This is a genomic window from Caldimonas taiwanensis NBRC 104434, assembly GCF_001592165.1.
In the GTDB taxonomy this organism is placed as follows: Bacteria; Pseudomonadota; Gammaproteobacteria; order Burkholderiales; family Burkholderiaceae_C; genus Caldimonas; species Caldimonas manganoxidans.
Window position 1 is genome coordinate 1 of record NZ_BCWK01000022.1, and the last position, 40,991, is coordinate 40,991.

Here is a 40,991-nt window from a genome sequence, read left to right on the forward strand (position 1 = left end):
CGTAAGCCTTTGATTTTCAAAAACTTTTTGCCAAAGTGCGCGCTGCTTAAAATTTGGGCAGTTTCTAACCTGGGCCAATTCTTCTAACGGGTGGCTTTGGTTTTGCGTGCCGATTTGTGCCTGACGTAGTCCGCCGTCTGCGCTTCAGTCGCGTGGGCTCCCATGGTTTTGGCCGCGCTCATGCCCTCGCGTGCCTCCTTGTCCGTCAGGGCTTTGGCGCGCAGGTCATGGAATGTGCAGTCGGTGATGCCTGCCCGCCTGCGGGCGCGCTGCCAGGCCGCTGATGCGCCCCAGTAGGTGTATGCCTTGCCGTCCTGCGTGGTGAACACCTGCGGGGCGAATCCTCGGCGGGCCTTGCGCAGCTCACGCAACCGCCGTTCCACGTCTCGCAACTTTGGCGTCCACTCGATGAGCACCCGCGCGGCCGTGCTGCCTCGCACTTTGGATGGCTGAAAGACGATCCCATCGCGCTGGATAGCTGACCACTCCAGTGCGAGAAGGTCGCCGATGCGCTGGCCGGTCAGGTAGGCCATGTCGATGAGCGCGCAGATCATCGCGCCCGATCGGGTCGGCCGGCCATCATCGCCGCGCATGGCTGCCACTTTGATGCGGCGCAGCTCGCTGTCGGTGATATAGCGGCTTCGCGCAGGCGTGGCCTTGGTGCGGATGGCTTGCAGCGGGTTGGTGCCGGCGGGGCGCAGCCCCAGCTCTTCCGCGAACCGCATGTACTCTCGCAACTGGGCTCGATAGGCGTTGAAAGTGCGCGGCTTGGACTTGAACTGCGCCAAAAACTCGGCGCAGTCCGGCGTCTCGACCTGCGCCGGGGTGAAGTCCTCGAAAGCGGCGGCGATTGCCTTGCCGCGAGAGCGCTCGTCTTTTTGCGTCTTCTGGTCGTGCGCGGGCATGACCTCCCGTTCCCAACGAGCGATGAGCGCAGGCATGGTCAAGATGCCTGCGGCCTGCGACCTCGCCTCGGCAAGCGCTGCGTACAGGGCAGGCAGCCCATCCTTGATCAGCGACAGCTTGTGCCAGATGCGCTTGTTGCCCTGGGCTGTGACGAGGTAGTACCAGCGGCCTTTGGGGAACACGCCTCTGGGCAGGGGGTCGCGCTTCATGCGGGGGCTTTGGCCAGCAGTTTGACCTTGGGTTTCGTTGCCAGGACTGCACCGGGCTGCATGGAGCATACCGCCTCGTAGTGCGCCCTCTCCAGGATGACATTGCCCAGCCGGTCGCGGCGCGCCCTGCAAAAGCCTTGCCGGTGCAGCTCGGCGAGCTGATCGGACGCTCTGCGGTAGCCCGTCAGTATCACCAGCTCTTCAGGGGAGAGGATCAGGTCTACCATCACCGATCGTTGCTTGTGGCTGGCTGCTCGACTGCTTCCCAGTCGCGCCGCAGCGGCCAGCCAGTCACCGGATGCAGCACGACGACTGGGCGCACCTTGCCGGCCTCGCACAGCCGGCGCAGCGGGTGTTTGCGCAGCCAGTCGGCATTGACTCGTAGGGCCCTCGCGAGGTCGCGTGTCGTCCAGGCGCCGGTGCGGGTGTGCATCTTCGCCAGTACGCGCACGTCGTTGCGCGCCGCCTCGTCCGCCTTGAGCTTGGCGCTGATCTCGCGATTGCGCCGCGCCCACTCCAACTGCCATGCGCGCTCACGCTCCGAAGGCTTGCGCACGGGGCGCGGCGCGCTCGGCGGCATCGATGGCGCGCGCGCCGATTCGATCATCTTGCGCAGGTCGATCATCCGTGTGCCTCCGCGAACAGGTCCAGCTGTCGACGCGGTCGAGCGATCGACCCTCTGCTGCCGAGGACCTCGAGGCGGTCGCCGCTCCACACGTTGGTGCCGTCCAGGCGGTAGCCGTTGAGCCACACCAGCCCGGGCCGGCCTGCATTCGTGCGGTCGCTGTGGCAGGTGAGGTGGTAGTGCGGCTCGCTGGGCGAGTCGTCGCCGTTGATCCAGCGCAGGTACTGCGGGCAGGTGCAGGGCCCATCGATCCGCAGCACGAGATACGGCCCACCGGCGTAGGAGGTGCGCACCACGTCGCCGACTTGCAGCATGGTTACTCGTCCTCACCCATCTCATCGCCCATCCTCCCGCTGAAAAGCAATTCGATGGGGTCGTAGGAGCCGGGGGCTTCGGCATCCAGCCTGCGCCGGATGTCTTTCATCTCCTCGGCCAGCACTTCCAGCCGTTCCCACATGGTCGAGCCTTCCTCGGCGCAGGCGTTGTAGCGCTGCTTCAGTGCGGTGATTTCGTCTTTGGTCATGCCATCACTCCTTGAACTTCACGCGCACCACGCTCGTCCATGGCTCAGGCTCCTTGCGTGCTGCTCAGGTACTCGGCCATGCCGGCTTCCAGGGCTTTGCGGGTAGCCTCGCGGCCGCGGGCGGTGCGGGTGCGGGGGCGGGAGGTCTCCTCGGTGGCCGAAGGCGGCTCGTCCTCAATGGGCCCGCCTTCGTCGTGACCGGTATCGTGCGCTCGTGCGAACAGGTCTGTGGCGTCGGGGTAGTCGGCTGCGAATGCCTCGGTGCTGCCGTCGATGGCCTCGGCATTGGGGTCAGGGCCGCTTAGCCGGATCCAGATGGCTTGGCCGATGTGCATGGCCAGCTTGCCTAGCCTGTCGGCGTCCACGTCACTGGTGCTCACACGGAATCGCAGCACGATAGAGCCGCCCTGCTTGGCTTCGACGACAAACTTGTCAATCTTGCAGCCACCGAAGACGAGAGGGGTGGATTCGTCGATCCCCTCATCGACTTCAAGCGTCCAGCCTTCGTGAGAGGTGGTCAAGGTGTGTTTGTCAAAGGAGTTGCACCGCAGTACCGGCGTGCTGGGTTCTACGCCGGGCAGTGAGTCCTGACGGTCCACGGGCTTGTAAAGCGCTTCGCGGATGTGCGGGTCGATGCGGTCGAGCACGGTGTTGGCCGCATCGATCGAGATGCCGAGCGAGACGGCAGGGTGCTCGTCATCGCCGTGTCGCTCGACGCGGTTGGTGACGCTGGTCAGGCGGGCTTCGGTGGTTTCGGGCAACTGGAACATGGGCGCTCCTGGTGGTGGGAAGATAAGAGGACTCGCAGCGGCAATCGTTGAGGGAGGGAGGAGAAGGAGAGGCCGCTGGTCAACGCCCCGTGAAACTGGGTCAGGCCGCAGCCGGCCGGTCTTGCTCGGCCTCGGCCAGCTCGCGCTGGCGGATCTGCTCCTGCTCCTCGGGGGAGGGTTCCCAGTCGGCTTGTTGTGCGGCCTCGTCTTGTGCGTGTGCGGCTTCGCTGGGGCGCGCCGGCGAAGGTGCCGCCGGCGCGGTGATTTCGCCCGTCTCCGCGTCCACGGTCATCGGCGCCAGGGCGTTGGCTTGCGGCAGGCCCATCTCCGCGCGCTCGTCGGCTTCGATGGCAGCGGCCAGCTCCACGCTGATGGGCAGCCACTTGAACAGCCGCCGCACCACGGTCTTGAGCGCCATCTGCTCGAAGTGCGTGACCCACGGGCCGCTGCTGCCCGCGCGGGACTGCGCGCGCACGGCCTCGACCTCGCGGCGGCTCATCACCTCGAATTGCACGCCGCCGTCCTTGAGCTTGGCGACGGAGTAGACGAACCGCAGCTTTTCAGGCTGGGTACGCGCCGGGTTGTCGAAGTCGGGGACGTGGCGCAGGTTGCTGTCCAGTCCCAGGGTCACCTCGAAGGTGTCGCCCTCGTACACGGCGCGCGCCTCGATGCTGACGATCTGGCCGGAGCGGCGCGCCAGGTCGATCATGCCCCGGTAGCCGACAATGAACTGCACCTCGGTGCGGCCCGCCTTGCGGTTCTCGAAAGGGATCAGGTAGGCGTGCCCGAGCGGGCCGCCCGGCTCGAGACCAAGCTGAGCGCAGGTCATCAGCGCGCCAAGGAAGCTCGTCTGGTCGCAGCGCGCCAGCGCCGGGTTTTTGCGCACTTCGGTCAGCGCCACGCGCGCCAGGCGCTCTGCGGTCACATGCCGGGGCAGCGCAAGCTGCATCTGCTGCTTGATCTTTGGGTCGGTCAGCAGTGCGGCAATGTCGCCGCCTGCGGGCTTGCGGGCGGCTGGCGTTTGGCCGGTCACGGCGGCCTTCAGTGCGGTGGTCATGGTCAAATTCCCTTCCGAAAGATTTCGTGCCTGATCCGGTCCTTGTCGGAATCGCTGTAAAGCCCGCGCATACGGGCCACGATATCGACGACAGCATGCTCGACGACGGCAGAGACGCCTCTGACTACCGCCCGTTGCATTTCCTTGGCGATGGCTTGCGTCAGGGCCTCTGTGTCAACCTTGCTCAGACCCTCTCGTACCGCCGCGCCGATCGATTCGATGGTGACGGCGCCAGCGATCGTCTGCGCGATCGCGCTCTGCATCTCGTAGCCACCGATGGCTTTCTCGATCGCCTTGGTGGCAACTTCCTGCATCGCGGCTTGCACGACCGCCTGGTCAACTTTGATTTCCATGTCTACTCCTTGAGAAGGAACCGGCGGCTGCCGGGGGTTTCGGTGGTGAATTGCTCCACCAACTCAGCTGGCGGCACCGGCCAGTGGTGGTGCACCAGCGCTTTCCAGTCGGTGCGGCGCGCTGGCTTCGTGGCCTTCCAGGTCGCCAGCGGCTGGCCGTTGAACGTGAGCGCGGATCGCTCGCCCAGGGCCAGCTTGATGCGTTCGACGGCCTCCTCGTAGCGAGCTTCGGCGTAGGCCATGTCGTTCTTGGCCGCACGCGCCGCGCTGTAGGCGGCGAGCAGCTCGTCGTCGGCTTCCAGCGCCTCGCCGTTGTCAGAGCGGAATAGCGTCTCGACGTCGCGCGCCGTCGCGGGCTCTGGCGCTTGCCCGCCCAGCACGTGCCGGTGCCAGAAGTCGTCGGCGCGCTCGAGCATCGCCGCGATCGTCTCGTCGTCGCGGTGGATGCGCCGGATCACCAGCCGCTGCCCGCCGATGAGGGCGGCCACGTCGCACCAGGGCTGGCCGGTGATGCCCAGGTACCACATGCACTGGGCCTGGTAGTGCAGGGGCACCGCGTCGTCGTCGCCGTCGCGGCCCCACTCGCCGGCCTTGTAGGCACTGGCGGTCTTGACCTCCAGCAGTCCGTCGGCCCCGAGCAGCGTTCCGCCGTCGTCGGCCACGCGCACGCGGGAGCCTGGCGCGACGATGGCGCGGTCGATGTTGCCGATCGCCCATTCGTGCGACGGGTGGCGCAAGATGCGGTTGACGCGCTGGATGTTGTGCTCGGTTCGCTCGGCGTATTCCCTGGCGACGACATCCTCCAGCAGTGCGCCCCAGCGCACGGCCTCGGCATCGCCGATGGTGTCGTCGGTGGACCGGCCGGTCTTTTCCAGCCACACATCCACGGCGGTTTTCCAGGGCGACAGGCCCAGGATGGCGGCGATGTCGCTGCCGCCGATGCCAGATCGGCGCTCGGCGAGCCACTCGGCGCGATCAGCGGCGGCGTTCATGGCTGTTCTCCTTGACAAAAGGCGATGGCGCCAGCAGGAAGGCCGCCAGCGCCGCGAAGAAGCGCCGCGCGCGGCTGACGTACACGGGCCGGGACGTGGCGCGGCGCGCGGGCTCGATCTCGTCCAGGCTGCGCGGGTAGCGCTTCACGGTGGGCCAGCCGTCGCCGTGCAGCGGCCGGCCTGCGCCGATGCGCGCGAAGCCCTCAGAGGTGTGCAGGCCCTCGATGGCGGCATGCCGTTCGGTGCGGGGTGCTTTCATCGCTCAGGCCTCCCGCAGGTCGAGGTCGGCCAGCTCTTCGGCCCAGGTGCGGGCGTAGCGCGCCGCAATCGCGCGGCGCAGTGCGGCCACCTCGGGGCAGGGGCTGTGCTGCAGCAGGTGCAGCAACTGGCCGAGCACGTCGTCGTACTCCAGCGTCTCGTGCACGGCCTCGGCCAGGCTTTGCGTGACGATCACATCGCGGCCCCGCGTGAGGCCGCGCAGCACATAGGGAAGCCGCACTGCGCCCGCCCCGCCGGTCATGCCGGCCAGCAGGGCGATTTCGAGCTCCTGGGCCCAGCGCCGCACGGCGGCGGTCTCGGCCTCGATGCGGCGCTCGCGCGCATCCAGCGCAATGTGGGGGAAGGGTAGGACGGGCATCTCCATCTCCTGGGGTGGGGACGGATGTAGTATCACGAACGTGATTTGCTTTGTCAACACAATCGTGATTAATGTCCCCCTTCAGGGGGGTGGCATGCCGCCGTGACGGCTTGCTACCTTCCCGGCGCAGGCGGATGGCGGACGTGTCGCGCCGCCGCCGTGGCGACGGTCAACCTATGGAGGGGTCAGTGAAAGCAAAACTCGTGGCCGCAGCAGCGGCGGTGGTGATGGCAGCCTGCGGGGGCGGTGGTGATGGCGGCGATGAGGGCGGCGACAAGGGCGGCTCCGGTGTGGCCGCCCAGGGCTTCTGGGATGGCGAGGACTTCTCGGCGCTCGTCACCCCGTCCGGCGAGGTCTGGGTGGTGGAGGACTACGGGGTGGACGGCCTGGTGCTGTCGCGCGGTAGCATCTCGTCCGTCTCGGGCAACAGCGTCAGCGGCTCGATGCAGTCGTACTTCTCCGACGGCACGCTGAACTCGACGATCAGCGCCACCGTGGCGCCGGGGGCCACCTTGTCGGGCACCATCACGCCGCAAGGCCAGCCATCCAGCACTTTCTCGGCCACCTACAACCGGGCCTATGACCAGCCGGCGCTGCTGAGCAACCTCACCGGCACTTGGGCGATCGAGGGCGGCTCCGTGGTCTTCAACGCCCAGGGCGCTTTCACCGCGGTGCAGGATGGGTGCAACACCTCAGGCCAAGTCACGGCGGACTCCAGCGGCAAAAACTTCTTCCGCGCCACCGTGAACTACGGCGCCGGATGCGGCACAGCCCAGGGCCTGACGGCTACCGGCATCGTGGTGACGGACGGCCAGGTGATGGTGGTGGGCCTTGTCGGCGGGGGGACTGGGGTCGCCTTGATCGGCGAGCGGCGGTGATCGCTGCGCAGTTGGCTGATCCCAAATGAGCCTCGGTGACCTCGACAACTCTGGTTGGGGGCGCCGGCCCAGTTTCGGGCAATCTGTCGTGAGGCTTGTCGGCCATGCGGTGGGGGGTGCGTTCCTTTTCGCGGCCCTTGCCTGCTTGTCGTGGGGGTTGGGCTACGGTGTTGCAATGCTGCATCGTATCCACCCTTTCAGCGAATCGGTCCTCCTTGCGCTCCATGGGGTAGAGGTGGCGATCCTCTACCTCGACATCGGGCTGAGTGGTATTGTTCTTTTCGTCGGAGCCGTCCGGTTCGTCAGGGAGATTTCCGGGAGTCGCCCATGAGTCGCACTGTCAACACTTTTTCTGAGGGTTTCATTGGTGCGTTCAAGTTGGCTGCCGCGATCGTGCTGGCTGTGCTGGCTGCCATCTCGGCGTTTGTTTCTGGAGAGGGCGCCGCAAGTCACCGGCAGGACAGCAGGAACGGCCATGTCCACTGACCTCCCTTGCCCTCAATAGGGAGCCGCCTTCGGGCGGCTTCTTTCTTGCGGACGTGTGCGTCTTCTGCTGGCACTGGCGGTGGTGGCAGACCCTGTTCAGCCGCTCTTGCCGTGACCAATCCCCCACATGGGGGCCGGAACTGCGTGGTTTCCCCCGGATCGAACCAGCGTACGGTGGCACAATCAACCGCCTAAGCCCTGAATCGGCCGGTGCCGGCCATCAGCAAGGAGTGCAACAAGTGTTCGCCTACCGCGTGGGTTACCCGCTGTGGAAAACCGTGGCCAAGGCGGGGGTGCCTGTGAAGTTCCTGGTGCGGGTGCATCGGGACGAGGCGTCCAACACCTACTGGGCCTGCAGCGACGACATCGACGGCTTGGTCGTCTCCGGCCAGACGCTCGACGAGCTGCGAGAGGAAGTGCGCAGCGCTGCCCAGACGCTGCTGGAGATGGCCGTGGACGGCGATGCGGCCCGCGTGCGGCCCGAGATGCTGTTCGATGACCAGTATCTCGCGGCCTCATGAATGGGTACTACCGGCTCGTCATCGACATCCTGAAGGCCCACGGCTACACCTTCTGCCGCCCAGGCAAGGGTTCCCACGAGATCTGGACCAATGGCAAGCGCCACCAGGTCGTCTCGAAGAACATGCCCTCGCGGGACATGGCCAACGAGATCATGAAGCAGGCCGGGATCAGCCACCGGTTCCGTTGACGGGGCGCTGGTGCGTGCTGAGGCCGCCCCTTGCGTTCGTGTGCAGGTCGTCGTAGATCACGGCACTGCGGCCCACGGCGTTTCAATCCACGCGCCCGCGTGAGGCGCGACGGCGCGCCAAGGCCTCACACCCGCTCGCTCTGCCGGTACACGACCTCGCCGACGATGCGCGTGGCGTCGTCGCAGAGCTTGCGCGGGTAGCGGCGCTGATCCGGGTTGTCGCTGGCCAGCCACCACGCGCCCGCATCGCGCATCAGGCGTTTGACCACCGGCTCGCCCTCGTAGAGCACGAGGAAGGCCACGCCGTCTTTCGGGGTGGTGCTGTCCATGTTCACGACGATGAGGTCACCGTCGTACAGCGTGGGCTCCATGCTGGCGCCGTGCACCCGCATGGCGATCATGCGATCGGGCCGGTAGCCGTGCCGCTCGTACCAGTCGCGCCGAAAGACGATAGGCGCGCCGTCGCCGGCGCCGCTGTGTTCATAGTCGATGGCAAAGCCCGTGATCCCGGCGCCGGCCTTGATGGTGGCGCGCCGCACAGCAGGGTAGTCCGGGTTGTTGTCGAGGTCGATTTCGCGGGAGGAGGGCAGGGCTGCCTGAGCGGCCGCCTCACGGCCAATGGCGGAGGCGCTCTCCGGGCTGCCTAAAAGTCGGACTGGGCCACGGCCAGACTTCAGCCATTCCGCGTGCACGCCCACCGCTTTAGCGATTTCCAGCAGATCTCTAGGATTCCGTCGAGTCCCGGCCTCGATGTTACCGATGGTGCCTTGAGATACGCCGGCGCGCCTCGCCAGTTCTTCCTGGCTGAGGCAGGCGATGGTCTCACGCGCCCACTTCAGGCGTTCTGCAAGCGTGTTCACATCTGTGATTAAGCCAGCGTCTTGCATCACGTTGGTGTTTCCGCCACAATCACGATCGTGATGGATGTGTGTGAGGAAGCATCGTGAGTCCCCTTGAACGCGCTATCTCGATCTGCGGTGGTGTCACCGCCCTGGCTTCCGCCATCGGCGTTGCGAGTAGCGCGCCGAGCATGTGGAAGTCGCGGCGGAAAGTACCGGCCGAGCACTGTCCGGCGATCGAGCGGGAAACCAGGCGCCGCGGCCATGCCGTGACATGCGAGGAGCTGAGGCCGGATGTCGCTTGGGACGTACTCCGCCATCAGGCCGCCCCCTTGCACCATGAGGCGGCCTGAGATGAGGCCGCCGCCGCAGGAGTGCGCCACCGTGGATGCGCTTGATGTGTGCCCGGCGGGCCAATGCCGCCCGGTTCCTGTGGAGACGGCGCGCGCGGCGCACTTCGCCCTGGAGTACCTGCTGCGCAACAACCCGGAGGCGTTGCACAACGCGGACTTCCCGCTGGCGCTGGCTACGCTCGATGCCACCTTTGGACTAACTCGGCAAGCATCAGCGAATGCGGCCCGTATCGCAGTGTTTCGAGGTCTGGGTAGTCCCGCGTGTCCCGGATTGCCAGCGTCTCGTAGTACACGATCGCCCCATACGGGCAAGGGTGGTCCGCCGGCGCAATCTTGCGATAGATCGCCAAAACGCCCTGATGGCGGCCGTCGGAGGTCGTGATGATTTCGCACGCGACGATGACTTCGCCGAACTCGTTCATGGGCGCTCCTTTCCTGAGCAGGTGGTTGGTGGAACACCCATTGTGCAAGGGTCAGGAGCGCCCGCCTTCCTCCTCCACGCGGCGGCGCAGCCGCCGGGCCCAGGCGTCGAACTGGTCGGCCGCGCGCAGGGTGCACTCGCGCACCACCTGGGCCAGCTTGCGCCGCGCCCAGGCGTGGATGGCTTCTTCTTCGCTGTGCATCGCTCGTGATGATGGGGCGGGGGATGGTCATGGGTGAACTGTCGGCCGCCCCCATCGAAAGGTCACGCAAGGCCTTCTCCATGGTCTTGCAGGCCATGCAAGACCCTGGAACGCAGCGCAATCTGGCGCAGGTGCTGGGGGTGAGCGAGTCCACCGTCAGCCGCATCAAGAACGAGAAGCTAGAGGACGCGCTGGCGCTGATTTATCAGCTCGGCTTCAAGGTGGTGGACGCCTCGCGCGTGTGCGTGGACCGCAGCAAGTACGAAGCGATGGTGACGATTGCGCGCGCGGCCATGGCCGATGAGGACACGGCGCGCCGCCTGATCTGGGAGGAGGAGGGGGCATGAAGCATCGCCCGCCCGTGGACTATTGGAAGCGCCTGGTGCGCATCGTGCTGGGCCTGACGGTGGCGTGCCTGGCGGCACCGCTGGTGTTGTTGCTGCTGGCGTTGTGGCTGTCATGAGCGCGCCCTTTGCCTACCGGCCGCTGCCAGGCAGCATCGCTGACCGGGTGATCCGGCACTTGCAGCAGCAGCCGCCGGGCACGGAGCTGGCCACGGCGGTGCTGGCCGAGCTGGTGGGCCAGCCCGCCAGCGCGCTGTCCCCCATTTTGAAGCCCGCGCGTGACCACGGCGTGCTGCAGGCGCGCCGCCTGCCGCACCAGGGCAACAACCTGTTCTGGTCGCTGGCGCAGCCGCCGCAGCACGATGCACCGGCGGCTGCGACCGGGCCGGCCGCGCCGCCGCAGGCCGAGGACGCCTGCCAGAGCAGCCGCGGCTTTTGCTGCGCGCTGTTCAGCGACGGGCGCCTGGTGCTGGAAAAGCCCGGCCAATCGATGACGCTGAGCGCGGATCAGACGCGCGAGCTGGTGCGCTACCTGGAGCGCATGGGAGACGGGTCGTGAGCACTCATCCGTTACTTCTTCTCGGTCTCGACCGCTCAGGAGGGCCTCAGTGAACTACTACGAGCACCACATTGGCGACTTCCTCAAGAAGACCGTGCACCTGACCGTCGTGGAAGAGGGGATCTATCGCCGGCTGCTGGACCGCTACTACATCACCGAAGGCCCGCTGCCGGCCGATGTACGAGAGTGTTGCAAGCTGGCTCGAGCCTCGTCACGGAAGGAGCGTGAGGCCGTGGCCACGGTTCTCAAAGAGTTCTTCCATCTGGAGGCTGACGGCTACCACCAGCGGCGCGCCGACGAGGAGATCGCACGCTTCCATGACAAGCACGAGAAGGCCAAACGCAGCGCTGAAGCACGGTGGAACGCACAGCGTTCGCAATCCGATGGCAATGCGAGCGCATTGCCGGATGACATGCGACCGCATATGCGAACGCAATGCGAAGGCGATGCGAACGCAATGCGAAGGCGATGCTCCCAAACACCAGACACCAGACACCAGACACCAGAAGAGATAAACACACTCACTGCTGACTCCACCGAAGTTGGGGTGTGTGGTGGTGGGGGCGGGGGAGGACCGCCTGACGCAACCCCGGCAGGCCTCGTGTGCAGGGCCATGAAAGCCGTCGGCATTGCCGACGTGAACCCAGGCCATCCGGAGCTGCTCGCGCTCCTGGAGGCCGGTGCCGCGCAGGCCGAGTTCGTTGGCGCTGCTGAGGAGGCCGTGCGGCGCCACAAGGGCTTTGCCTACGCGCTGGGCATGGTCAAGCGCCAGCGGCTCGAAGCCGCGAAGGTCAAGCGCTCGGTGCACCACGGGCCGCTGCCCGCCAGCGACGACCCGCGAGCGCGCCAGCTCGAAACCGCCGCCCTCATGACCGGGCGAGCACACCCAAGCCGCACCCAGGAGACCATCGATGTCGCATCACGAGTCGTCCCTTCCTGAGCCCTGGATCGAGCGCATCTGGTCGACGATGCGCGCCTACTACGGCGCGGCCTTCGACCGCATGTGGGCATGCCCAGCCGGTGTCGATCCGAAGGATCACGTGGCCCAGCTCAAGGCTGTCTGGGGGCGCGAGCTGCGCCACCTGCAGCAAAACCCGATGGCGCTGCGCTATGCGCTGGAGCACCTGCCCGAGCGGGTGCCCAACCTCGGCGAGTTCAAGGCCCTGTGCCTGGCTGCGCCGGCGCGCCGCCCCCAGCCGCATGAGACGCTGCCCTCCAAGCCGGCGGACCCGGCGCGCTCGGCCGCGTTGCTCAAGCGGATGCAGGCGGCCTTGTCCAGCCGGGGCGGCGACAGCCGGGCATGGGCCCGCCGGCTGCAGGAGCGCGAGCGCCGCGGCGAGCGGCTGACGCCGGCGCAAAAAGCGGCGTGGCGCGCCGCGCTGCCCGACATGGAGTGCAAATGATGCCCGGAAATGGCCTTAGAACGGCCTACAAGGCGCAAACGGAGCGAGGTCGGTACCCTGGTAGCGACCGGGCCGAAAAAACGCCTGTAGCGCCCAAAATGCTGCCGACGCATCGGCGCGCAGTGGCAGCGAGCGAGCATGCGCTCGACGGTGGAGGTGCTTGATGTCGGACCTTGCGCCTTGCAATCCCCGGATGCGGATCGACGCTTGCGCGATGTGCCGCCGGTACGCGCCGCATCTGCCTCATCTGGCCGAGTGCCGGCCGAGCTTGATCGTCATCGACGCAACCATCGTCCGAAAAGACGGCCAGTGCCCGCTGTTCCAGCGCTCAAGCCCAGTGGCTGTCGGATCGGGCAAGGAGGCACAGTGATCGTCTTGGCCGTCGATATCGGACTGTCCGGGGCTCTGGCCGCGGTGGATCACCGCCACACGTGCGTGGTGCACGACCTGGTGACGGTGGCCGCCGAGGAGGCCAGCACGAAGCCTCGTCGTCGCCTGTGCGGCCGCTCGCTGGCGCAGCAGATCCGCCAGATCGTGCCGCCGGGAGAGGCGGCCACGCTGGTCATCGAGGACGTGCAGGCGCGCCCGATGGGCAATGGCGGCCGCCATGGCAACGCCATCCAGACGCAGGGCTCGCTGATGCGCAGCCGCGGCATCGTGGAGGGCGCGGCCGACGTGCTGCGCCTGCCCCTCAAGGTGGTGCAGCCGCAGACCTGGAAGCGCCGCTTCGGGCTGCTGGGCAAGGACAAGCGGGAGTCGCTGGAGGTGGCCCGCCGCCTGTTCCCGGCCGCTCAGTCGCTGCTGGCGCGTCAGAAGGACCACAACCGGGCCGAGTGCCTGTTGATCGCCCTGTGGGGGCAGATGGAGCTGGCCTGATGGCAAGAACCGTCATCCTCATCGACGGCCGCGAGGTGGACAGCGCCTCGCCCGAATGGCGCGAGGAGTGCCTGCAGCGCCACCGCCATGTGGACACGCTCTTGCGCCTTTGCACGCGCCAAGAGCGCGCCCAGTACCTGGAGGCCGTGCGCCAGGCAGAGGGCGAGGAGGCCGCGCGGCGGCTCAAGCTGAAGTTCCTCGCAGAGTGGGAAAAGTCCCGCGCATCGGCATCAAAGACACAGGAAGCCAAAGCATGAACGAACTGAACCGCCACGAGTGCCTGCCTCAGCCTCAGGCCCGCGAGATCACCGACCCCGACGAGCGGCTGCGTGTGTGGGCCGACACGCACGCGGGCGATCTGGAGCTGCAGCCGCTGCCTTCGTGGATGCAGCCCTCCCGCCGCATCCACCGCGACGCTGACCAGCCATGCCGCGACTGAGCCGCGATCAGTGGGAGTCCATCCGCGCCGAGCGCGAGGCGGGGGCGAGCTTTGGCGATCTGGCGCAAAAGTACGGCGTCGACAAGGCCGCCATCGTGCGCCGCGCCAAGGCCGAGGGCTGGAGCGACGGCACCGACGTGGCCGATGTCATCCGGCGCAAAGTCACCGAGAAAGTCACCGGAATATCACCGGCTGCCGATCCAAAAAGGAAGGCAGCAGCCATCGACGCCGCAGCCGACCGCAGCGCCGAGATCATCCGCCGCCACCAGGAGGAATTCAACGCCATCCGCGAGCGGCTCTATGCCGGCCTGAAGGCGCACCGGGCAGCCGAGGCGAAGGAAGACAAGCAACTGGCCTTCGAAGACTTGAAGGCCGCCAAGATCGCCAGCGAGACCATCATCAACATCCACCGCGCCGAGCGCCAGGCCTGGGGGCTCGATGAGGCCACCGCGCAGCCGACGATTGTCATCGAGCGCAGCTATGCGAAGAAGGAGCGAGCCGAATGAGAGTCATCATGACGAAGGGCGAGGAGTTTCCGCAGGATCAGCCGGAATGATGCGCCGCTTCCGCCAGCACCTTCGCCGCCCATTGGTTGAGACTGGTGCCGGCAGCCTGCGCTGCCACCAGCGCGGCGCTATGCACTTCCGGCGGGATGCGCAGCATCAGGCGGCCGGACGCCGGTCGGGTCGGCGCGCGCCCGGATTCGGCGCATTCTTTGAGGTAGAAGTCGATCGCGTTGTGGAAATTTTGGGTCAGCTCGGCCACCGTCTCGCCGTGAAAGCTGATGCGCTCGGTCTCCGGCAGGCCGAGCACGCGCCCGACGAAGAGATTGTCGCGTTCGTCGAAATCGACTCTGGCCGTAAAGCCTTTGTAGATCATGGTGTTCATGGTTCGATTCCTTGTGCCTTGAACCAGGCTCGCACCTCTTCGACTTGGTATTTCTTTGCTTCCTTTCCGGGGTGCGGCCGGTGCGCGTGTTTGACCGCAGCGCCGATGCGCAGCGCCACGCGCGAGCCTTCGCCTTCCTTGACCGTGCCGCCCAATGCGATGACGAGCGCTTCGATGTCGGAGAACTTGACCGTCCCGCTCGTCGGCCTGGCAAAGATGGCTTCGAGCGTCTTGCGGTGCTTGCGGTTCATGCGCTGCATGATAGCAGATAGTGCAAGCAGTGGCGGGCTTTCTTTGCAATCATGACCCGCATCCAGATCCCTCCCATCGACTTCCACGGCGGCCAGCAGGCCGTCATCACCCACCCGGCGCGCTTCAAGGTCATCAGCGCCGGTCGGCGCTTCGGCAAGACGCTGCTGGCGGTGGAGTGGCTGGCGCTCTTCGACGACGGCAGGAGCGCCATCGAGGGTGCGTCGGTCGCCTTCTTCGCGCCCACCTACAGGCTGTTGGCCGACGTGTGGGCGGACATGGAGCGCACCTTGAAGCCGGTGACGCGCAAGGCCAACCGCACCGAGCAGCGCATCGAACTCATCACCGGCGGCAAGATCGATTTTTGGACGCTGGAAGACCCAGATGCAGGCCGCGGGCGCAAGTACCACAAGATCGTGATCGACGAGGCCGCGCATGCGCGGTATCTGAAGGACGCCTGGGAGCAGGCCATCAGCCCAACGCTGACCGACTTCCGCGGGCAGGCGTGGTTCATCAGCACGCCGAAGGGCACGAACTACTTCCACGAGCTGTTCCGGCGCGGGCAGTCCGACGAGTGGCCGGAATGGGCAAGTTTCCACCTGCCGACCAGCGCCAACCCCTACATCAGCGCGGATGAGATCGAGGCCAAGCGCCGCGAGCTGCCCGCGCTGGTCTTCGCGCAGGAATACGAGGCGCAGTTTGTCACCTTCGGCGGCAACCTGATCCGCGCTGAGATGCTGGTGGATGCGCCTTGCCCGCCGCACCTGCCGGTGTGCCTGGGCGTGGACCTGGCCATCAGCAGCAAGGAAGGTGCGGACTTCACGGCGATTGCCGCCATGGCACGCGACCCTGAGACCGGCATCGTCTATGTCAAGGAAGTCGAGCGTGGGCGCTGGCAGTTCCACGAGGCCCAGCAGCGCATCAAGGCCGCCGCCGCGCGCCACAGGCCCAAGCTGATCGCGGTGGAGCAGACCCAATACCAGGCCGCGATGGTGCAGGAACTCTTGCGCACCACCACGCTGCCGGTGCGTGGCATCCGGCCCGAGCGCGACAAGGTGACGCGCTTTGCGCCGCTGCTGACGCGATTCGAGCAGCACCAGGTGCGGCTCGATCCGGCGGGCGTGCCATCCGCCGTGCGCGATGAGCTGCTGGCCTTCCCCGAAGGCGAGCACGATGACTGTGTGGACGCGGCGAGCTACGCCTTTGCGGCGTTTGGCATGGCCGTCGGCGGCTACGCCGCAGCAGGGACGAGGGTGTTCTGAGCCATGATCGCCGAGATCGCGCAGCTCATCGGTCCGACGGCCACGGCGCGGCTCATCGCCGCTTTCGGCGGGCGCGAGGTGCGCATGCCCATGCGCCACAGCGGCCGCACCTGGGATGCGCTGGTGGCCGCCGTGGGCGAGCGCGACGCCGCCACACTGTGCGAGTATTACCACGGCGCCGTGGTCTACATCGCCACCAGTGCGCGGGCGCACACCGAGTACAACCGGCGCCTGGCCGCGCAGATGCGAGCGCAGGGGAAGTCGTGGCGCGAGATCGCCCAGACCCTGACTCGGCCCCAAGGCTACACTGAGCGCGGCGTGCGCAAGCTGCTGGAAAAGCGCGGCTCGCCCGGCTGGGCCAGCCTGCCGCTGTTCGACGCGGCCGACGAGGCGGAATCCGTTCCTGCGGATTGACGGGCCGGCCGGCGGCACCATCGGCGCCATGGCCGAACGTCAACAACGCGCGATTGCACTGGGCTCCGCCGTCTCCATCGAACGGGCGCTGGCCCGCTTCGGGTGGCTGGGCGATGCTGACGATGTGCTGCAGCAACTGGGCATCGAGCGCACCCGGCTGCGCCGCATCGCTGACGACGACGAAGTGTCGGCGGCGCTGGAGACCCGCAAAGATGCCGCGCTCAACACCCCATGGCGCATCGAGCACGAGCAAGCGCGCGCGCGGCGTTTCTTCGAGGAGGCGGCCGCGCCTGCCGTGCCTGATCTGCTGGCCGCCGCGTGGGCTGCCACGCCCTACGGCTACAGCGTGTTCGAGGTCGTCTACCGGCCCCTGGAAGGCGGGCGCATCGGCATCGAGCGCATCATCGACTGCCCGTTCGAGTGGTTTTCCGTGAAACCGGACGGCACGCTCGTGTGGCGCGACACGCAGGAGGCGGCCGACCCGCGCAAGTTCTTTGCCGTGGTGCGCGACGGCTCGCTGCGCAAGCCCATGGGCGAGGCCTTGCTGGCCAAAGCGTACTGGCCCTGGTTCTTCCGCACGCACGGCTGGCGCTTCTGGGCCAAGTTCCTGGAGCAAGCGGCCGTGCCGCTGCTGTACGGCAAGACCATCAGCGACCGCCAGGCGATGCTGGAGATGCTGCGCACGCTCACCGGCGGGCCGGTGGCCGTGGTGGACCGGGAGGACGAGCTGGCCGCAGTGGACACGCCGGGCAACAGCCCGAACAAGTTCACCGAGTTCGAGACCGCCTGCACCCGGCGCATCCAGCGCCTGATCCTGGGGCAGACGCTCACCAGTGGCACCGACGGCGGCAGCGGCAACCGGGCGCTGGGGCAGGTGCACGACGAGGTGCGGCAGGAAAAGCGCCGCGCCGACATCAGGCTCATCACCGCCGCGGCCCAGCGGGTGCTGGATACGTTGGCCGCCCTCAATTCGCTCTCACCGCCGCGCTTCGTGATGGAGGATGACGCGGGCTTGCAGATGGAGCGCGCCACGCGCGACAAGACGCTCGTGGATGCCGGCATGCTGCGCTTCACGCGCCGCTACCTGGAGGAGAAGTACGGCCTGGAGCCCGACGACTTCGAGCAGGTGCAGGCGCAACAGGCCGACGTCGCAGACGCGCCCGCACCCGTGCCTGCATCGCCTCGCCTGGCCGCGTCCTTTGCCAGCCCGGACGCCCCGCACAAGCCTGACCGCAGGCGATTCACCGCCGGCCAGCAGGCCATCGAGGACGAGATCGAGCGCACGCTGGCCAGCATCCCCAGCCCCATCGAGGCCAGCGCGATCCGCTCGGCCATCCTGGGGGCGCAAAGCGTCGAGGATTTGCACGAGCGCCTGGCCGTGGCGCTGGCCGACGCCGACGACCGGGCTTTCCGCCGCGCGTTCGAGCAAGCGCTGTTTGCCGCCGAGATCATGGGCTACGCACATGCGCGCGCGGGCGGGGCAGGGGGCGGCGAGAGCGCCAGCCAGACGCAAGCCGCCGCTGTTCCGGCGGTCCACTTGAACGCGCCGATCACCATCCAGATGCCCGAGCCGCCCGCGCCCATCGTGCACGTGCAGGCTGCATCGGCGCCGGTGCCCGCGGTGCACGTCGAGCCGCCCGTGGTCCACGTGCAGGTGGCCGCGCCCGAGGTCACCGTGCAGGCCGAGGTGCCGCCCGCGCAGGTGGTCGTGGCGCATCCGTCCAAAGCCGTCCAGACCGTCGAGCGCGACCCCCAGACGCTCGAAGTCACCCGCACGATCACCACCTACGAGAAGGAATAAGCCATGGCCATCCAGTTCTCTGTCGCCGTTCGCAATGCCCGGCTCGATGCCATCGAGACGGCCATCGGCGCCTCGCCCATCATGCGCATCCGCACCGGCGCGGCGCCGGCGTCTTGCGCCACCGCCGACTCGGGCACGGTGCTGGCAACCCTCGACCTGCCCGCCGACTGGATGGCGGCTGCAGCCTCCGGCAGCAAGAGCATGTCCGGCACCTGGCAGGATACGTCTGCTGATGCCTCCGGCACGGCTGGACACTTCCGCATCTATGACGCCAGCGGCACCACCTGCCACCTGCAGGGCACCGTCACGGCCACCGGCGGCGGCGGGGATCTCCAGGTGGACAACGTGAACTTCGCCGTCGGCCAGAGCTTCACCGTCACGAGCTTCACGCTCACCGACGGCAACGCCTGAGTCTGCGCCATGGCCATCACCACGCTGGATCAGCTCATCGCGGCGATGCTGCCGCCGGCCACCATTGCCAAGGCGGCCACGCCGACGCTGGTGGCGGGGCGGCCTCACAGCCTGTTCTACCTGGCGGGCTCGCCCGGGGCGGCGGTGGCCCCCACGCCGGGCCTGGCCGGCGCGGCGCTCACCAGCTACGCCGGGCAGCTGCCGTTCCCGGCCGCCGTCTCCGGACGCAACGTGCACCTGGCGCGCTTGTCTGCGCAGGCCACCATCGCCGGGTCGCTGGTACTGTGCGACCGGCTGTGGCACAACTCGGGGCTGTCGCTGACCTCGACCGCCGCGCAGACCATCAACAGCGTGGCCTGGCCCGCGCGCGACGCCAACGGCGCGACGGACGGCGAGCGGGTGCTCATCGGCCTGGAGGTGACCAGCGCCACGGGCTCGGGCACGCCCGCCTTCTCGATGAGCTACACCAACAGTCAGGGCGCGGCCGGTCGAACCGGCACGGGGGTGCTCAACGGTGTGGCTTCGTCGCCCATCGGGGCGTTCTACCCGCTGGGCCTGGCCGCGGGAGACACCGGCGTGCGCTCGGTGCAGAGCTTCAGTCTGTCGGCCTCGTGGACCTCGGGGGCGGCCTCGCTGGTGGCCTACCGGGAGATCGCACGGCTGGAGCTGACCGCCGCCCACGTGCCATCGGCCATCGATGCGATCACCTCGGGCATGCCGCGCCTGTACGACGGCAGTGTGCCTTTCCTGCTGTTCATCCCGTCTGCGACGACGGCAAGCAACATCGTCGGCCAGGTCGTTTTCGCGCAGGGGTAAGCCATGACGACGGGCCGCACCCTGCGCGGCTGGCTGGCGGCTCGCCGGGTCAAAGACAGCCTGCTGCTGCGAAGCCGCATCGCTTGGGGCGACCGCGACGCTGCCGAGGCCGCCGTCTGGGGGCGCTGGTTCTTCGGCGAGCCGCCCCCGCCGCCCAGCGGCCCGTCCATCGTCCAGACAGCCGGCGCGGCCGTCTATGGCAGCATCATCAGCGCGACCTTCCCGGCGCCGGTGACGCCGGGAAACAGCATCGTCGTGCTGTTCGACAACGCCACCACCTACAACGCGCCGCCGGCCGGCTGCTCGGACGACCAGGGCAACACCTACACGCTGGATGCCACGCTCGGACCCGAACGGCACGGCTACGGTGACGACTACACGGTCTATGTCTATCGCGCTCAGGCCGTCACCAACGCAGTGCAGACCGTCGGGGTCGGCTTTGTCGGCGGTGTCTCGCATGCCGCCAACATCTACGCCTTCGAGATCAGCGGCCTTGCGGACGCGCCGCCGGCCGATACGTTCTCCGCCAGCCTGGTGGCCGGTGCAGGCGGGACCATCGGCTTGACGGCCGCTCAAGCCCGGTCCGTTTCGCTGGGCGCGGTGCGCACCGCCGGTGGCTACACCGTGACGCCCGATGGCGGAGCCAGTGTCATCGAGCCCTACGCGCCGCCGGTCTACGAGTTCGGCATCTGGCGCAACAACACTTCTTCCGGCGATGCCTCGCTGTCGTTCACTCTTTCTGCGTCAGCCACGAAGGCGCTGTTCGGGGTGCTGTACGAAGGGGCGGCTGCCGGCGGCGGCCCCATCCAGGGCGGCTTGTCATCGACGCTGACGGGCGCGTCAGCCTCGGCGAGCGCGGCGCTATCGATCCGGGCCCAGGGCGGCATGGGGCTGGCCATGCTCACGGCCTCGGCCGGCGCGAGCTTGTCCCTCCGGGCCACGGGCGCTGCGGCGCTGGGCCAGGCCACGCTGGCGGCCGCCGGCGAGCTGCAGGCCTCGGCCCTCAGCGGCTCGTTGTCGGCCACGCTGGGGCAGGCCTGGACCTCGGCCGCGGCAGCGCTAGATCTGCATGGCGCGCTGGGGGCTTCGGTGCTCGATCCCGCCGCGCTGTCCAGCACTGCGGCCCTGGCTGTGCGCGGGCAGGCGTCCGTCACGCTGTCGGCCGCCACGGCCTCGGGGTTGGGGACGCTGGCTGTGCGCGGGCAGCTCGCCGGTGTGCTGCAGGAGGCCTCGGCAGGCGCTTCGGGTTCGCTGCCCATCGGCGGCGATGGGGCGGGCACGCTTGGAGCCGCGGCGCTCGCTGCCCTTGGGCGCGTGCAGCTGGCCGCCACGCTGGCCGGGGCGCTCGAGCCCGTGCAGGCCGCGGCCGCCGGCGCGGCGGGCGTCACGGGCCAGGGCGTGGCCTCTTTGGAGGATGCGCTGGCGGCTGCCTTCGGCCGCCTGAGCCTGCGGGCCCAGGGCGGCGCGGCGCTGGCGCCCGCCGTGTCCGATGGCGAGGCTGCCTTGAGGCTGGCCGCGCAGATGAGCGCCGGGCAGCTTTCGGGCGCGTCCTGCGCAGCTGGTGCCCGGCTGGCCGTCCGCGCCCAGGGTGGCGATGGCGTGCTGGGTGAGGCGCTGTGCTCGGCCGAGGGTGTGGTGAGCGATCCGGGCCTGTCGCTGGCGGCCATCGAGGCCTTGGCCGCCGCAGTGTGGGCGCAGCCGCTGCCGCTGCCGGCCAGCCCGCCGCCCTACGTGCCCGGGCCGGGGACGCTGTCGGCCGCGGAGCTCGCCCGCGCGGTGCACGCCATCTGGGCCAGGACGCTGCCATGACGACGGGTGAGCGTCTGCGCGCGCTGGCCGGCCAGGACGGCACGGCCGCCGCCCTGCTGGCCCGGATCGGCGCAGGCGCCACCACGGGCGCGGCGCTGGTCAACTATTCAGGATTGCTGACAGGTTCGGCTGCCGAGCATCTGCTGGCCGAGCGCGCCGCCCAGTGGCCAGGAGGCACCTTCGGCTTTGGCTACGACACCGCGCGCCGCCGCCGCACGCGCCGCAAGCGCGACGAGGAACTGCTATGGCTGTGACCATCCCTTTCGACGCCCCGGCGTCCGCACAGATCGCCGAGGCCCGACGCCAGCGCGTGCTGCTGCCCGAGGGCTTCTACCGCCTGAGCGCCGAAAAGCGCGCACTGGCCTTCACGATCTCGGGCCTGGCTCGGCTCGATCAGGTGCAGGCCGCGGCCGACGCGCTGGCGCGCCACATCGCCGAGGGCGGCACGCTGGCCAGCTTCCAGCAGTGGGCCAAGACGCAGGACTGGCGCCTGCCCCGGCACCGGCTGGAGACGATCTACCGCAACGCCGTGCAGACGGCCTACAACGCCGGGCACTGGCGGCACATCGAGCAGACCAAGGTCACGCGACCGTTCCTGATGTTCGACGCGATCAACGACAGCCGCGTGCGGCCCTCGCATCTGGCGCTCGATGGCGTGATCCGGCCGGTGGACGATGCGTTCTGGGCCACGCATTCGCCACCCCTGGGGCACCGCTGCCGGTGCCGGCTGGTGAGCCTGAGCGCCGAGCAGGCCCGCGCGCGTGGCGGGGTGACGCAACAGCCGCCGGCAGAGGGGGCCGCCGATGCGGGATGGGGGGCGAAGCCGGCGGGGTGGGGGCTGACGCTGGGCCGGCTTGTGCGCGAGCGGCTGGCGGTGTGCGACGCGCAGCATGCGTTCGCGCGCGGCAAGCTCAAGGGCCAGGCGATCCAGTGCATCCCCGCGGCAACACAGGCCCTCATGCGGGCGCTTGCCGCCGAACATCAGGCCTCGCCATTGCCGCCGCCCAAGCCCGCGCCAGCCGGCGAGATCATCGAGCCGCAGCGCTTCAAGCAGGACGAGCTGTTCGATCTGTTCGTCGAGCGCTTCGAGCGCCGGCGCGCGACCTGGATGGACATCACCGGGATCGATCTGCAAGCCGACCGCGGCTTGTTTCTGAAGCAGAACGGCTCATGGAAGATCGGCAAGAACGAGCGCGCGCGCTACGTTCTGTTGATGGCCGATGCGCTCATGGACCCGGCGACCGTGCAGCTGATCGAACGCGATCATGCGCTGCCGGAGCTGGCCGTGCTGGGCGCCTATCGGGTGCGCGGGCGCGAGATCTTCGTCAAGCTGGCCTACCGTTGGACAGGCCAGGCCTGGGATGGGTGGTCGGCATTCGCGCCAGACGCGAAGCAGTGGGCCGGTTATGTCTCAGAGGGCGTGCCCATCTGGCGCAGAAGGTAAAAAACCCAGCGCGTCCGCACGCCTGGGTTCGTGGCCGGGTCTGGTTCGTTTGCGGAAACGTCGCCCCCGACAGACATCCACAGTATAGCGTGAATGCGACTACACAAGACCTGTACAACAAACGGGACGAACTTTTGCGGAGGACAGCTTGGGTTCGGTGGGTGGAGATGTGATGAGGGCCGGCGGTAACCCTCACCCCAAGACGTCACTCGAATGACGTTAATCCGCCCGCGTAAAGACGCCTTGTTACATGGCCGATTATAGCGCTGCAGATCGGATGGCGCCCCAGCCCGGCGCATAAGGTAAAAACCCAGCGCGCCCGCACGCCTGGGTTCGTGGCCCGGAGGGCGACTTGGGTTCGGTGGGTGGAGGCTCCCATCGCCAGGCGTGAACCCGTTCCCGCCGCCTCAGCCTGAGCGCATCGCCACCATGCGCGCATGCAGCCTCAGGCCCTCTCGATCACGTTTGCCGCCCGGGCCCAGCCCGATGCGCCGCGCCGGTTCTCCGGCGTGGCGTACTCCGGCGGGGTGATCCCGCACTATGGCTGGATGGGTGATGTGGCCATTGACCTGGCCACCCTGCAGAACGCTCAAGGCGAGGCGCTGCCCATCCTGGTCGACCACGACCAGCGCATCGACGCCATCGCGGGCCGCGGGCGCATCTTCAAGGCTACCGATGCCGAAGGCCTGCCCTTCCTGGCCGTCGAGGGCGAGATTTCTCAAGCGACCGAGGCGGGCCGCAAGGTCGCGGCCTTGTTCGCCGAAGGCCATCCGGTTCAGCTTTCGGTGGGCATGCACGCCAATGTGCGCGAGCTGACCGAGCCGGTCACCGTCAACGGCCGCTCGCTCAAGGTGGCTGCCCTCTTCGAAAACGCCGTCGTGCGTGAGGTTTCTTTCGTGGCGGTGGGCGCTGACCCCCACACCGAGGCACACGCCTTCGCTGCCGCCGCCCCCACCCCCCGCAAGGAGAACGCTCCCATGAGTGATGACAAGCCGACCGTGGAGGCGCTCCAGGCCCGCATTGCGGAGCTGGAAGCGCAGATCGAAGCCGCGCGCATCGAGCGGCGAAAGGCAGACCTCGCCGCCGTGTTCGAGGCTGTGGGCCGGGACGTGCCGCAGGACGTGCAGCCCTACCTGGGCATGAGCGATGCGGCTTTCGCCGCCTTCGCAGCCGACCTCAAGGCGGTGGCCAAGCCCGCGCGGGATGCGGCGCTGTTCTCGGCGCACAGCCTGAGCAAGGCCGGCCAGGGCGGGGCGCCGCAGGATGACGCGCGCGCGCGGCTGGATGCGCTCATGAGCGCCGTCAAGCAGATCACCGCGTAAGGAGAGGCCGTCATGCCAACCATGCAAGCCACCGAGGGCCAGTTCCTCAAGTACGAAGCGCCGCAGGGCTACAGCCGCGAGGACGTGACCGTGGCCAGCGGCCAGAACCTCGCCGCCGGTCAGGTGGTGGGGCGCATCACCGCCAGCGGCCATATCGCCGCGTTCACGCCCGGGGCCTCTGACGGCACGCAAAACGCCGTGGGCGTGCTGCTGGCCGCTGTGGATGCGACCGCTGCCGCGCGCCCGGGCGTGATCGTCGCCCGCCACGCGATCGTGGTGGAGCGCGACAACCTCGTGTGGGGCGGCAGCCCCACCAACGCGCAGAAAGACGCCGCCATCGCGCAACTGAAGGCGCTGGGCATCCTGGCGCGCAAGACGGTGTAAGGAGCCATCGCCATGCTGATCAACGACTTCACCAATGCCGAGCTGACGGCGGCCATCAATGCGTTCCCCGTGCAGTGGGGGCGCATCGGCCAGATGAACCTCTTTCCTACGCGCGGCGTGCCTTCGCGCTCGGTGATCATCGAAGAGGCTTCCGGCACGCTCGCGGTGCTGCCCTCGCACGAGTGGGGCGGCGAGGGCACCACGGCCAGCAAGATCAACCGCCGCACGGTGGCCTTTGCGATCAAGCAGACGGTGCACGAGGACACGATCCTGCCGGGCGACATTCAGGACGTGCGCGGCTTCGGCATCGAGGGCCTGAACACGGTGGCTTCCGAAGTGGCCCGCCGCCTGCAGCGCATGCGCGCCAAGCACGACATCACGCTGGAGTGGAAGCGCATGGGCGCGCTCAAGGGGCAGGTGACCAACGGTGACGGCTCAGTGATCGCCGACCTGTTCCAGGCATTCGGCGTGACCCAGGTCTCGGTGAACTTCGAGCTGGGCAATGCGTCCACCAGCGTGCTGAGCAAGTGCGCGCAGGTCATCAACCAGATCGAGGACAACCTCAAGGGCGACACGATGACGGGCGTGACCGCGCTGGTCTCACCCGAGTTCTACAGCGCCTTGGTGGAGCATCCGAAGGTGCAGGACGCCTACAAGTTCCACAGCGAGGCCGCGGCGCGGCTCGGGCAGGACATGCGCGCCGGGTTCCCGTTCGGCGGCATCACCTTCGTCGAGTACCGCGCCACGGTCTCTGGCAACCGGCTGATCGCCGCCAACCAGGGCCACGCCTTCCCGGTGGGCACGGTGGACACCTTCGCCACCTACTTTGCGCCGGCCGACTTCAACGAGACGGTCAACACCGTGGGCCTGCCCTTCTACATGAAGCAGTGGGAGCGCGAAGGCGGCCGCGGCATTGTGCTGCACTCGCAGTGCAACAGCCTGCCGCTGTGCCACCAGCCCGCGGTGCTGGTGCGTCTGACCAATACCTGATGGTGGCGATCATGCGCGTGCGCATCATCCAGACCGTACAGCTGGGCGGCCAGACGCTCAATGCGGGGGTCGAGTGTGATCTCCCGCAGGCACTGGCCGAGGACTGGGTGGCCGGCGGTATCGCTCAGGCCCAGCCGGAAGCCGCGCCGGCCGCTGAGGGCGAGGCCCAGCCCGAAGCCGCGCCGGCCAAGCCCAGCCGCAAGAAGGGGTGATGCGTCATGCCCATCCTCACGCGCGCCGAGCTGGAGACGCGCCTGGGCGCCGAGGCGGTGGAGCAGCTCACCGACCTCGAAAACCTCGGGGAAGTCAACGCCGCTCGGGTGCAGGCCGCGCTGGCCGACGCTGAGGCCGAAGTGATGGGCTATGTGCGCGCGGCCACCACCGCGCCGCTGCCCGACCCCGCCCCCGAGACGCTCAAGCGGCTGGTGGCGATCGTCGCGCACTACAACTTGTGGCGGCGCGGTCCCGGCGTGACCGAGAGCAGCATGGTCTATGTGGCCTACAAGGATGCGCTGGTGCAGCTGCGCGACATCGCCGCAGGACGCATCGCCTTGTTCCAAGACGCGGTGGATGCTGCTGTCCCTGGCGGTGCCGCGGCCTGGGCGCCGCCGCGGCTGCTCACCGATGCGGCGCTGGCAAGGATGCTGCCATGATCGATGTGACCATCGATGACCAGCAGGTCCGCGCAGCGCTGTCGCGCCTGAGCGAGCGCGTGGACGATCTGCGGCCCGTCTTGTCCGACATCGGGCAGGAGCTGGTCACGCGCATCGTCGGCACCTTCGAGCGCGAGGCCGACCCCTGGGGCAAGCCCTGGCAGCCGCATGCGCAATCCACCCGGCGAGCGCGCGCGCGCCGCGCGGCAGGGGGCAAAACCGGCACCAAGCGCTATCAGCGTGCGCTGTTCGGCGCGATGCGCTTGCTGCAAGACACCGGTGCGCTGCGCTCGAGCATCGAGGTGCAAAGCGTGAGCCCCGACCAGGTGACCGTGGGTTCGCGCATGGCCTATGCGGCCGTCCATCAGTTCGGCGGCGGCCGCTCACGGGTGCCCGCCCGCGCATTCTTCCCAGTGCGCGATGGACGCGCCGACCTGCCCGCTTCATGGGCGCAGGCGATCATGGACATCGCTCAGCGCCACCTGCAGGAGGCGCTGTGATGCTCGAGGTCGAAGCGCTCATCCGGCAACGGCTTGTGGCCACGGTGCCCGACCTGGTGGGCGTGCACAGCGCGGCGGCGCTGGGCATCGACGATGTGGGCGGCAAGAAGCTGCCGGCGGCTTTCGTGGTCAACGACGGCTACCGCGTGCTGGAGGTCACCTCCCACGGGGCGGCCGCCCGCATCGCCGCGCGCTGGCTGGTCATCGTGGTCGTGCGCGCCTTCGCGCAGGCCGCCAGCGGCGAGCGCTCCCGTGCAGACGCCGGGCCCTTGGTGATGGAGTGCCTGCGCGCGCTCATGGGCTGGCAGCCGCGGGTGGGCGTGCAAGCCTTGCAGCCGGTGACGCCGCCGGCGCCGGTGTACCAAGACGGCATCTTGCTGTACCCGCTGGCCTTCGAGGCGGCCATGGCCGTGCAACGAAGGGGCGACGCATGAAAGTCGAGCTGCTGGCCGACCACACCCACGCCGGGCGGCGCTACCCGAGCGGCCAGGTGCTCGATCTGCCGGATGAGCAGGCGCGGTGGCTGATCGGCCTGGGCGCGGCCAAGGCGCTCCAAACCCAAGACGGCCGGGCCGATGCACCACAGCGGCCTGCCAAACCCAAGAACACCACCCGCAAAGGAGAGTGAACGATGCCGTACTTTTCTGGACAAGGCCGCGTCTATGTGGGCGCGCGTGACGCCAATGGCAACCCGCAGGCCATGCGCTGGCTGGGCAATGTGCCCGAGCTCAAGGTCTCGCTCAACGTCGAGACGATCGAGCACAAGGAGAGCTACTCCGGCCAGCGTCTGACCGACTTGCAACTCATCAAGGGCAAGGACGGGGAGTTTTCCTGCGCGGTGGAGGACTTTAGCATCGAGAACCTGGAGCTCACGCTGTACGGGCAGACCAGCGCGGTGAGCTCCGGCACCGTCACCAGCGAGGCGCTGCCCTCCGGCGCGGTGGCTGGCGGCATCTACCTGCTGGCCCACCAGTTCGTGTCCTCGGTGACGGTGCGCGATTCGGCCACTACGCCGGCCACGCTCACCGAGGGCACCCACTACCGGGTGCACGCCGAGCAAGGCGCGATCGAGCTGTTGAACGTGACGGGGTTCACCCAGCCCTTCCGGGTGGACTATTCCCACGGCGCGGCCCGCAGTCTGGCGATGTTCAAGTCCGGCCAGCCCGAGGTGTGGCTGCGCTTCGACGGGCTGAACACCGCCGACAGCAACCGCCGCGTGATCGTGGACCTGTACCGCGTGGCGCTCAACCCGAGCAAGGACTTCTCGCTCATCGGCGATGAGCTTCAGAAGTTCGAGCTCTCGGGCCGCGTGCTGGCCGACGTGACCAAGAGCGACACGGGGCCGCTGGGCCTGTTCGGCCGGGTGATCCAAGCCACGGTGTGAGGACGCGCGCATGAGCAATTTCGACCCGCGCGGCATCTGCATCGAGCCGATCAAGGTGCGCGACCTGCCGCGCTTTTTGCGCGCGGTGGAGCCCATCGCTGCGGACCTGGCGGCCGGGGACATCGCCGGCGCGTTGATCCGCCATGCTGAGGCGCTGATCGAGGCCACGGCCATTGGCGCCGGCGTGGACCGTGCCTGGCTGGAGGATCAGACGCCCGACGTGCTGGCCGATCTCGTCGCCCGCGTGCTGGAGGTCAACGGCGATTTTTTCGTCCGCCGCGTGCTGCCGCAGGTGACGGCCGCCGCCGAGCGGCTCAGCCGCATCGCCTCTGGTGGCACGAGTGGGTCGCCCGGCTCGTCGGCGCAGGATTCGGCTACCGCGACGTGATGGCGATGCCCTGGACGCAGGCGCGGGATTTCGCCGAGGCAGCGGCCAGGCTCGACCGGGAGCGGCTCCTGCGCGCGGCCACAGCCTTCCGCGCGGCGCAGGCGGATGAGAAGGGATGGAAGGAATGGGTCAGGGATGTGAGTCAAAAAAGCTGATGACCGTGGCAATGGCCAGCACGATCCACAGCGCAACAAGCACGCCCAACAGCGTGCCCGCCCAGGCGTTGCCGGCCAGCATCCAGATGATGGCCAGCACGATGCCCCAAAAGGCGGTGACGAGCGCGTCTTTCATGGAGTGACATGATGGCTGCCGGCGATCTTTCCGTCAAGCTGCGCATCCTGCTTTCCGAGGAAGGTGCTGCGCAGAAAATCGCGCGTGTGGGTTCCTCCTTGGTGGGCCTGCGGCGCGAGGTGGACCGGCTCGCCGACTCGAGCCGCAACGTCCGGCAGCGTCTTGGCGATGGCATGGACTCTATATCGCGCCAGCTCGGGCGCATCCAGGCGCTTGCCTTGGCCATTGGCGGGCTGCTCCAGGGCGCCGGTATGGTGGGCGGCATCGCCCGCACGGCCGCCGAGTTCGAGTCGCTGGAGGCGGCCATGCGTACCGTCTTCGGCTCGGCAGCGGCCGCCTCCAGCGAGTTGGCTCAACTGCGAGCCGAATCCGAGCGCCTGGGCGTGCCGCTGGAGACGCTGGCGCGCGCCTGGCTGTCCTTCGCCGCCGCGGCGCGCGGCACGGCGCTGGAGGGCCAGCAGGCACGCGAAGTGTTCACGGCGCTCGCCGAAGCCTCCACCGTGCTTGGGCTTTCGCAGGATCAGCTACAGGGCGCGCTCTTCGCTGTGCAGCAGATGATCAGCAAAGGCACGGTCTCGAGCGAGGAGCTTCGCCAGCAACTGGGCGAACGGCTCTATGGCGCCATGCAAATCGCGGCGCGCTCGCTGGGCATCACGACGCAGGCGTTTTCTGACCTGCTCGAGCGCGGCATGATTCCTGCCGACCGTTTCCTGCCGGCTTTTGCGCGGCAACTGCGGCAGGAATTCGGCCAGGGCGTGGCGGATGCCAGCAACACGGCACGCGCGGCCTTCGCCCGGCTGGAGAACGCGCTACTCGAGCTCAAGCTGGAATTCGCCCGCTCTGGCTTCATGGAGGCGCTGGTCGATGCCGCCAGGCAGTTGACCGCCGCCTTCCAGGATCAGGGCTTTCGCCAGTCGGTGCGCGAGTTCGGCGCCTTGATCGGGCAGCTTACGCGTTTTGTGGTCGAGCATGGCGACAAGCTCGTTGTGCTGGGTGGCGTGCTGACGGGAGCACGGCTCGGCGCAGGAGCAGGCCGGCTGTTTGGCCCCAAGGGTGCGGCAATCGGCGCGGGCATCGGCGCGGTGGCAGGGGGCTTGGGCGCCGCCTCGCTCCTGCCGGAAGACACCGCCTCCGGCGAAGACAAAAAGCGAGTCATGGATGTGGAGGCCGCCGTTGCCCGGCTCAAGCGCCGCATCGAGGAGACGAAACGAGCCGCCGCGGCCGGGCTCATCAAGCCGGAGGCGGCCCGGGCCAGTATCGCCGCCGACGAGCAAACCCTCGCGCGACTGACCGCCAAGCCAAATTCCGAGACGGCGCCGCCCGGTGCGCCGTCGGAGTTTGGCCGCGAGCTGATGCGCAGACAATGGGATGACTACCTCAAGCAGTTCCGCGACAAATCCCGGCAGCTCGAGGACGCGCTGGCGGCGCTGCGCGAGAAGGCCAAGGCCGCGGGCATCAGCGAAATGAGTCAGGAGTTCAAGCGCGCCGAGGCGGCCATCCGCGCGAAGTTCACAGAGGATACGGCCGCGGCGAGGTTCACTGCTGCCAAGGACGCCGCCGAGGCCGAGCTCGCCCTCCTCAAAAGCGGCCTTGCGCGCGCCCAGGCCGCTTATGAAGCGGCGCTCGAGGATCGGCTGATTTCGATCCGGGACTTCTACGCCGCCAAGACGGCGATCGAAACGAGCGAGATCGACGCCGAGATCGCCAGGACGCGGCAGATGCTGGCCGAGCAGCAGCGGCTGGCGTCCTCTGGCAAGACGGAGGCAGAGCGCATTCGCGCCAAGGGCGAGGCGGCCAGGCTCGAAGCGGAGCTCATCACGCTCAACAACAAGCGCGCCGACATCGAGCAGGCCAATGCCCGCAAGGCCGCGCAGGCCGAGCGCGAACTGGCCGATGCGCTACAAGCCGCGCGCGAGGAACTCGCCCAGCTCACCGGCACCGACACGGCGCAAGACCGGCGTGCCGCGATCGAGCGCAGCTACCGCGACTTGCGCGCACGCCTGGCGGCCGAGAACGACGCCGCGGGCACCTCGCTGATCGACCGGCTGATCGATGTGAAAGCCGCGCAGGCCAATCTGGCGGCGCTCGAAGTCCAATGGCGGCTCGTCACCGAGCGGCTGCGCAATGCCCAGGAGGCCATCCAGACCCAGAGCCAAGCGGGGCTGCTCACCGAAGCCCAGGCCCGGCAGCAGATCGTGGCCTTGCAGCAGCAGTCGGCGGCCGAGATGCAGCGTCTCTTGCCCGCGATGCAGCAGGCCGCGCAGGCCATCGGCCCGGAGGCGGTCATCCGCGTGGCGGCCTTCCGCAACGAGCTGGAGCGCACGCGGCTCGTGACCGACGAACTCGCGCCGGTGTGGAACCGCATCGGCGAGGGCTTCGGCCAGGCGGTGCAGGGGATCGTCAGCGGCGCGCAATCCCTGCGCGAGGCGCTCGCCAACATCTTCCGCAGCATTGCCGAGGCCTTCCTGCAGCAGATGGTGATCCAGCCCTTCCAGCAGTGGGTGGCGATGCAGGCGCGCATGCTCGCGGTCAAGCTTGGCTTCGTACAGCAAGAAGCGGCCCTCGAACAAGCGGCGGCCGCCCAGTCGGTGGCCACCAAGCAGGCCGAGACGGCGGCCAAGGTCAGCGCCAACGCGGCCGAGGCCGGCGCAGGCGCGGCCGCCTCGCAGGCCGCCATTCCCGTGGTCGGCCCGGGGCTGGCCATCGCGGCGATGGCGGCGATGGTGGCCGCCGTCATGGCGCTCTTGGGCAACATCAAGAAGTTCGCCGCCGGCGGCTACGTCACCGGCCCCGGCACTGCAACCAGCGATTCCATCCCCGCGCGGCTGTCGGCCGGCGAGTACGTGGTGCGCGCAGCCGCCGTGCAGCGCGTGGGCGTGGCGTTTCTGGATGCGATCAACGGTCTGCGCACGCCGCCGGCCTGGGACGGGCAGCGCCTGGCCTTTGCCGCCGGCGGCCTGGTGCCTGCCATGCAGGTGGCACCTGCCGCGCCGCAGGTCCACAACGCCGTGCGCATCGTCAACGCCATCGACCCAGGCGTCACCCACGACCACCTGCAGACGCCTGCTGGCGAGCGGGTGATCCTCAACATCATCGGGCGCAACGCGCGCGCGGTGCGCTCAGCGCTTCAAGGATGACCACACCATGGCCTTGCTCTTCATCGACGGCTTCGACCACTACGACCCGCAGGCGCTGGATTCCTTCGGCGAGCCGTGGCTTGCCCGCGGCAAGGCGGCGTATCTCTCGCCGCAGGCCACGCGCATCCCCGGCCGGCGGCCCTCTTCCTACGCCTTGCGACTGCCGGCAGGGCCCGGTGGCGGCTACGTCAAGAACCTGCCGTCCGTCCGCTCGGCGTTGATCGTCGGCGCGGCCGTGCGCGTAGCGCCGTTCAGCAACACGGGCGAGCTACCCGTTCTGATGGGCGTGCGCGACACCGCAGCGAACATGACCCATGCCGTGGGCATCGATGCGGACGGGCGGCTCAGGGCCTTGCAGTCCAGAAATGGAGATTGGTTTTTGACGCTGGCGCGCTCGGTGGCCACGGCCGCCGCGCGTGGGTGGCACTACATCGAGATGCGACTGGTGCAAAGCGACTACTCCGGCGTGTTCGAAGTCCGCCTCAATGGTGTGAGCGTCATCACCCTATACGCGCTCAATACCCTGAATGGTGCCAACGGTCTGATCACCGTGTTTCTCGGGCCTCCTCCCGGCCAAGAGACCGCCGTGACAATCGACGTGGACGATCTCTACATCGCCGACACCACTGGGACGATCAACAACACCTTTCTGGGCGACGTGCGGGTGGACGTGTTGCAAGCCCAGGCCCAGGGCACGCAGGCGCAGTGGTCGGTCTTGCCCTCAGGTCTTCAAGCGTGGCAGGCCGTCAGCGATGGTGATGACGCCACCGCCATCACGGCGTCCACCGTGGGCATGCGGCACAGCTTTGATATGGCCGCGTTGCCGGTGATGGCTTCGCCAGCGGTGCATGGGGTGCAGGTGACGATGCTTGCTCGCAAGACGGATGCGGGCAACGGCCGCGTTCGCGGTCTGGTCATCAGCGGCGCGCAGTCGGCCGTCAGCGCCGACATCGTGCTGGAAGAGCAACTCGCCTGGCACACCGCCATGTTCGAGCTCAACCCGAACGGCAACGTGCAGTGGACGGAGGGCACGCTCAACGCGGCCGAGTTCGGCGTGGAGGCGGCGTGACGCGGCAGGTCTCGCACGAGCTGACGGAGGCCGCCTCCCGGCCCTCTCCAGGCCGTGCCGTGGCTCAAGTTGGCGCCGAGACGCTGGCGCGGCCGTCGTCCGCCGGCCTTGAGGCCGCAGGTGTGACCGCCGAGACAGCCGCATCGCCGGGACAGCCGCCGGTCCATGCCGTGGCTGTGCACGTCGAGGCCGCATCGCTGCCGCAGCCCGTGCGCAGTACGGTCGCGTTGCTGGTGGAAGTGCTGCGCCGCGAGACGGCGGCCGCCGACGTCAGAACCTCGGCCATCGAGGCGCTGGGGCAAGCGCCGTGGCCGCAGGCGCAGCGCGCAGTCTTCGCCTTCCGGCACGACTGGGCCTCCCCGCTGGTGGAGCGGCTGGAGTGGAGCTCCTCGGTCGTGCGCACCGCCAGCGGCGGCGAGCTGCGCAGCGCGCGGCGGTTCGCGCCGCGCCGCGTCATGCGCTACAACGTCGGGCACGGCAGCGCCCATGATGCGCTGGTGGCCGACTGGATCGCCGACCACCTGGGCGTGCTCACCTGGTGGCCGCTGCCGCAATATGCCGTGGCCTTGGACGCTGCCGCGCCGGCCGGCGCCATGGCGATCGAGGCCACCGGCATCCCCGATGCCGCTTTCGTGCCGGCGCAGTACCAGCCGCAGCTCGACGATGGCGGCCTGTTCTGGGACACCGGGGACGGCCAGCGTCGGGCCCTGGCCGTCGATGGCGAGCACTGGCAGGTGCTGGCACTGGCCGATGTGCAGGACAGCCGCTTTTGGCTGGCCGAGCCGCTGGCGCGGATGCTTCGCCCCGGAGCTCTCGTCATGCCGTTGGTACAGGGGGTGGCCGATGCTGGCGGCGAGATGGCGCTGTGGCGACCGGGTGTGGCCGGCGGGACGGTGACAGCCCGGGTGGCCTTCGATGCGCCCCCGCTTCCGGAGGACATGCCGGCCGATCCGATCCTGGAGGCGCTGCCTGTGTGGCCTGATGCGAACTGGCGCGACGACCCTGGCGCGACAGGCAGTGGCGAGCTCACGCTCATCGACCGCTCGCCAGCCGAGCCATGGGTCCGCCGTGACGACCCTTGGCCCACGACGACACTGCAGCGCCGCTACCTGGCCTGCGGCCGCGAGCAAATCACGCACTGGCGCGCCCGTCTGTACCGGATGCAAGGCCGCGTGGGCGAGTGCTGGGCGCCCGATGGCCTGGCGCCGGTGCTGCGCGTTACTGCGGCCGCCGGGGTGGACGACGGCTATTTGCGCGTCAGCGGCGCGGGCGCGCAGGCGTACTGGCACCGGGCCGCCGGGGCCGTGATTCTGCACCCGGACGGCAGCCGTCAGCATGTGTTGACCGGTGTGTACCACCACGACCAAGGCGGCGTCCTCGTGCTGCGCAGCGGGCTGGCCCAGCCGGTGCCCGCAGGCAGCCGCATCGTGCGGCTCGTGCGCTGCCGGCTCGACCATGACGCGGTGGACTTCAACTGGCACACCCCTGCGCTGGTCGAGCTCACCTTGACGCTGCGCGTCTTGCCGCCGCAGCGCGGAATGACCTATGAGGAAGACTACGGCGGTGGTGGCGGCGAAGAACCGCCACCCTCCTGAGGAGGCAAACGATGCACGAAGTCGAGCTGTACGATTTTTCCGGCGGGGTAGGAGAGTTCCACCTGACGCCTCACGAGGTCACCGTGGAGATGGGCGGAAGCACCTTTGAGCCCTGCCAGATCGAGCGCAACGCGCTGGCCCTGGGCGCGGAAGCCGCCAAGGCAGCGCTCGATCTGAAGCTGCCGCCCGATCACGCGCTCGTGCGCCATCTGCTGCAAGCGGCCACGCGCGGGGAGATCACCAGCGTCGTGTTGCGCACGGCGAGCCGATCGTCGCCATCGAGTACGAGCTGGATGCTGGGCGGTGTCCGCTGGATGGGCCGCGTGCTCGGGGTGGAGGTGGCCGACGAGGCCGCCCGCATCCGCTGCGAGCCCGCCCAGGTGAGCCTGAAGCGCATTGGCCTGCGGCGCTTGTACAGCCGCTCGTGCTCGCACGTGCTGTACTCCCAGGCCTGCGGCGCCTCGCCGGTGTCGGCATCGGCCATCGTGGAGGACGTCAGCGACCGCCTTGTCTACCTGGACACCATGCCGCCAGCCGTGGACGGGGCGCTTGCCGGCGGCTGGCTTGAAACCGCCTCCGGCGCACGCCACATGATCGTGCGCGTGTCAGCGCCGCAAGTCGAGCTGCTCTATCCCGCCGACTTGCAGCCGGGCGATCCGGTGCTTCTGGTGGCCGGGTGCGACCACAGCATGCAAACCTGCCAGTCGCGCTTCAACAACCTCGACAACTACGGCGGCTTCCCCTTCATCCCCATCAAGAACCCGTTCTCGACGGGTGTCTTCTGACAGGAGCGCAGCATCCCATGTGGTACCTGGTCGTCATCGTCGTGGCGGCGCTGGTGTCGGCGGCGCTCGCCCCCAAACCGCCCGTGCCCAAACCCGCCGAACTGTCCGACCTCGACGCGCCCACCGCGGAAGAGGGCCGGCCGATTCCCGTGGTCTTCGGCGCGGTGCTGCTGCGCGGGGCCAATGTCGTGTGGTACGGCGACCTGGAGGCCGAGCCGATCAAGAAGAAGGGCGGCAAGAAGTGAACGAGGACGTGACCGTCACCATCGACCACGTGCGCGCCGCGGGTCTGTGCGTGCCCGGCACGCGCACCTGGTTCGCGCGCCAGGGCCTGGACTTCCGAGCCTTCCTCACCCAGGGGCTGCCCGCGTCCGTCCTGTTGGCCACGGGCGATGCGATGGCGGCTCGCGTGGTCGAGGTCGCCCGGCAAGGCCATGAGGAGCAGCGCTGATGGGCGGGCGCCGCAAGAAGCAGACCGTCGGCTACCGCTACCGCGCCGGGATGCACCTGGTGCTGTGCCAGGGGCCGGTGGATGCGGTGCAGGAGATTCAGATCGGTGACCGCACCGCCTGGGGCGATGCGAGCCGCGCGCCAGTGCTCACGGTGGGTGGCCTGGGGCGAGTACGCCTCGATGCGCCCACGCTGTTCGGCGGCGACGAACGCGAAGGCGGCGTGGTGGGCGACCTCGACGTGCTTTCCGGCGCGGCCACGCAGGCCCGCAACGACTACCTGATGGGGCAGCTCGGGGCCAACATCCCGGCCTTTCGCGGGGTGTTGTCGATCGTGGCGCGCAAGATCCTGTTCGCCGCCAACAATCCCTACCTCAAGCCCTGGGCGGTGCGGGTGCGGCGCTTCACGGAAGGCTGGCATGGCAATGCGCCGTGGATGGCATCTCTCGCCCAGGTACGCGGTTGGGATGATGAGGCCGCAGTAGAGGTCCTGGTCGGAATGAACCCGGCGCACATCCTGGTGCAGTGCCTCACCGATCCCCACTGGGGCATGGGCTACCCCATGAGTGCCCTGGGCTCCAGCTTCGAAGATGCGGCCGTGCAACTCATGGAGGAGGAATTCGGGCTGAACTTCCTCTGGACGCGCCAGCAGCCCATCGAGAGCTTCATCGCCCAGGTGCTCGACCACATCGGTGGCATCCTCTACCTCGATCCCTATACGGGGCTCTTCGAACTCAAGCTGCTGCGCGACGACTACACGTCCGGCAGTCTGCCGCGCATCGGCCCCGACGAGATCGTGCGCATCGAGCGCTTCGAGCGCGCGCAGTGGGGGGAACTCCCCAACGAGATCACCGTGGTCTACACCGACTGGGCCACGGGCAAGGAAGCCACGGTGTCGGTGCAAAACCTCGCCGCGATCCAGTTGCAAGGTGGCGTCATCAACCAGCGGCGCGACTACCCCGGCGTCAACTGGGGGCCGCTGGCCGCGCGCTTGGCCTTGCGCGACCTGCGGGCGCTGGGCTCGCCGCTGGCGCGCATGAGCCTGACCGTCGCCCCTGCCGCCTTCGAGCGGCCGCCCCTGCCGGGCGACGTGTTCCTGATGCGCTGGCCGCGCCTGGGCATCGAGCGGATGGTGGTGCGCGTCACCGGCATCGACACCGGAGCGCTGGGCGCGGCCGAATGGCGCATCGAGGCGGTCGAGGACGTCTTCGGCATGGGCTGGTCCGTGCTCAGCGCCCCGCCGTCGCCCATCGACGCGCCGCCTCAAGGCGCGCTGCCGCCCGCCCTGGTGCTGGCGGTGGAGGTGCCGTATTGGGAACTGGCCCGACGCCTGAGCCGGGCCGATCTGGATTACCTCACCGACACGGACACCTACGTGGGGGCCCTGGCCTGTGCGGGCGGCCCGGGGCAGTTGAACTGGCAGCTGGCCACCGGCGCATCCAGCAGCGACCTCACCGCCGTGGTGGGCGAGGACTACGCGCCGCTGCTGACGCTCGATGCCGCCTTGCCGGCCAGCGAAGCCGATGCGCTCACCGTGCCGGTGACGGCCCTGGCCCAGCCCGAGCGCCTCGCGGTCGGCGACTACGCCTACCTGGTCGATGCGGCAGGCCAGATCCGCGAGGCGGTGGCCATCCTCGCCTTCGATCCCACCGCGGGCACGGTCGATCTCGCCCGCGGGGTGCTCGACACCACGCCGCAAGCCCATCCGGCCAGCACGCGGCTGGTGGGCGTGGGCGAGTGGCTGGCCGCCGAGACGCAAGAGCGTGCGCCGGGCGAGTCGGTCTTCGTCGCCGCCATCCCGCACACGGCCAGCGCCGAAGGGGATGCGGTGCTGGCCGCCAACGGCCAGCCGCTGGTGCTCAGCGGCCGCCAGGCGCGGCCGTATCCACCGGGGCGAGTGCGGCTCAACGGCCAGCGCGAGCCTGCCGTGGTCGCCGGTGACTTGACCCTCACCTGGGCACACCGCGACCGCATCCAGCAGACCGCTTACATGGTCAAGCAAGACGAGGGCGACATCGGTCCCGAGCCCGGCACCACCTACACCGTGCGCCTGCGTGATCGCGACGGCCTGCTGGTGCGCACCCAAAGCGGCCTCACCGGCAACACCTGGACCTGGGACGTGGCCAGCGCTGCGGCAGATGCGGGCAGCGCCGGCGATACCGTCACCATCGGGATCGAGGCCGAACGCGACGGGCTGAGCAGCTGGCAGGCGCAGCTGCGCACTGTCGAGCGTGCCGGCTACGGCCTGCGCTACGGTCAATATTACGGAGGTATCTGATGGCAAGCACGGATCCGAATCTTGGACTCACCTACGGCTGGACGCTGGGCGAAAGCGGCTGGCATACCGGCATGGACGCCAACCTCAAGCGCCTGGGCGCCGTCGTGGGCCTGTCGGTGACGAGCCGCACCGTGACCACGCCACCCGCCAGCCCCATGGACGGTGAGCGCTACATCGTGCCGGCCGGTGCCACCGGCGAGTGGGCCGGCAGGACCGACCAGATCGCCGTGCGCATTGGCGGGGCCTGGGAGTACCACGTCCCGCAGGTCGGCTGGGTCTGCTACATCGCCGCCGAGGACCGGCTTGCTGTGTACAAGACGACCGGCTGGAGTGCCGGCGTGACGGTGTGAGGTTTCCGATGGCAGGCATTTCAACGACGGCGGCGTCCACCTTGGCCACAGGCACCGCCGCCGCGGTGCCCACTGTGGCCGCCGCTGCGGGCCGCCCCCCAGAGGAGGTGATCCTGTGGGCCTTCCTGGGCAGCCTGGTCGCCGTCTACCTCGACCGCAGCCGGGACACCACCCTGTCCATGCGCTGGGCGGCCTCGACGGCTGGGCTGGTGCTCGTGAGTGTGCTCAGCGGCATCGTGGGCAGCGCCCTGGTGCTGCAGCTCGCCCCCGCCTGGCCGTGGACGGCGCCGCTGGCGCTCATCGAGCGCTGGGTGCTGGCCTTTGCGATTGCCGCGCTCATTCACAAGGCCGGCCCGCTGCTCTGGGCCATCGTGCGGCGAATCGCAGCAACGAAAGGAGCAAGCGATGATGGCCGTGCTGCTTGATGTGATTCTGCTGGCCAGCAGCGCCATCGTGCTGTTGGCATCGCTATGGATCTTACGGCGCGCGGCCCGCGGCGAGGTGTCGGTGCGCACGGTCGTCGCCGCGCTGCTCGGCTTCGCAGCGGCGCGCGCTATCTCTCTGGTTTGGAGCGCCGCGGGCGACCCTCAGCCCGCGTTGGTCTCGGCCATGGGCGGGGCGGCGGTGTGGATCGTCCATGTCGCATGGCAGCACCTGCGATCGCCGACGACGCCGCGGCGCCGCGCCACCGACTTGGCGGCCAGGTCGAGGTGAGCCACATGCGCATGATTCCCGTTGTGCTGTTCGCCTGGGTTGCGGCATCGGCTCAGACAATCGACTGCCTGCCCCGCCCGGTGGGCAGTGGTACGGCGCTGCACGTCTCGCAGCGCGACGGCATGACGGCGCTGGTCTGGTGGTGCGACAAGGCCACGCACTGGGCGCCGCAGACCGTGGTGGGCACGATGGGGGTGGCACAGATGGCGCAGGCCGCGACCTCGCTGTCGGCCGCCGACGACCCGCTCGGGTTCGCCCGCGAGATGCTGGCGGCCAGCTCATCCCCTCTGAGCGATGCCCTGGCGGCTTTCCGCATCGAGGCCTACTGGGACCATGCCCATCACAAGCCGGCCGATCCGGTCTTCGTGGTTGCCGCCAATGCCGGTCGACCAACCCGGCCGGCCTATGCCGTGGCCGATGGGGTGCGCACGACACGTCAGGACGGCACGGCGCAGGTGGGATCGACCTGCGCATGCCGCCGGCAGGCATTCATTGAGGGCCGAACCGTCTACTGTGCATTCGACACCACGCCTCGGGTGGCAGTGTGCTCCCGCCAGCCATGACACGCCACCCCGACATCGACATGGCGCGCCCGGTGGCCCTGCGCATTGCGGTGTGCTCGCGCATGGTCGAGGACGAGCCCGAGCGGGGCCTGCCGCGCCACATCGTCGAGGCCATGCGCCGGCGCATCCGGGTGGAGATCGAGGAGGCCGTGCGCATGCACGACGAGGTTTTCCGGCTCAGACCCTACAAGGGGGCGAGACCATGAAAGTCGAGCAGTACATTGATGAACTGATCCGCCGTGAGGGCGGCTACGTCGATCACCCGGCCGACCGTGGCGGGCCGACGAACTGGGGCATCACCGAGCAGGTCGCCCGGGCCTACGGTTACGGTGGCCGCATGCAGGACATGCCGCAGAGCGTGGCTCGGCAGATCTACCTGGAGCGGTACTGGACGCAGCCGCGGTTCCACTTGGTCAACGATTTGAGCGCAGCGGTGGCCGAGGAGCTGCTCGACACCGGCGTCAACATGGGCACCGGCGTGGCCGTGCGCTTCTTGCAGCGCGCGCTCAACGTGCTCAACCTTGAGGGCCGTATCTACCCGGATATCGCGGTGGACGGCGCGATCGGGCGCATGACGCTGGCGGCCCTTCAGGCGTACCTGGCGCATCGTGGCAAGGACGGCCACGTGGTGCTGCTGCGCGCGCTCAACGCCCAGCAGGGGGCGCGGTACATCGAGATCGCGGAGGGCCGGCCCAGCCAAGAGGCGTTCTTGCATGGCTGGTTCCTGCACCGGGTGGCCTGAGATGGTGCCGCTGCCCGCCTGGCTCTCCGCTCGCATGGCCGCAGGCCTGGCACTGCTGTTGCTGGGTCTGGCCGGCGGTGTGCTGATGGCCCGCTGGCACTACGCACCGCGCCTCGAAGCCGCCGAGCTGCGCACCCAGGCCCTGGGCGATCTGCTGCGCGAACAGGCCAAGGGGGTGCAGGCGATCAAGGACGAGAGCGCCCGCCGTGTGGCCGAAGCCGCAGCGGCGCTGGAGCGCGCCCGAGCCGAGGCGCGGCGTCACCGCTCCGAGGCCGAGCGCATTCTCACGCGGCCGCAGCCGCCCGATCTCGATGCATGCACCGCAGCATGCCGACTGATCGATACCGAGGTGCGGCCATGAGGATCCTGGGGGTCGTGCTGGCCATGGGCCTGGCCGGCTGCGGCACCAGACTGCCGCAGCGCGTCGAGATGCCTGTGCCTGTGCCGTGCATCCGCTCCGACCAGGTGCCGCAGCGGCCCGTGCTGGCCACCGACACCCTCAAGCCCGATGCCAGCGTGTACGACAAGGCCCGGGCGGCCCTGGCGGAGCGGCAGCAGCTCAGGGGGTATGTGGCGGAGCTGGAGGCCGTAATCATGGGGTGCTCAGGTGTGCCCAATACCTTCTAACGGGCGCCTGGAAACCCGCATGAATACGTGGCCTTGTTTGCGCCCGCCCGTTAGAAAAACTCGGCTGCAACCCGCATGAATCCTCGTTTGAACCG

Annotated in this window: 63 protein-coding genes; 46 read left to right on the plus strand and 17 right to left on the minus strand. The window is 68.7% G+C overall.

Features of this window, described 5'->3' with window-relative positions; translation table 11 throughout:
• Nucleotides 1-83: 83 nt before the first annotated feature.
• From CTA01S_RS14065 to CTA01S_RS14115, 11 genes are all read right to left on the minus strand, one after another.
• Nucleotides 84-1,115 (minus strand): site-specific integrase, encoded by a 1,032-nt coding sequence (locus CTA01S_RS14065; protein ID WP_062196435.1) that lies wholly within the window; start codon nt 1,113-1,115, stop codon nt 84-86.
• The gene (locus CTA01S_RS16750) at nt 1,112-1,342 is read right to left on the minus strand and encodes a DUF4224 domain-containing protein (RefSeq protein WP_062196437.1); all 231 of its coding nucleotides are present in this window, start codon (nt 1,340-1,342) and stop codon (nt 1,112-1,114) included. The genes CTA01S_RS14065 and CTA01S_RS16750 overlap by 4 nt, the downstream gene beginning before the upstream one ends.
• On the minus strand, nt 1,342-1,740 hold the full coding sequence (locus CTA01S_RS16755) for a hypothetical protein (RefSeq protein WP_062196440.1): 399 nt from the start codon (nt 1,738-1,740) through the stop codon (nt 1,342-1,344). The genes CTA01S_RS16750 and CTA01S_RS16755 overlap by 1 nt, the downstream gene beginning before the upstream one ends.
• Entirely contained in the window at nt 1,737-2,054 is a 318-nt protein-coding gene (locus CTA01S_RS14080) for a hypothetical protein (RefSeq protein ID WP_062196443.1), read from the minus strand. Before CTA01S_RS14080 ends, CTA01S_RS16755 begins: the two co-directional genes overlap by 4 nt.
• Before the next feature lie 2 nt (nt 2,055-2,056).
• Complete coding sequence (locus CTA01S_RS14085) at nt 2,057-2,263, minus strand: hypothetical protein (RefSeq protein WP_062196445.1); 207 nt, start codon at nt 2,261-2,263, stop codon at nt 2,057-2,059.
• Nucleotides 2,264-2,307: 44 nt separating this feature from the next.
• Nucleotides 2,308-3,033, minus strand: coding sequence for a hypothetical protein (locus tag CTA01S_RS14090; protein WP_062196447.1), 726 nt, complete (start codon nt 3,031-3,033; stop codon nt 2,308-2,310).
• Between the two features lie 100 nt (nt 3,034-3,133).
• Entirely contained in the window at nt 3,134-4,090 is a 957-nt protein-coding gene (recT, locus tag CTA01S_RS14095) for a recombination protein RecT (protein ID WP_084362441.1), read from the minus strand.
• 2 nt (nt 4,091-4,092) lie between these two features.
• The gene (locus tag CTA01S_RS14100) at nt 4,093-4,443 is read right to left on the minus strand and encodes a hypothetical protein (RefSeq protein ID WP_062196449.1); all 351 of its coding nucleotides are present in this window, start codon (nt 4,441-4,443) and stop codon (nt 4,093-4,095) included.
• Nucleotides 4,444-4,445: 2 nt separating this feature from the next.
• Nucleotides 4,446-5,435, minus strand: a complete 990-nt coding sequence (locus CTA01S_RS14105; RefSeq protein ID WP_062196452.1) for a YqaJ viral recombinase family nuclease — start codon at nt 5,433-5,435, stop codon at nt 4,446-4,448.
• A complete protein-coding gene (locus tag CTA01S_RS14110) occupies nt 5,419-5,694 on the minus strand; it encodes a hypothetical protein (RefSeq protein ID WP_062196455.1) in 276 nt (91 codons plus the stop codon). Before CTA01S_RS14110 ends, CTA01S_RS14105 begins: the two co-directional genes overlap by 17 nt.
• 3 nt (nt 5,695-5,697) lie before the next feature.
• The gene (locus CTA01S_RS14115) at nt 5,698-6,072 is read right to left on the minus strand and encodes a hypothetical protein (protein ID WP_157451373.1); all 375 of its coding nucleotides are present in this window, start codon (nt 6,070-6,072) and stop codon (nt 5,698-5,700) included.
• 188 nt (nt 6,073-6,260) lie between these two features.
• On the opposite strand from CTA01S_RS14115, the gene CTA01S_RS14120 reads away from it, so the two are divergent.
• The 4 genes from CTA01S_RS14120 (at nt 6,261) to CTA01S_RS14135 (ending at nt 8,145) form a co-directional block, all read left to right on the plus strand.
• Entirely contained in the window at nt 6,261-6,950 is a 690-nt protein-coding gene (locus CTA01S_RS14120) for a hypothetical protein (protein WP_157451374.1), read from the plus strand.
• 327 nt (nt 6,951-7,277) lie between these two features.
• Complete coding sequence (locus CTA01S_RS16645) at nt 7,278-7,436, plus strand: hypothetical protein (protein ID WP_157451375.1); 159 nt, start codon at nt 7,278-7,280, stop codon at nt 7,434-7,436.
• A gap of 239 nt (nt 7,437-7,675) precedes the next feature.
• Nucleotides 7,676-7,957 (plus strand): type II toxin-antitoxin system HicB family antitoxin, encoded by a 282-nt coding sequence (locus tag CTA01S_RS16760; RefSeq protein ID WP_198150888.1) that lies wholly within the window; start codon nt 7,676-7,678, stop codon nt 7,955-7,957.
• Entirely contained in the window at nt 7,954-8,145 is a 192-nt protein-coding gene (locus CTA01S_RS14135) for a type II toxin-antitoxin system HicA family toxin (RefSeq protein ID WP_062196465.1), read from the plus strand. The genes CTA01S_RS16760 and CTA01S_RS14135 overlap by 4 nt, the downstream gene beginning before the upstream one ends.
• A gap of 125 nt (nt 8,146-8,270) precedes the next feature.
• Here CTA01S_RS14135 and CTA01S_RS14140 read toward each other — a convergent pair whose 3' ends face one another.
• Entirely contained in the window at nt 8,271-9,032 is a 762-nt protein-coding gene (locus CTA01S_RS14140; protein ID WP_084362443.1) for a S24 family peptidase, read from the minus strand.
• A gap of 56 nt (nt 9,033-9,088) precedes the next feature.
• Here CTA01S_RS14140 and CTA01S_RS16490 point away from each other — a divergent pair, with 56 nt between their 5' ends.
• Nucleotides 9,089-9,337: a transcriptional regulator gene (locus tag CTA01S_RS16490; protein ID WP_084362445.1), complete on the plus strand. Its 249-nt coding sequence runs from the start codon at nt 9,089-9,091 to the stop codon at nt 9,335-9,337.
• Nucleotides 9,338-9,510: 173 nt separating this feature from the next.
• On the opposite strand, the gene CTA01S_RS14145 is transcribed toward CTA01S_RS16490, so the two are convergent.
• Complete coding sequence (locus CTA01S_RS14145; RefSeq protein ID WP_062196471.1) at nt 9,511-9,759, minus strand: hypothetical protein; 249 nt, start codon at nt 9,757-9,759, stop codon at nt 9,511-9,513.
• 51 nt (nt 9,760-9,810) lie between these two features.
• A complete protein-coding gene (locus CTA01S_RS16655) occupies nt 9,811-9,960 on the minus strand; it encodes a hypothetical protein (protein ID WP_157451378.1) in 150 nt (49 codons plus the stop codon).
• 29 nt (nt 9,961-9,989) lie between these two features.
• On the opposite strand from CTA01S_RS16655, the gene CTA01S_RS14150 reads away from it, so the two are divergent.
• From CTA01S_RS14150 to CTA01S_RS14190, 8 genes are all read left to right on the plus strand, one after another.
• Nucleotides 9,990-10,307 carry a cyclin family protein gene (locus tag CTA01S_RS14150; RefSeq protein WP_198150889.1) on the plus strand — a complete coding sequence of 106 codons (318 nt, stop codon included), beginning with the start codon at nt 9,990-9,992 and terminating at the stop codon, nt 10,305-10,307.
• A 112-nt stretch (nt 10,308-10,419) separates the two neighbouring features.
• Complete coding sequence (locus tag CTA01S_RS14155) at nt 10,420-10,863, plus strand: hypothetical protein (RefSeq protein ID WP_062196475.1); 444 nt, start codon at nt 10,420-10,422, stop codon at nt 10,861-10,863.
• A 49-nt stretch (nt 10,864-10,912) separates the two neighbouring features.
• Nucleotides 10,913-11,803, plus strand: coding sequence for a YdaU family protein (locus CTA01S_RS16495; RefSeq protein ID WP_198150890.1), 891 nt, complete (start codon nt 10,913-10,915; stop codon nt 11,801-11,803).
• Nucleotides 11,775-12,266 carry a hypothetical protein gene (locus CTA01S_RS14170; RefSeq protein WP_084362449.1) on the plus strand — a complete coding sequence of 164 codons (492 nt, stop codon included), beginning with the start codon at nt 11,775-11,777 and terminating at the stop codon, nt 12,264-12,266. The genes CTA01S_RS16495 and CTA01S_RS14170 overlap by 29 nt, the downstream gene beginning before the upstream one ends.
• Before the next feature lie 366 nt (nt 12,267-12,632).
• Nucleotides 12,633-13,142, plus strand: a complete 510-nt coding sequence (locus CTA01S_RS14175; protein ID WP_062196485.1) for a RuvC family protein — start codon at nt 12,633-12,635, stop codon at nt 13,140-13,142.
• The gene (locus CTA01S_RS14180) at nt 13,142-13,399 is read left to right on the plus strand and encodes a DUF7696 family protein (RefSeq protein ID WP_062196487.1); all 258 of its coding nucleotides are present in this window, start codon (nt 13,142-13,144) and stop codon (nt 13,397-13,399) included. The genes CTA01S_RS14175 and CTA01S_RS14180 overlap by 1 nt, the downstream gene beginning before the upstream one ends.
• Nucleotides 13,396-13,581, plus strand: coding sequence for a hypothetical protein (locus tag CTA01S_RS14185; protein ID WP_062196490.1), 186 nt, complete (start codon nt 13,396-13,398; stop codon nt 13,579-13,581). The genes CTA01S_RS14180 and CTA01S_RS14185 overlap by 4 nt, the downstream gene beginning before the upstream one ends.
• Nucleotides 13,569-14,087: a hypothetical protein gene (locus CTA01S_RS14190; RefSeq protein ID WP_062196492.1), complete on the plus strand. Its 519-nt coding sequence runs from the start codon at nt 13,569-13,571 to the stop codon at nt 14,085-14,087. The genes CTA01S_RS14185 and CTA01S_RS14190 overlap by 13 nt, the downstream gene beginning before the upstream one ends.
• A gap of 37 nt (nt 14,088-14,124) precedes the next feature.
• Here the strand turns inward: CTA01S_RS14190 and CTA01S_RS14195 are convergent, their stop codons facing one another.
• Nucleotides 14,125-14,469, minus strand: a complete 345-nt coding sequence (locus CTA01S_RS14195; protein ID WP_062196494.1) for a type II toxin-antitoxin system HicB family antitoxin — start codon at nt 14,467-14,469, stop codon at nt 14,125-14,127.
• Nucleotides 14,466-14,720 carry a type II toxin-antitoxin system HicA family toxin gene (locus CTA01S_RS14200; RefSeq protein ID WP_062196497.1) on the minus strand — a complete coding sequence of 85 codons (255 nt, stop codon included), beginning with the start codon at nt 14,718-14,720 and terminating at the stop codon, nt 14,466-14,468. Before CTA01S_RS14200 ends, CTA01S_RS14195 begins: the two co-directional genes overlap by 4 nt.
• A gap of 51 nt (nt 14,721-14,771) precedes the next feature.
• Between CTA01S_RS14200 and terL the strand changes: the two genes are divergently transcribed.
• The 18 genes from terL (at nt 14,772) to CTA01S_RS14290 (ending at nt 28,296) form a co-directional block, all read left to right on the plus strand.
• A complete protein-coding gene (gene terL / locus CTA01S_RS14205; RefSeq protein WP_062196499.1) occupies nt 14,772-15,980 on the plus strand; it encodes a phage terminase large subunit in 1,209 nt (402 codons plus the stop codon).
• Between the two features lie 3 nt (nt 15,981-15,983).
• Nucleotides 15,984-16,394, plus strand: a complete 411-nt coding sequence (locus CTA01S_RS14210; RefSeq protein ID WP_062196501.1) for a hypothetical protein — start codon at nt 15,984-15,986, stop codon at nt 16,392-16,394.
• A 28-nt stretch (nt 16,395-16,422) separates the two neighbouring features.
• Nucleotides 16,423-18,195: a phage portal protein family protein gene (locus CTA01S_RS14215; protein ID WP_062196504.1), complete on the plus strand. Its 1,773-nt coding sequence runs from the start codon at nt 16,423-16,425 to the stop codon at nt 18,193-18,195.
• A 3-nt stretch (nt 18,196-18,198) separates the two neighbouring features.
• Nucleotides 18,199-18,606: a hypothetical protein gene (locus CTA01S_RS14220; protein WP_062196507.1), complete on the plus strand. Its 408-nt coding sequence runs from the start codon at nt 18,199-18,201 to the stop codon at nt 18,604-18,606.
• A 9-nt stretch (nt 18,607-18,615) separates the two neighbouring features.
• On the plus strand, nt 18,616-19,422 hold the full coding sequence (locus tag CTA01S_RS14225) for a hypothetical protein (protein WP_062196509.1): 807 nt from the start codon (nt 18,616-18,618) through the stop codon (nt 19,420-19,422).
• 3 nt (nt 19,423-19,425) lie between these two features.
• Nucleotides 19,426-21,231, plus strand: a complete 1,806-nt coding sequence (locus CTA01S_RS14230) for a hypothetical protein (protein WP_062196511.1) — start codon at nt 19,426-19,428, stop codon at nt 21,229-21,231.
• Nucleotides 21,228-21,485 carry a hypothetical protein gene (locus CTA01S_RS14235; protein ID WP_062196514.1) on the plus strand — a complete coding sequence of 86 codons (258 nt, stop codon included), beginning with the start codon at nt 21,228-21,230 and terminating at the stop codon, nt 21,483-21,485. The genes CTA01S_RS14230 and CTA01S_RS14235 overlap by 4 nt, the downstream gene beginning before the upstream one ends.
• Nucleotides 21,476-22,675 carry a phage minor head protein gene (locus CTA01S_RS14240; protein WP_062196517.1) on the plus strand — a complete coding sequence of 400 codons (1,200 nt, stop codon included), beginning with the start codon at nt 21,476-21,478 and terminating at the stop codon, nt 22,673-22,675. The genes CTA01S_RS14235 and CTA01S_RS14240 overlap by 10 nt, the downstream gene beginning before the upstream one ends.
• Nucleotides 22,676-23,184: 509 nt before the next feature.
• Complete coding sequence (locus CTA01S_RS14245; RefSeq protein WP_157451379.1) at nt 23,185-23,997, plus strand: hypothetical protein; 813 nt, start codon at nt 23,185-23,187, stop codon at nt 23,995-23,997.
• 12 nt (nt 23,998-24,009) lie between these two features.
• Nucleotides 24,010-24,381: a head decoration protein gene (locus CTA01S_RS14250; RefSeq protein WP_062196523.1), complete on the plus strand. Its 372-nt coding sequence runs from the start codon at nt 24,010-24,012 to the stop codon at nt 24,379-24,381.
• Between the two features lie 12 nt (nt 24,382-24,393).
• On the plus strand, nt 24,394-25,371 hold the full coding sequence (locus CTA01S_RS14255) for a major capsid protein (RefSeq protein WP_062196525.1): 978 nt from the start codon (nt 24,394-24,396) through the stop codon (nt 25,369-25,371).
• A gap of 11 nt (nt 25,372-25,382) precedes the next feature.
• A complete protein-coding gene (locus CTA01S_RS14260; RefSeq protein ID WP_157451380.1) occupies nt 25,383-25,583 on the plus strand; it encodes a hypothetical protein in 201 nt (66 codons plus the stop codon).
• A 6-nt stretch (nt 25,584-25,589) separates the two neighbouring features.
• Complete coding sequence (locus CTA01S_RS14265) at nt 25,590-26,024, plus strand: DUF1320 domain-containing protein (protein ID WP_062196530.1); 435 nt, start codon at nt 25,590-25,592, stop codon at nt 26,022-26,024.
• Complete coding sequence (locus CTA01S_RS14270) at nt 26,021-26,524, plus strand: phage virion morphogenesis protein (protein WP_062196532.1); 504 nt, start codon at nt 26,021-26,023, stop codon at nt 26,522-26,524. The genes CTA01S_RS14265 and CTA01S_RS14270 overlap by 4 nt, the downstream gene beginning before the upstream one ends.
• Entirely contained in the window at nt 26,524-26,958 is a 435-nt protein-coding gene (locus CTA01S_RS14275) for a phage tail terminator protein (protein WP_157451381.1), read from the plus strand. The genes CTA01S_RS14270 and CTA01S_RS14275 overlap by 1 nt, the downstream gene beginning before the upstream one ends.
• Complete coding sequence (locus CTA01S_RS14280) at nt 26,955-27,152, plus strand: DUF7210 family protein (protein WP_062196538.1); 198 nt, start codon at nt 26,955-26,957, stop codon at nt 27,150-27,152. Before CTA01S_RS14275 ends, CTA01S_RS14280 begins: the two co-directional genes overlap by 4 nt.
• Nucleotides 27,153-27,155: 3 nt before the next feature.
• Nucleotides 27,156-27,908 carry a phage tail tube protein gene (locus CTA01S_RS14285; protein WP_062196540.1) on the plus strand — a complete coding sequence of 251 codons (753 nt, stop codon included), beginning with the start codon at nt 27,156-27,158 and terminating at the stop codon, nt 27,906-27,908.
• A gap of 10 nt (nt 27,909-27,918) precedes the next feature.
• Nucleotides 27,919-28,296: a DUF6631 family protein gene (locus CTA01S_RS14290; protein ID WP_062196542.1), complete on the plus strand. Its 378-nt coding sequence runs from the start codon at nt 27,919-27,921 to the stop codon at nt 28,294-28,296.
• A 129-nt stretch (nt 28,297-28,425) separates the two neighbouring features.
• Here the strand turns inward: CTA01S_RS14290 and CTA01S_RS16660 are convergent, their stop codons facing one another.
• A complete protein-coding gene (locus CTA01S_RS16660) occupies nt 28,426-28,587 on the minus strand; it encodes a hypothetical protein (protein ID WP_157451382.1) in 162 nt (53 codons plus the stop codon).
• Between the two features lie 8 nt (nt 28,588-28,595).
• On the opposite strand from CTA01S_RS16660, the gene CTA01S_RS14295 reads away from it, so the two are divergent.
• The 15 genes from CTA01S_RS14295 to CTA01S_RS14365 all read left to right on the plus strand — a co-directional run bounded on the left by CTA01S_RS14295 (nt 28,596) and on the right by CTA01S_RS14365 (nt 40,896).
• Complete coding sequence (locus tag CTA01S_RS14295; RefSeq protein WP_084362451.1) at nt 28,596-31,724, plus strand: tape measure protein; 3,129 nt, start codon at nt 28,596-28,598, stop codon at nt 31,722-31,724.
• Between the two features lie 7 nt (nt 31,725-31,731).
• Nucleotides 31,732-32,793 carry a hypothetical protein gene (locus CTA01S_RS14300; protein WP_062196544.1) on the plus strand — a complete coding sequence of 354 codons (1,062 nt, stop codon included), beginning with the start codon at nt 31,732-31,734 and terminating at the stop codon, nt 32,791-32,793.
• Between the two features lie 122 nt (nt 32,794-32,915).
• Nucleotides 32,916-34,388 (plus strand): hypothetical protein, encoded by a 1,473-nt coding sequence (locus CTA01S_RS14305; protein ID WP_232301076.1) that lies wholly within the window; start codon nt 32,916-32,918, stop codon nt 34,386-34,388.
• A gap of 11 nt (nt 34,389-34,399) precedes the next feature.
• Nucleotides 34,400-35,173, plus strand: a complete 774-nt coding sequence (locus CTA01S_RS14310; protein ID WP_232301077.1) for a phage BR0599 family protein — start codon at nt 34,400-34,402, stop codon at nt 35,171-35,173.
• 17 nt (nt 35,174-35,190) lie between these two features.
• Entirely contained in the window at nt 35,191-35,418 is a 228-nt protein-coding gene (locus CTA01S_RS14315; protein ID WP_062196551.1) for a hypothetical protein, read from the plus strand.
• The gene (locus tag CTA01S_RS14320; protein WP_062196553.1) at nt 35,415-35,624 is read left to right on the plus strand and encodes a hypothetical protein; all 210 of its coding nucleotides are present in this window, start codon (nt 35,415-35,417) and stop codon (nt 35,622-35,624) included. Before CTA01S_RS14315 ends, CTA01S_RS14320 begins: the two co-directional genes overlap by 4 nt.
• Nucleotides 35,624-37,900, plus strand: a complete 2,277-nt coding sequence (locus CTA01S_RS14325; protein ID WP_062196555.1) for a phage tail protein — start codon at nt 35,624-35,626, stop codon at nt 37,898-37,900. Before CTA01S_RS14320 ends, CTA01S_RS14325 begins: the two co-directional genes overlap by 1 nt.
• Nucleotides 37,900-38,250 (plus strand): DUF2793 domain-containing protein, encoded by a 351-nt coding sequence (locus tag CTA01S_RS14330; protein WP_062196558.1) that lies wholly within the window; start codon nt 37,900-37,902, stop codon nt 38,248-38,250. Before CTA01S_RS14325 ends, CTA01S_RS14330 begins: the two co-directional genes overlap by 1 nt.
• An 8-nt stretch (nt 38,251-38,258) precedes the next feature.
• Nucleotides 38,259-38,675: a hypothetical protein gene (locus CTA01S_RS14335; protein ID WP_062196561.1), complete on the plus strand. Its 417-nt coding sequence runs from the start codon at nt 38,259-38,261 to the stop codon at nt 38,673-38,675.
• Complete coding sequence (locus CTA01S_RS14340; protein ID WP_062196564.1) at nt 38,656-38,964, plus strand: hypothetical protein; 309 nt, start codon at nt 38,656-38,658, stop codon at nt 38,962-38,964. Before CTA01S_RS14335 ends, CTA01S_RS14340 begins: the two co-directional genes overlap by 20 nt.
• A 5-nt stretch (nt 38,965-38,969) precedes the next feature.
• Nucleotides 38,970-39,527 carry a hypothetical protein gene (locus CTA01S_RS14345; protein ID WP_157451383.1) on the plus strand — a complete coding sequence of 186 codons (558 nt, stop codon included), beginning with the start codon at nt 38,970-38,972 and terminating at the stop codon, nt 39,525-39,527.
• Nucleotides 39,524-39,733: a hypothetical protein gene (locus CTA01S_RS14350; protein WP_157451384.1), complete on the plus strand. Its 210-nt coding sequence runs from the start codon at nt 39,524-39,526 to the stop codon at nt 39,731-39,733. The genes CTA01S_RS14345 and CTA01S_RS14350 overlap by 4 nt, the downstream gene beginning before the upstream one ends.
• Nucleotides 39,730-40,269: a glycoside hydrolase family 108 protein gene (locus tag CTA01S_RS14355; RefSeq protein ID WP_062196571.1), complete on the plus strand. Its 540-nt coding sequence runs from the start codon at nt 39,730-39,732 to the stop codon at nt 40,267-40,269. Before CTA01S_RS14350 ends, CTA01S_RS14355 begins: the two co-directional genes overlap by 4 nt.
• Entirely contained in the window at nt 40,241-40,630 is a 390-nt protein-coding gene (locus CTA01S_RS14360; RefSeq protein WP_157451385.1) for a hypothetical protein, read from the plus strand. Before CTA01S_RS14355 ends, CTA01S_RS14360 begins: the two co-directional genes overlap by 29 nt.
• The gene (locus CTA01S_RS14365; protein ID WP_062196575.1) at nt 40,627-40,896 is read left to right on the plus strand and encodes a hypothetical protein; all 270 of its coding nucleotides are present in this window, start codon (nt 40,627-40,629) and stop codon (nt 40,894-40,896) included. Before CTA01S_RS14360 ends, CTA01S_RS14365 begins: the two co-directional genes overlap by 4 nt.
• Nucleotides 40,897-40,991 lie beyond the last annotated feature (95 nt).

What these genes read in the sequence shown, in the direction of transcription:
- CTA01S_RS14065 (WP_062196435.1), bottom strand. Translation starts at nt 1,115, where the DNA reads ATGAAGCGCGACCCCCTGCCCAGAGGCGTGTTCCCCAAAGGCCGCTGG.
- CTA01S_RS16750 (WP_062196437.1), bottom strand. Translation starts at nt 1,342, where the DNA reads ATGGTAGACCTGATCCTCTCCCCTGAAGAGCTGGTGATACTGACGGGC.
- CTA01S_RS16755 (WP_062196440.1), bottom strand. Translation starts at nt 1,740, where the DNA reads ATGATCGACCTGCGCAAGATGATCGAATCGGCGCGCGCGCCATCGATG.
- CTA01S_RS14080 (WP_062196443.1), bottom strand. Translation starts at nt 2,054, where the DNA reads ATGCTGCAAGTCGGCGACGTGGTGCGCACCTCCTACGCCGGTGGGCCG.
- CTA01S_RS14085 (WP_062196445.1), bottom strand. Translation starts at nt 2,263, where the DNA reads ATGACCAAAGACGAAATCACCGCACTGAAGCAGCGCTACAACGCCTGC.
- CTA01S_RS14090 (WP_062196447.1), bottom strand. Translation starts at nt 3,033, where the DNA reads ATGTTCCAGTTGCCCGAAACCACCGAAGCCCGCCTGACCAGCGTCACC.
- recT (WP_084362441.1), bottom strand. Translation starts at nt 4,090, where the DNA reads ATGACCACCGCACTGAAGGCCGCCGTGACCGGCCAAACGCCAGCCGCC.
- CTA01S_RS14100 (WP_062196449.1), bottom strand. Translation starts at nt 4,443, where the DNA reads ATGGAAATCAAAGTTGACCAGGCGGTCGTGCAAGCCGCGATGCAGGAA.
- CTA01S_RS14105 (WP_062196452.1), bottom strand. Translation starts at nt 5,435, where the DNA reads ATGAACGCCGCCGCTGATCGCGCCGAGTGGCTCGCCGAGCGCCGATCT.
- CTA01S_RS14110 (WP_062196455.1), bottom strand. Translation starts at nt 5,694, where the DNA reads ATGAAAGCACCCCGCACCGAACGGCATGCCGCCATCGAGGGCCTGCAC.
- CTA01S_RS14115 (WP_157451373.1), bottom strand. Translation starts at nt 6,072, where the DNA reads ATGCCCGTCCTACCCTTCCCCCACATTGCGCTGGATGCGCGCGAGCGC.
- CTA01S_RS16645 (WP_157451375.1), top strand. Translation starts at nt 7,278, where the DNA reads ATGAGTCGCACTGTCAACACTTTTTCTGAGGGTTTCATTGGTGCGTTC.
- CTA01S_RS14135 (WP_062196465.1), top strand. Translation starts at nt 7,954, where the DNA reads ATGAATGGGTACTACCGGCTCGTCATCGACATCCTGAAGGCCCACGGC.
- CTA01S_RS14140 (WP_084362443.1), bottom strand. Translation starts at nt 9,032, where the DNA reads ATGCAAGACGCTGGCTTAATCACAGATGTGAACACGCTTGCAGAACGC.
- CTA01S_RS14145 (WP_062196471.1), bottom strand. Translation starts at nt 9,759, where the DNA reads ATGAACGAGTTCGGCGAAGTCATCGTCGCGTGCGAAATCATCACGACC.
- CTA01S_RS16655 (WP_157451378.1), bottom strand. Translation starts at nt 9,960, where the DNA reads ATGCACAGCGAAGAAGAAGCCATCCACGCCTGGGCGCGGCGCAAGCTG.
- CTA01S_RS14150 (WP_198150889.1), top strand. Translation starts at nt 9,990, where the DNA reads ATGGGTGAACTGTCGGCCGCCCCCATCGAAAGGTCACGCAAGGCCTTC.
- CTA01S_RS14155 (WP_062196475.1), top strand. Translation starts at nt 10,420, where the DNA reads ATGAGCGCGCCCTTTGCCTACCGGCCGCTGCCAGGCAGCATCGCTGAC.
- CTA01S_RS14170 (WP_084362449.1), top strand. Translation starts at nt 11,775, where the DNA reads ATGTCGCATCACGAGTCGTCCCTTCCTGAGCCCTGGATCGAGCGCATC.
- CTA01S_RS14180 (WP_062196487.1), top strand. Translation starts at nt 13,142, where the DNA reads ATGGCAAGAACCGTCATCCTCATCGACGGCCGCGAGGTGGACAGCGCC.
- CTA01S_RS14185 (WP_062196490.1), top strand. Translation starts at nt 13,396, where the DNA reads ATGAACGAACTGAACCGCCACGAGTGCCTGCCTCAGCCTCAGGCCCGC.
- CTA01S_RS14190 (WP_062196492.1), top strand. Translation starts at nt 13,569, where the DNA reads ATGCCGCGACTGAGCCGCGATCAGTGGGAGTCCATCCGCGCCGAGCGC.
- CTA01S_RS14195 (WP_062196494.1), bottom strand. Translation starts at nt 14,469, where the DNA reads ATGAACACCATGATCTACAAAGGCTTTACGGCCAGAGTCGATTTCGAC.
- CTA01S_RS14200 (WP_062196497.1), bottom strand. Translation starts at nt 14,720, where the DNA reads ATGAACCGCAAGCACCGCAAGACGCTCGAAGCCATCTTTGCCAGGCCG.
- terL (WP_062196499.1), top strand. Translation starts at nt 14,772, where the DNA reads ATGACCCGCATCCAGATCCCTCCCATCGACTTCCACGGCGGCCAGCAG.
- CTA01S_RS14210 (WP_062196501.1), top strand. Translation starts at nt 15,984, where the DNA reads ATGATCGCCGAGATCGCGCAGCTCATCGGTCCGACGGCCACGGCGCGG.
- CTA01S_RS14215 (WP_062196504.1), top strand. Translation starts at nt 16,423, where the DNA reads ATGGCCGAACGTCAACAACGCGCGATTGCACTGGGCTCCGCCGTCTCC.
- CTA01S_RS14220 (WP_062196507.1), top strand. Translation starts at nt 18,199, where the DNA reads ATGGCCATCCAGTTCTCTGTCGCCGTTCGCAATGCCCGGCTCGATGCC.
- CTA01S_RS14225 (WP_062196509.1), top strand. Translation starts at nt 18,616, where the DNA reads ATGGCCATCACCACGCTGGATCAGCTCATCGCGGCGATGCTGCCGCCG.
- CTA01S_RS14230 (WP_062196511.1), top strand. Translation starts at nt 19,426, where the DNA reads ATGACGACGGGCCGCACCCTGCGCGGCTGGCTGGCGGCTCGCCGGGTC.
- CTA01S_RS14235 (WP_062196514.1), top strand. Translation starts at nt 21,228, where the DNA reads ATGACGACGGGTGAGCGTCTGCGCGCGCTGGCCGGCCAGGACGGCACG.
- CTA01S_RS14240 (WP_062196517.1), top strand. Translation starts at nt 21,476, where the DNA reads ATGGCTGTGACCATCCCTTTCGACGCCCCGGCGTCCGCACAGATCGCC.
- CTA01S_RS14250 (WP_062196523.1), top strand. Translation starts at nt 24,010, where the DNA reads ATGCCAACCATGCAAGCCACCGAGGGCCAGTTCCTCAAGTACGAAGCG.
- CTA01S_RS14255 (WP_062196525.1), top strand. Translation starts at nt 24,394, where the DNA reads ATGCTGATCAACGACTTCACCAATGCCGAGCTGACGGCGGCCATCAAT.
- CTA01S_RS14260 (WP_157451380.1), top strand. Translation starts at nt 25,383, where the DNA reads ATGCGCGTGCGCATCATCCAGACCGTACAGCTGGGCGGCCAGACGCTC.
- CTA01S_RS14265 (WP_062196530.1), top strand. Translation starts at nt 25,590, where the DNA reads ATGCCCATCCTCACGCGCGCCGAGCTGGAGACGCGCCTGGGCGCCGAG.
- CTA01S_RS14270 (WP_062196532.1), top strand. Translation starts at nt 26,021, where the DNA reads ATGATCGATGTGACCATCGATGACCAGCAGGTCCGCGCAGCGCTGTCG.
- CTA01S_RS14275 (WP_157451381.1), top strand. Translation starts at nt 26,524, where the DNA reads ATGCTCGAGGTCGAAGCGCTCATCCGGCAACGGCTTGTGGCCACGGTG.
- CTA01S_RS14280 (WP_062196538.1), top strand. Translation starts at nt 26,955, where the DNA reads ATGAAAGTCGAGCTGCTGGCCGACCACACCCACGCCGGGCGGCGCTAC.
- CTA01S_RS14285 (WP_062196540.1), top strand. Translation starts at nt 27,156, where the DNA reads ATGCCGTACTTTTCTGGACAAGGCCGCGTCTATGTGGGCGCGCGTGAC.
- CTA01S_RS14290 (WP_062196542.1), top strand. Translation starts at nt 27,919, where the DNA reads ATGAGCAATTTCGACCCGCGCGGCATCTGCATCGAGCCGATCAAGGTG.
- CTA01S_RS16660 (WP_157451382.1), bottom strand. Translation starts at nt 28,587, where the DNA reads ATGAAAGACGCGCTCGTCACCGCCTTTTGGGGCATCGTGCTGGCCATC.
- CTA01S_RS14295 (WP_084362451.1), top strand. Translation starts at nt 28,596, where the DNA reads ATGATGGCTGCCGGCGATCTTTCCGTCAAGCTGCGCATCCTGCTTTCC.
- CTA01S_RS14300 (WP_062196544.1), top strand. Translation starts at nt 31,732, where the DNA reads ATGGCCTTGCTCTTCATCGACGGCTTCGACCACTACGACCCGCAGGCG.
- CTA01S_RS14310 (WP_232301077.1), top strand. Translation starts at nt 34,400, where the DNA reads ATGCACGAAGTCGAGCTGTACGATTTTTCCGGCGGGGTAGGAGAGTTC.
- CTA01S_RS14315 (WP_062196551.1), top strand. Translation starts at nt 35,191, where the DNA reads ATGTGGTACCTGGTCGTCATCGTCGTGGCGGCGCTGGTGTCGGCGGCG.
- CTA01S_RS14325 (WP_062196555.1), top strand. Translation starts at nt 35,624, where the DNA reads ATGGGCGGGCGCCGCAAGAAGCAGACCGTCGGCTACCGCTACCGCGCC.
- CTA01S_RS14330 (WP_062196558.1), top strand. Translation starts at nt 37,900, where the DNA reads ATGGCAAGCACGGATCCGAATCTTGGACTCACCTACGGCTGGACGCTG.
- CTA01S_RS14335 (WP_062196561.1), top strand. Translation starts at nt 38,259, where the DNA reads ATGGCAGGCATTTCAACGACGGCGGCGTCCACCTTGGCCACAGGCACC.
- CTA01S_RS14340 (WP_062196564.1), top strand. Translation starts at nt 38,656, where the DNA reads ATGATGGCCGTGCTGCTTGATGTGATTCTGCTGGCCAGCAGCGCCATC.
- CTA01S_RS14345 (WP_157451383.1), top strand. Translation starts at nt 38,970, where the DNA reads ATGCGCATGATTCCCGTTGTGCTGTTCGCCTGGGTTGCGGCATCGGCT.
- CTA01S_RS14350 (WP_157451384.1), top strand. Translation starts at nt 39,524, where the DNA reads ATGACACGCCACCCCGACATCGACATGGCGCGCCCGGTGGCCCTGCGC.
- CTA01S_RS14355 (WP_062196571.1), top strand. Translation starts at nt 39,730, where the DNA reads ATGAAAGTCGAGCAGTACATTGATGAACTGATCCGCCGTGAGGGCGGC.
- CTA01S_RS14360 (WP_157451385.1), top strand. Translation starts at nt 40,241, where the DNA reads ATGGCTGGTTCCTGCACCGGGTGGCCTGAGATGGTGCCGCTGCCCGCC.
- CTA01S_RS14365 (WP_062196575.1), top strand. Translation starts at nt 40,627, where the DNA reads ATGAGGATCCTGGGGGTCGTGCTGGCCATGGGCCTGGCCGGCTGCGGC.